The 56,966-nt window shown below is 64.8% G+C and carries 53 protein-coding genes and 3 pseudogenes (2 of these 56 cut by a window edge); 30 read left to right on the forward strand and 26 right to left on the reverse strand.

The genetic code is table 11. The features are described from left to right. The 6 genes from HDC95_RS14295 to HDC95_RS14320 form a co-directional block, all read left to right on the forward strand. A protein-coding gene (locus HDC95_RS14295) for an ABC transporter substrate-binding protein (protein WP_259064278.1) crosses the window boundary here: on the forward strand, window positions 1-1,199 show its 3' portion. The gene continues 43 nt to the left of window position 1, outside the view; 1,199 of the gene's 1,242 nt are visible here — the last part of the coding sequence; the start codon falls outside the window, past its left edge; it ends in the stop codon at window positions 1,197-1,199. Continuing rightward, window positions 1,196-2,119, forward strand: a complete 924-nt coding sequence (locus HDC95_RS14300) for a carbohydrate ABC transporter permease (protein ID WP_259064279.1) — start codon at window positions 1,196-1,198, stop codon at window positions 2,117-2,119. The genes HDC95_RS14295 and HDC95_RS14300 overlap by 4 nt, the downstream gene beginning before the upstream one ends. Beyond that, a complete protein-coding gene (locus HDC95_RS14305) occupies window positions 2,116-2,937 on the forward strand; it encodes a carbohydrate ABC transporter permease (RefSeq protein ID WP_259064280.1) in 822 nt (273 codons plus the stop codon). The genes HDC95_RS14300 and HDC95_RS14305 overlap by 4 nt, the downstream gene beginning before the upstream one ends. Window positions 2,938-2,981: 44 nt before the next feature. After that, on the forward strand, window positions 2,982-3,983 hold the full coding sequence (locus HDC95_RS14310) for an ROK family protein (protein WP_259064281.1): 1,002 nt from the start codon (window positions 2,982-2,984) through the stop codon (window positions 3,981-3,983). Further along, window positions 3,980-7,096: a glycoside hydrolase family 38 C-terminal domain-containing protein gene (locus tag HDC95_RS14315; RefSeq protein ID WP_259064282.1), complete on the forward strand. Its 3,117-nt coding sequence runs from the start codon at window positions 3,980-3,982 to the stop codon at window positions 7,094-7,096. The genes HDC95_RS14310 and HDC95_RS14315 overlap by 4 nt, the downstream gene beginning before the upstream one ends. A 134-nt stretch (window positions 7,097-7,230) precedes the next feature. Further along, on the forward strand, window positions 7,231-8,340 hold the full coding sequence (locus tag HDC95_RS14320) for a GntR family transcriptional regulator (protein WP_259064283.1): 1,110 nt from the start codon (window positions 7,231-7,233) through the stop codon (window positions 8,338-8,340). Between the two features lie 60 nt (window positions 8,341-8,400). Here HDC95_RS14320 and HDC95_RS14325 read toward each other — a convergent pair whose 3' ends face one another. The 10 genes from HDC95_RS14325 to HDC95_RS14370 form a co-directional block, all read right to left on the reverse strand. Next, window positions 8,401-9,498: a glycoside hydrolase family 76 protein gene (locus HDC95_RS14325; RefSeq protein WP_259064284.1), complete on the reverse strand. Its 1,098-nt coding sequence runs from the start codon at window positions 9,496-9,498 to the stop codon at window positions 8,401-8,403. A gap of 43 nt (window positions 9,499-9,541) precedes the next feature. After that, entirely contained in the window at window positions 9,542-10,795 is a 1,254-nt protein-coding gene (locus tag HDC95_RS14330; protein ID WP_259064286.1) for an ABC transporter substrate-binding protein, read from the reverse strand. 48 nt (window positions 10,796-10,843) lie between these two features. Further along, on the reverse strand, window positions 10,844-11,797 hold the full coding sequence (locus HDC95_RS14335) for a carbohydrate ABC transporter permease (RefSeq protein WP_259064287.1): 954 nt from the start codon (window positions 11,795-11,797) through the stop codon (window positions 10,844-10,846). Beyond that, window positions 11,797-12,747 (reverse strand): carbohydrate ABC transporter permease, encoded by a 951-nt coding sequence (locus HDC95_RS14340; protein WP_259064289.1) that lies wholly within the window; start codon window positions 12,745-12,747, stop codon window positions 11,797-11,799. Before HDC95_RS14340 ends, HDC95_RS14335 begins: the two co-directional genes overlap by 1 nt. Further along, window positions 12,744-14,069 carry a glycoside hydrolase family 125 protein gene (locus tag HDC95_RS14345; protein ID WP_259064290.1) on the reverse strand — a complete coding sequence of 442 codons (1,326 nt, stop codon included), beginning with the start codon at window positions 14,067-14,069 and terminating at the stop codon, window positions 12,744-12,746. The genes HDC95_RS14340 and HDC95_RS14345 overlap by 4 nt, the downstream gene beginning before the upstream one ends. A 234-nt stretch (window positions 14,070-14,303) precedes the next feature. Further along, window positions 14,304-15,518: a glycoside hydrolase family 76 protein gene (locus HDC95_RS14350; RefSeq protein ID WP_259064291.1), complete on the reverse strand. Its 1,215-nt coding sequence runs from the start codon at window positions 15,516-15,518 to the stop codon at window positions 14,304-14,306. A gap of 164 nt (window positions 15,519-15,682) precedes the next feature. Next, window positions 15,683-16,270, reverse strand: a complete 588-nt coding sequence (locus HDC95_RS14355; RefSeq protein ID WP_259064292.1) for a hypothetical protein — start codon at window positions 16,268-16,270, stop codon at window positions 15,683-15,685. A gap of 88 nt (window positions 16,271-16,358) precedes the next feature. Then, the gene (locus HDC95_RS14360) at window positions 16,359-16,529 is read right to left on the reverse strand and encodes a hypothetical protein (RefSeq protein ID WP_259064293.1); all 171 of its coding nucleotides are present in this window, start codon (window positions 16,527-16,529) and stop codon (window positions 16,359-16,361) included. A 48-nt stretch (window positions 16,530-16,577) separates the two neighbouring features. Next, complete coding sequence (locus HDC95_RS14365; protein ID WP_259064294.1) at window positions 16,578-17,063, reverse strand: pyridoxamine 5'-phosphate oxidase family protein; 486 nt, start codon at window positions 17,061-17,063, stop codon at window positions 16,578-16,580. Between the two features lie 159 nt (window positions 17,064-17,222). Further along, complete coding sequence (locus HDC95_RS14370; protein ID WP_259064295.1) at window positions 17,223-17,951, reverse strand: YafY family protein; 729 nt, start codon at window positions 17,949-17,951, stop codon at window positions 17,223-17,225. Between the two features lie 82 nt (window positions 17,952-18,033). On the opposite strand from HDC95_RS14370, the gene HDC95_RS14375 reads away from it, so the two are divergent. Together HDC95_RS14375 and HDC95_RS14380 are read left to right on the forward strand one after the other, a co-directional pair. Further along, a complete protein-coding gene (locus HDC95_RS14375) occupies window positions 18,034-18,897 on the forward strand; it encodes an NAD(P)H-binding protein (protein WP_259064296.1) in 864 nt (287 codons plus the stop codon). 145 nt (window positions 18,898-19,042) lie between these two features. After that, window positions 19,043-19,681 (forward strand): FadR/GntR family transcriptional regulator, encoded by a 639-nt coding sequence (locus HDC95_RS14380; protein ID WP_259064297.1) that lies wholly within the window; start codon window positions 19,043-19,045, stop codon window positions 19,679-19,681. Window positions 19,682-19,707: 26 nt separating this feature from the next. Here HDC95_RS14380 and HDC95_RS14385 read toward each other — a convergent pair whose 3' ends face one another. Beyond that, a complete protein-coding gene (locus HDC95_RS14385; RefSeq protein WP_259064298.1) occupies window positions 19,708-20,352 on the reverse strand; it encodes a DUF1524 domain-containing protein in 645 nt (214 codons plus the stop codon). 89 nt (window positions 20,353-20,441) lie between these two features. Between HDC95_RS14385 and HDC95_RS14390 the strand changes: the two genes are divergently transcribed. Then, window positions 20,442-21,383 carry a NaeI family type II restriction endonuclease gene (locus tag HDC95_RS14390; protein ID WP_259064299.1) on the forward strand — a complete coding sequence of 314 codons (942 nt, stop codon included), beginning with the start codon at window positions 20,442-20,444 and terminating at the stop codon, window positions 21,381-21,383. Here the strand turns inward: HDC95_RS14390 and HDC95_RS14395 are convergent, their stop codons facing one another. Then, complete coding sequence (locus HDC95_RS14395) at window positions 21,384-22,364, reverse strand: DNA cytosine methyltransferase (protein ID WP_259064300.1); 981 nt, start codon at window positions 22,362-22,364, stop codon at window positions 21,384-21,386. A gap of 673 nt (window positions 22,365-23,037) precedes the next feature. On the opposite strand from HDC95_RS14395, the gene HDC95_RS14400 reads away from it, so the two are divergent. Then, entirely contained in the window at window positions 23,038-24,138 is a 1,101-nt protein-coding gene (locus tag HDC95_RS14400) for a Fic family protein (RefSeq protein ID WP_259064302.1), read from the forward strand. Between the two features lie 21 nt (window positions 24,139-24,159). Here HDC95_RS14400 and HDC95_RS14405 read toward each other — a convergent pair whose 3' ends face one another. From HDC95_RS14405 to HDC95_RS14415, 3 genes are all read right to left on the reverse strand, one after another. Continuing rightward, window positions 24,160-24,324 (reverse strand): amidohydrolase family protein, encoded by a 165-nt coding sequence (locus HDC95_RS14405; protein ID WP_259064303.1) that lies wholly within the window; start codon window positions 24,322-24,324, stop codon window positions 24,160-24,162. 411 nt (window positions 24,325-24,735) lie between these two features. After that, window positions 24,736-25,881 (reverse strand): enolase C-terminal domain-like protein, encoded by a 1,146-nt coding sequence (locus HDC95_RS14410; protein WP_259064304.1) that lies wholly within the window; start codon window positions 25,879-25,881, stop codon window positions 24,736-24,738. Then, window positions 25,878-26,567, reverse strand: coding sequence for a GntR family transcriptional regulator (locus tag HDC95_RS14415; RefSeq protein ID WP_259064305.1), 690 nt, complete (start codon window positions 26,565-26,567; stop codon window positions 25,878-25,880). Before HDC95_RS14415 ends, HDC95_RS14410 begins: the two co-directional genes overlap by 4 nt. A gap of 221 nt (window positions 26,568-26,788) precedes the next feature. On the opposite strand from HDC95_RS14415, the gene HDC95_RS14420 reads away from it, so the two are divergent. From HDC95_RS14420 to HDC95_RS14450, 7 genes are read left to right on the forward strand one after another with little or no spacing between them, the layout of a single operon-like run. After that, entirely contained in the window at window positions 26,789-27,931 is a 1,143-nt protein-coding gene (locus tag HDC95_RS14420) for a mandelate racemase/muconate lactonizing enzyme family protein (RefSeq protein ID WP_259064306.1), read from the forward strand. After that, window positions 27,928-28,695, forward strand: a complete 768-nt coding sequence (locus tag HDC95_RS14425; protein ID WP_259064307.1) for an SDR family NAD(P)-dependent oxidoreductase — start codon at window positions 27,928-27,930, stop codon at window positions 28,693-28,695. Before HDC95_RS14420 ends, HDC95_RS14425 begins: the two co-directional genes overlap by 4 nt. Before the next feature lie 2 nt (window positions 28,696-28,697). Further along, the gene (locus HDC95_RS14430) at window positions 28,698-29,738 is read left to right on the forward strand and encodes a zinc-binding alcohol dehydrogenase family protein (RefSeq protein WP_259064308.1); all 1,041 of its coding nucleotides are present in this window, start codon (window positions 28,698-28,700) and stop codon (window positions 29,736-29,738) included. Window positions 29,739-29,786: 48 nt separating this feature from the next. Next, window positions 29,787-30,818 carry a C4-dicarboxylate TRAP transporter substrate-binding protein gene (locus HDC95_RS14435; protein WP_259064309.1) on the forward strand — a complete coding sequence of 344 codons (1,032 nt, stop codon included), beginning with the start codon at window positions 29,787-29,789 and terminating at the stop codon, window positions 30,816-30,818. A gap of 42 nt (window positions 30,819-30,860) precedes the next feature. Next, window positions 30,861-31,370 carry a TRAP transporter small permease gene (locus tag HDC95_RS14440; RefSeq protein WP_259064310.1) on the forward strand — a complete coding sequence of 170 codons (510 nt, stop codon included), beginning with the start codon at window positions 30,861-30,863 and terminating at the stop codon, window positions 31,368-31,370. Then, window positions 31,367-32,653 (forward strand): TRAP transporter large permease, encoded by a 1,287-nt coding sequence (locus tag HDC95_RS14445; protein WP_259064311.1) that lies wholly within the window; start codon window positions 31,367-31,369, stop codon window positions 32,651-32,653. Before HDC95_RS14440 ends, HDC95_RS14445 begins: the two co-directional genes overlap by 4 nt. A 23-nt stretch (window positions 32,654-32,676) precedes the next feature. Beyond that, window positions 32,677-33,342: an RraA family protein gene (locus HDC95_RS14450; protein WP_259064312.1), complete on the forward strand. Its 666-nt coding sequence runs from the start codon at window positions 32,677-32,679 to the stop codon at window positions 33,340-33,342. A gap of 5 nt (window positions 33,343-33,347) precedes the next feature. Here the strand turns inward: HDC95_RS14450 and HDC95_RS14455 are convergent, their stop codons facing one another. Then, a complete protein-coding gene (locus tag HDC95_RS14455) occupies window positions 33,348-34,985 on the reverse strand; it encodes an amidohydrolase (protein WP_259064313.1) in 1,638 nt (545 codons plus the stop codon). A 386-nt stretch (window positions 34,986-35,371) separates the two neighbouring features. Next, window positions 35,372-36,295: pseudogene (locus tag HDC95_RS14460) on the reverse strand (MFS transporter); the annotation flags it as partial. Window positions 36,296-36,363: 68 nt separating this feature from the next. On the opposite strand from HDC95_RS14460, the gene HDC95_RS14465 reads away from it, so the two are divergent. Next, window positions 36,364-36,624, forward strand: a complete 261-nt coding sequence (locus HDC95_RS14465; RefSeq protein ID WP_259064314.1) for a hypothetical protein — start codon at window positions 36,364-36,366, stop codon at window positions 36,622-36,624. A gap of 117 nt (window positions 36,625-36,741) precedes the next feature. Next, window positions 36,742-37,863: a Fic family protein gene (locus HDC95_RS14470; protein ID WP_259064315.1), complete on the forward strand. Its 1,122-nt coding sequence runs from the start codon at window positions 36,742-36,744 to the stop codon at window positions 37,861-37,863. Between the two features lie 23 nt (window positions 37,864-37,886). On the opposite strand, the gene HDC95_RS14475 is transcribed toward HDC95_RS14470, so the two are convergent. The 5 genes from HDC95_RS14475 to HDC95_RS14495 are packed head-to-tail and all read right to left on the reverse strand — an operon-like array spanning window position 37,887 to window position 43,954. After that, window positions 37,887-38,801, reverse strand: coding sequence for a metallophosphoesterase (locus tag HDC95_RS14475; RefSeq protein ID WP_259064316.1), 915 nt, complete (start codon window positions 38,799-38,801; stop codon window positions 37,887-37,889). A 33-nt stretch (window positions 38,802-38,834) separates the two neighbouring features. Continuing rightward, a complete protein-coding gene (locus tag HDC95_RS14480; protein ID WP_259064317.1) occupies window positions 38,835-39,884 on the reverse strand; it encodes a LacI family DNA-binding transcriptional regulator in 1,050 nt (349 codons plus the stop codon). Next, on the reverse strand, window positions 39,881-41,770 hold the full coding sequence (locus HDC95_RS14485) for an iron ABC transporter permease (RefSeq protein ID WP_310503264.1): 1,890 nt from the start codon (window positions 41,768-41,770) through the stop codon (window positions 39,881-39,883). The genes HDC95_RS14480 and HDC95_RS14485 overlap by 4 nt, the downstream gene beginning before the upstream one ends. A 1-nt stretch (window position 41,771) precedes the next feature. Continuing rightward, the gene (locus HDC95_RS14490; protein ID WP_259064318.1) at window positions 41,772-42,827 is read right to left on the reverse strand and encodes an ABC transporter ATP-binding protein; all 1,056 of its coding nucleotides are present in this window, start codon (window positions 42,825-42,827) and stop codon (window positions 41,772-41,774) included. A 47-nt stretch (window positions 42,828-42,874) separates the two neighbouring features. Continuing rightward, window positions 42,875-43,954, reverse strand: coding sequence for an extracellular solute-binding protein (locus HDC95_RS14495; protein WP_259064319.1), 1,080 nt, complete (start codon window positions 43,952-43,954; stop codon window positions 42,875-42,877). A 434-nt stretch (window positions 43,955-44,388) separates the two neighbouring features. On the opposite strand from HDC95_RS14495, the gene HDC95_RS16835 reads away from it, so the two are divergent. The 5 genes and pseudogenes from HDC95_RS16835 (at window position 44,389) to HDC95_RS14520 (ending at window position 50,654) form a co-directional block, all read left to right on the forward strand. After that, entirely contained in the window at window positions 44,389-47,877 is a 3,489-nt protein-coding gene (locus HDC95_RS16835; protein ID WP_310503265.1) for an SdrD B-like domain-containing protein, read from the forward strand. A gap of 110 nt (window positions 47,878-47,987) precedes the next feature. Beyond that, window positions 47,988-48,314 (forward strand): annotated as a pseudogene (panD, locus tag HDC95_RS14505) (aspartate 1-decarboxylase); the annotation flags it as partial. Further along, complete coding sequence (panB, locus tag HDC95_RS14510; RefSeq protein ID WP_259064320.1) at window positions 48,311-49,183, forward strand: 3-methyl-2-oxobutanoate hydroxymethyltransferase; 873 nt, start codon at window positions 48,311-48,313, stop codon at window positions 49,181-49,183. The pseudogene panD and the gene panB, both read left to right, overlap by 4 nt. 69 nt (window positions 49,184-49,252) lie before the next feature. Further along, window positions 49,253-50,248 carry a PfkB family carbohydrate kinase gene (locus HDC95_RS14515; protein WP_259064321.1) on the forward strand — a complete coding sequence of 332 codons (996 nt, stop codon included), beginning with the start codon at window positions 49,253-49,255 and terminating at the stop codon, window positions 50,246-50,248. A gap of 94 nt (window positions 50,249-50,342) precedes the next feature. Beyond that, the gene (locus HDC95_RS14520; RefSeq protein ID WP_259064322.1) at window positions 50,343-50,654 is read left to right on the forward strand and encodes a hypothetical protein; all 312 of its coding nucleotides are present in this window, start codon (window positions 50,343-50,345) and stop codon (window positions 50,652-50,654) included. 126 nt (window positions 50,655-50,780) lie between these two features. Here HDC95_RS14520 and HDC95_RS14525 read toward each other — a convergent pair whose 3' ends face one another. Continuing rightward, on the reverse strand, window positions 50,781-52,013 hold the full coding sequence (locus HDC95_RS14525; RefSeq protein WP_259064324.1) for an MFS transporter: 1,233 nt from the start codon (window positions 52,011-52,013) through the stop codon (window positions 50,781-50,783). 96 nt (window positions 52,014-52,109) lie between these two features. Between HDC95_RS14525 and HDC95_RS14530 the strand changes: the two genes are divergently transcribed. The 3 genes and pseudogenes from HDC95_RS14530 (at window position 52,110) to HDC95_RS14540 (ending at window position 54,450) form a co-directional block, all read left to right on the forward strand. Beyond that, complete coding sequence (locus HDC95_RS14530; protein ID WP_259064325.1) at window positions 52,110-52,415, forward strand: helix-turn-helix transcriptional regulator; 306 nt, start codon at window positions 52,110-52,112, stop codon at window positions 52,413-52,415. A gap of 358 nt (window positions 52,416-52,773) precedes the next feature. Then, window positions 52,774-52,947: pseudogene (locus HDC95_RS14535) on the forward strand (DapH/DapD/GlmU-related protein); the annotation flags it as partial. Between the two features lie 159 nt (window positions 52,948-53,106). Continuing rightward, window positions 53,107-54,450 carry an HNH endonuclease signature motif containing protein gene (locus tag HDC95_RS14540; RefSeq protein WP_259064326.1) on the forward strand — a complete coding sequence of 448 codons (1,344 nt, stop codon included), beginning with the start codon at window positions 53,107-53,109 and terminating at the stop codon, window positions 54,448-54,450. A 41-nt stretch (window positions 54,451-54,491) separates the two neighbouring features. On the opposite strand, the gene HDC95_RS14545 is transcribed toward HDC95_RS14540, so the two are convergent. Continuing rightward, a complete protein-coding gene (locus tag HDC95_RS14545; protein WP_259064431.1) occupies window positions 54,492-54,776 on the reverse strand; it encodes a helix-turn-helix domain-containing protein in 285 nt (94 codons plus the stop codon). 49 nt (window positions 54,777-54,825) lie between these two features. On the opposite strand from HDC95_RS14545, the gene map reads away from it, so the two are divergent. From map to HDC95_RS14560, 3 genes are all read left to right on the forward strand, one after another. Next, the gene (gene map, locus HDC95_RS14550) at window positions 54,826-55,602 is read left to right on the forward strand and encodes a type I methionyl aminopeptidase (RefSeq protein ID WP_259064328.1); all 777 of its coding nucleotides are present in this window, start codon (window positions 54,826-54,828) and stop codon (window positions 55,600-55,602) included. Window positions 55,603-55,693: 91 nt separating this feature from the next. Continuing rightward, window positions 55,694-56,197 carry an SRPBCC domain-containing protein gene (locus HDC95_RS14555; protein WP_259064329.1) on the forward strand — a complete coding sequence of 168 codons (504 nt, stop codon included), beginning with the start codon at window positions 55,694-55,696 and terminating at the stop codon, window positions 56,195-56,197. Then, window positions 56,194-56,511, forward strand: a complete 318-nt coding sequence (locus HDC95_RS14560) for a metalloregulator ArsR/SmtB family transcription factor (protein ID WP_259064330.1) — start codon at window positions 56,194-56,196, stop codon at window positions 56,509-56,511. Before HDC95_RS14555 ends, HDC95_RS14560 begins: the two co-directional genes overlap by 4 nt. Here HDC95_RS14560 and HDC95_RS14565 read toward each other — a convergent pair whose 3' ends face one another. Together HDC95_RS14565 and HDC95_RS14570 are read right to left on the reverse strand one after the other, a co-directional pair. Then, complete coding sequence (locus HDC95_RS14565) at window positions 56,512-56,808, reverse strand: DUF503 domain-containing protein (protein ID WP_259064331.1); 297 nt, start codon at window positions 56,806-56,808, stop codon at window positions 56,512-56,514. A gap of 41 nt (window positions 56,809-56,849) precedes the next feature. Then, on the reverse strand, window positions 56,850-56,966 hold the 3' end of the coding sequence (locus tag HDC95_RS14570; protein WP_259064332.1) for a single-stranded DNA-binding protein. It continues 369 nt past the right edge of the window; 117 of the gene's 486 nt are visible here — the last part of the coding sequence; its start codon lies beyond the right edge, outside the window; it ends in the stop codon at window positions 56,850-56,852.

Raw genomic sequence — 56,966 nt, forward strand, 5'->3', positions numbered from 1 at the left:
TCATCGTGGCATCTGTCGCCGGATGCTCCAGCACGGCCGCGTCCACGAACGAACTGAGTTTCGTCACCGATAAGAGCTGGGACTTCGAGAAGTTCTCCGCCGTGTCGGAAGACGACATGGACGTCGCGCTCGATCCCGCGTACTACGCCGATCAGAATGCCTTCCAGGCGTTCATCAAGCAGTCCTTCCGATCCAACAAGGCCCCCGGGCTGTTCACCTGGCACACGGGTTCCTCGCTCGAGGACCTGGTCGCGGAGGGACTCGTCGCCGAGACCACCGAGATCTGGGAGAAGGCAGTGGCTGACGGTAACGTCAGCGAGTCGGTCAAGGACCTCTACACGATCGACGGCGCCCAGTACTGCACGCCCATAAGCGTCGACGACTGGGTCATGTACTACGACAAGCGCACGTTCGCGGACCTCGGCCTCGAGGTGCCGACGACGTGGGACGAGATGATGACGACCGCCGACACCCTGGTCGATGCGGGCGTCGCTCCATTCTGGAACTCGGGCGGGAACCCGTGGGCGTTCGTGTGGTTCCAGATCCTGACAGCGGGGACCGACGTCGATCTCTACAACGACCTCGTCGCCGGCGACGCGAAGTTCACGGACCCGGAGGTCGTCGAGGTCATGAACGTGTGGCTCGACATGAAGGAGAAGGGGTACTTCACCGACCCCGGTTCCAAGACGCCGGCCGAGACGCAGATCAAAGACCAGGAGGTGGCGATGATCCCGTTCGGCACCTGGTACTCCAGCACTCTCGACACGGTCGGCCTGGAGAGCGGCAAGGACTGGGGCGTGTTCCCGATCCCCAACGTCAACCCGGATCAGGACGTCGTCCCGGTCGCGACGGAGACCGCGCCGGTGTGCGTGCCGGAGTCGTCTGCGCAGAAGGAGCTCGGCCTCGAGTACTCGGAATGGTGGATGGGCGCCACGGCGCAGACGGCATGGTCGGAGCAGCAGGGCAACCTCCCCTTCAACCCCAAGGCCACTGCCGGCACTGAGGAATTCCAGGCCATCGGCGATGAGTACACCGACCCGAAGTACGTCTTCTACCTGCGCTACTACGAGGCGGCCCCGGCTCCGATCCTCACGGCGTCGCTCGACGAGTTCACCGGATTCATGACCAACCCCGGCGATCCGATGCCCTACCTCGAAGGCATCCAGCGCGTCGCCGACGAGTACTGGAGTGAGCATTGAGCCGGACGCCGGCTAGCTCCGCGCGGCAGCGCGACGCCTGGGCCTTCATGGGCCCGGGCGTCGCGGTGGTCGTCCTCGCGCTGTACATCCCGGTGCTCTACACGGTCTATCTCAGCTTCACCGAATACGACGGGCTGGGCGACCCGGAGTGGATCGGAGCCGACAACTACGTCGAGATGTTCCAGGACCCCGCCATCCTGCTGTCCATCGTGAACACGCTGGCATGGGTGCTGGGAACGCTGATCGTGCCGGTCGGACTCGGCCTGCTCGTCGCCTACCTGGCTTACGGGCTACGGGGCGCCGCATGGCTCCGCGTGCCGTTCCTCATCCCCTACGCCCTCTCGGGCGTCGCGGTCGGCGTGATCTTCTCGTTCGTGCTGCAGAACGGCGGTGCGCTCTCGCAGGCGCTCGCCTTCCTCAATCTTCCCGGGTCTGAACTGCGATGGCTGCAGGATGCTCCGTTGAACACCATCGTCATGATCCTCGCGGCATCCTGGCAGGGAGTCGGCGTCAACGCCCTCCTCTTCACCGTGGGTCTCCAGTCGATCCCGAAGGAGCCGCTCGAGGCGGCGAAGGTGGACGGCGCGGGAGGCTTCCGGCTCTTCGCCTCGATGGTCTGGCCGCTGCTGCGCCCCACGACGACGATCGTGGTCGGGCTTTCGATCGTGAACAGCCTGAAGACCTTCGACATCGTGCAGTCGATGACCCAGGGCGGCCCGAACCGCGTCTCGGAGACCCTCGGCGTGACGATGTACCGCGAGACCTTCCTCAACAACGAGTACGGGATGGGGTCGGCTGTCGCGATCTTCCTGACCGTCATCACCGTCGCGGCATCCCTGATCTACCTCCGTCGTCAGCTGTCGCTCGGCGACGCTGCGCCGAAGATGGATGCTGCACCGAAGGGAGCGCGACGCTCATGACCTCCAAGATCGTCCGCTATGTCATCCTCATCGCGATGGGCATCCTCTGGCTGCTCCCCATCTATCTCCTTCTCGCGAATGCGGGCAAACTCACGTCCGAGTACTCGGGCAGCAACCTGTGGGCGCCAGGCAACTTCCCCGCGCTGGTCTCCAACATCGTCGACGTCTTCACGACCACAGACGTGCCCTCCGGCCTGTTCATCACCCTGATCTATGCCGTCGTCGCACCTTTCATCGCCGTGATCCTCGGTGCAGCGGTGGGCTACGCGGTGATCGCGCTGAAGCTGAAGCACGGGTTCTTCTGGTTCTTCGTCATATTCTGCGGCACGGTGTTCCCGCTGCAGCTCATGGTGATCCCGCTGTTCGCCGCGTACTCGGAGGTCGGGCTCTTCGACACCGCGGTCGGGATGATCCTCATCTACTCGGTCGTCTGTCTGCCGTTCTCGGCGTTCGTGATGCGCAACTTCTTCGCCGGCATCGCCGAGTCCGTCTTCGAGGCAGCCGTGGTCGACGGTGCGAAGCCGTGGCGCATCTTCACGCAGATCTATCTGCCGATGTCCCGCAGCGCCCTGGTCGTCGTGTTCATCCTGCAGGCCACCTGGGTCTGGAATGACTTCCTGCTCGCACTGATCCTCACGCAGAGCTCGGAGACGCGACCCGTGATGCCGCTTCTGCAGGCCCTGCAGTCTGTGCAGGGCGGTGGCTCGGCGTTCACCGTGCTGCTCACGGCGGCCCTGCTCGTGTCGATTCCGACAGCGCTCCTGTTCGGCCTGAGCCAGAAGTACTTCCAGCGCGGACTCGCGCTCGGACAGTACTGAGGCGGGTACGCTCACCGTGCCCGACATGCGAAGGTGCCTGATCCATGAATGAAGAGAAGCCAGAAGGTTCCATCCGCGCCGACGGGACCCCGACGAGCGATGTCTGGGTGCTGGATGTGGGCGGCAGTCATGCGACCGCGGCATCCGTCAGCCTCAGTGAGTCGTCCGGTTCGGTGACTGCGTCGGATACCGAAGCGCTCGACCCGTCGCTCTCGGCTGACGCGTTGCTGGACGCGTTCGCCGCACCCGCGCTCCGACTGCGATCGGCGAGCGAAGGGGATTCGGCGCGACCAGACCGCTGGGTCGTCGCGATGCCCGGTCCCTTCGACTACGAGTGCGGCATCGGCATCTTCGAAGCGGTCGGCAAGTTCGACTCCCTGCGGGGCGTCTCGATCAGATCCGGACTCGCGAGCAGGCTCGACGTCGATGCGAGCCGCATCCACTTCGTCAACGACGCGGTCGCGTACGCGCTCGGCGAGTGGGCGTTCGGATCTGCCACGCGGGCGGAACGCCATGTCTGCATCACCTTGGGCACCGGCATCGGGTCGGCCTTCCTCGATCGTGGCCTGGTAGTCGACGAGGGGAGTGAGGTTCCGCCCAACGGTTGGGCCTATCTACTCGAGTCCGACGGGCGACCTCTCGAAGACGTCGTCTCCACGCGGGCGATCGTGCGGCATTTCTCGCAACGCACCGGTCGGGTTCAGACCGTGAAGGAGATCGCCGAGACGGCGCGCATCGGAGACCCGGATGCGTCAGCCGTTCTCGATCAGGCGATGTTCGCGCTCGGGGTGACGCTCGCTCCCTGGCTCACGTCGTTCGCCGCCACCCGACTGACGGTGGGCGGATCGATGGTGCGCTCCTGGCCTGTGCTCGTCCGCGGGCTCACCGACGGCCTCGCTCACGGTGGCGTACCCACCGATCTCGAGGTGCTCCCTTCCGCCCTCCTCGACGCCGCGCCCGTACTCGGTGCCGCGTTCTGGCTCAACTCACACGAACAGTCCCCGAACTCACAGTCCCCGAATTCACTGAGGAGTGACAACCGATGAAACCTGCCCTCATCTCCGCCAGCCCTTGGACAGGCGAGGAAGCCCGCGCCGGGCTGATCGAGCGCGCGACCGCCGCGGTCGGCCGCATCGGAGCGCACACCGTGCGGATCATCCCCGAGCCGTTGCAGCGGAAGGTCGACGGTCAGAGCGCTCGCAGCGTGCGCGTGATCGTGGAAGGCGAACAGGCCGATGTCGAGGGACTTGAGGTCCTCATCGTCGACGGCCAAGGCGCGACCCTGAACCTCGAGCGAGCGGCATCCCCAGAGGGATCGGTGCGCGTGATGGTTCCGGCATCCGACTCTTCTACCGACGTCGAGGTGCGCATCCCGGCACTCGGCGCGGAGTCGGTCGCCGTGCGCCTGGACGGCGTCCGCCCGTGGAGCGTGCATGTCGTGCACCACTCGCATTTCGACTTCGGCTACACCGATCCCCAAGCCGCGGTGATCGCCAATCAGCGCTCCTACCTGGACTCCGCCGTCGAGCTCATCAACCAGACCGCTGAATGGCCGGAGGCATCGCGCTTCCGCTGGAACGCGGAGGCACTGTGGGCCTTCAGCGATTGGGAGAGCAACCGCACGCGCGCAGAGATCGACGAGCTGGTGCGATTGGTGCGCGAAGGCTCGATCGGGCTGAGTGCGATGCCGTACAACCTGCACACGGACACGTGCTCGACCGACGAACTGCACGAGCTGCTCGCCTCGGCGCGACGCATCCGTGACGAGTACGGCATCCCGTTCACGAGCGCGATGCAGACCGACGTCCCCGGGCAGGTCGCCGGCCTGCCGGATGCGCTGTCCGACCTGGGCGTGCGCTTCCTCGCGGTGGCGCACAACTGGGCCGGCCGCTCCGAGCCTCACAAGAACGGTGCTCTCGACATCCCTCGGTTGTTCCGGTGGCGCTCCGCCGCCGGCAACTCCGTGCTGGTCTGGATGACCGACAGCCCGCACGGGCTGGCGTACCTCGAGGGGCCGATGGTCGGCTTCACCGAGTCGTACGAGACGCTGGAGACGCTCTTCCCCGCGTACCTGACCGCTCTGTCCACGCGGGGATACCCGTTCCCTCCCGGCGTCTTCGGAGCGCACGGTGAAGAGGACGAAGGCCGCCAGCCGTATCCGTGGGATGTGCTGCACGTGCGCACGCAGGGCTTCAACGGCGACAACGGACCGGCCCGCCTGCACCTGTCCGAGCAGGTGCGGCAGTGGAACGAGACGTGGGAGTACCCGAAGCTCCGGGTGTCGCGCAACGAGGACTTCTTCGAGGAGGCCGAGGAGCGGTTCGGCGACGAGCTCGTCACGTTCGAGGGGGACTGGGGCGACTGGTGGGTGGAAGGTGTCGGCTCCGGCGCCGTGCCGCTGTCCCTGGCACGCGAGGCCCAGGTCTCGGCGCCGAACGCTCGGACGATCTCGCAGCTGTCGAAGTGGAGCGGCGGAGAAGCCGTCGCCGCGGAGGCCGCCGATGCCAGGGCCGCGTACGACTCGATCTCGATGTTCAACGAGCACACCTGGGGCGCGAGCAACTCGTGGACCCACGGCGATGAGGGATACGACTCCGGCGAGCGGCAGTGGCAGTGGAAGGTCGGCCATGCGATCGCCGCGCATCAGCGCACGTCGGATGCCACGGAGCACGCGCTCCACCATCTTGCGCAGGCCGTCGCTCCGGCGGATGCCGCGCTCGCCAGCTATGTCGTCGTCAACGCCGCAGGACATGCGCGCTCCTCGCAGGCACGCGTGCTGGTCAAGGAATCGCATGTGCCGCTGGACGCGGACTTCGCCGTGCTCGACTCGCGCACCGGTGCGGTCGTGCCGCACACGGTCGAAGCGCAGGGCAACTCACTGCATCGTGAGTCAGGCCGCTGGATCACGTTCCCGGTCGCAGATGCTCCTGGCGTCGGTTGGGTGCGATTCGATCTGGTCGCCGCCGACGAACCGGCGGCTGCGCCGGTCGTGCACCCGCTGCAGAGCGCGCCGCGCGAGCAGCTTCTCGTCCTCGAGAACGATCACCTCCGCGTCGAAGTCGATGACCGCCGATCCGTCATCCGCTCGATCATCGAGAAGGCCACCGGTCGTGACTGGGTGAACACCGAATCCGTCGCGGGGTTCAACGGGTACATCTACGACACGTACGGAAGCTCCGGCGCCGGCGTCAACCACCTCGCGAACAAGCTCTCCGTCTCGCCGCGGCTGGAACTGCTCGCGTCGCGCACGGTCGCCCGACCCTCGATCGTGATCGAGCGCGTCGACGATGCGGTCGAGCAGCGGCTCGTCTACGAGTTCGCCGCCGACGGCGTCGACAGCGTGCAGGTCACCCTTCGGCTGCGCCACGGTGACTCGACGCTCCTGATCGAGAATCGCGTGTCGAAGCCCGTCACCCGTGTGAAGGAGAGCGGCTACTTCGCGTTTCCGTTCGCGGCGGATGACCCGGTCGTGCGCTTCGAGGTCTCGGGCGGTGTGACGGGCGACGGCATCGCGCACATTCCCGGTGCGCCGCAGCACATGCGCGCGATCCGCAACTGGGTCAGCGTCGCCGACGGCGCGGATGCTGTCGCCTGGGCGACGAAGGACGCTCCGCTGGTGCAGACCGGATCGATCGCGCTGCCGTACTCGCCCTTCCCTGCCAGCACGTCTCCGCACGAGCCGGCGACCGTGTTCTCGTGGTTCCACAACAACGTCTGGGACACCAACTTCCCGATCGAACAGGGCTTCACGGCCACCTTCACGTATGCCGTCGGCGTGCGGGCTCGTGCTGGACAGAGCGTCCCGGCGCTCGCGATCGAGACGGCTTCGGCAGCAGCGCGTCCGCTGCTCTCGATTCCCGCAGCCGGCCGCGGCGCGACGTCGGCGGAGGAGTCGTTCGTGCGCGTGAACGATGATCGTGTCGCGCTGGTGGGCGTGGGCGCGGCCGACGAGGCGGGCTGGTCACGCGTGCGGCTGCAGTCGTTCTCCGACGAGCCGGTGCAGTTGTCGCTCGAGGTCACGGGAGCGGATGCTGCGCGTCGCACGACCCTGCTGGGAGATGTCCGCGGCGACATCGCCGTGGAGGGCGGGCGGATGACGCTGGAACTGGCGCCGTTCGAGACCACCGCGGTCGAGGTGCGCACCTCGGGCGACGACTGAGCGCTTCGGTAGGAGGTGAGCGGGGTGGCGATCACGACATCGCCACCCCGCTTCTTCGTCGGCGAGGTGCGTTGCCGCTGTGGTGCCGCCGCTGTAGATTAAATATATCTATTGGATACTGCGAATGGGTGGGCGTGCTCTACAAGCGAGTCTATGAATCGTTGCGCGAGTCGATCACGCAGGGGATGTACGCCGTCGGCGAGAAGCTGCCGTCTGAGGCAGAGCTTTCGAAGCAGTTCGAGGTGAGCCCGATCACCGTGAAGCGTGCACTGGAACTGCTGCGCTCCGACGGGATGATCATGCGCAGGCCCCGGATCGGCACCGTCGTCACGAGTGCGACACCGGCGGCGACGGCGACGCGGGCACCTGTCGAGTCGGACAGCAGATCGACGCTCATCGGATGCGTGCTCACGAGCTTCGACGACACGTTCGGCAACAAGATCATCGAGGGCGTCCTGGCTGCTGCCGGCGCCGACACGCATGTCCTCATCAAGCGATCCGGCGGCGACCTCGTAGAGGAGGATGCCTGCATCCGGGCACTGGTCGACGCAGGGGTGGATGGCCTCATCCTGCTGCCCAGCTCGTCGGAGTACATCCCACCCGCCGCGCTGGAGCTGGTCGCGAAGAAGTTCCCCGTCGTGATCCTCGACCGCCTCTTCGACGGCATCCCGGTCTCCGCCGTCTGCTCGGACAACCTGGCCGGTGGCCGCGCCGCCACCGAGCACCTCCTGGAGCTCGGGCATCAGACGATCGGCTTCGTGAGCTCGACGAGCCACGTCTCCTCGAGCGACGATCGGCGCAGCGGCTACATCCACGCGCACGCGATGAACCATCTGCCGCTGGAGAACCGCGCGGAGCTTCGCACCATCGGCTCGACCGTGCCCGGCAGCTCGGAGACCACGGAGCAGGACATCGCCCGTCTGGTCGAGTTCGTGGAGCAGCATCCCGACATCACCGGGTACGTCGCTGCCGAGTACAACATCGCGCTGATGCTGCGCGAGGCATGCGACCGACTCGGGCTGGAGGTGCCGACCGACATCTCGATCGTGTGCTTTGACCACCCGGACGCCTTCTTCGACACCCGGATGTTCCGCTACAGCCACATCCGTCAGGAGCAGCACGACCTCGGCGAGAAGGCGATCGAGTCAGTGCGGCGCCAGATCGATGCGCCGCACGCGATCGAGAAGGTCGTCCTGCCCGTGGAGCTCGTGGTGGGCTCCTCGTCGGCCGCACCGCGGTCGTAGCCAGGACGCAGTTCCGCCCGCAGGCCGAGGCCCACGGGCGGAACTGAACGCCGAGAGCGTCTAAGCGGCGTGCTCAGCCGACTCCACTGCGGCAGCCCGCGCCTCGAGCCGCGCGCGCTGCTCGACAGCGAAGATCGCGCTCACCATCGTCGAGTAGGGAATCCACTCGACGGGCAGCTTCGACCAGTCGTTCCCCGGGCGCAGTCGATCGCCGACGAGTCCGTTGGCCCAGAGCGCGTCCGTTCCCGCCCGCAGGAACTGCTCGAGCTCAGCTCGCTCCTCGGCGTGTGAGCCGTCGAGCGCGAGCGCCGCGAGCAGCTCTCCGAGATAGCGGTAGAAGACGCCCTTGAAGAGGCCTTCGTCTCCACCGTCGCCCTCATCGGGGAACACGGTCCCGTCGCTCAGCTCTCGCACGGCGGTGACTGCCGTCTGCACGGCGCGCTCGAGATACGCACGGTCCGCTGTCGCTCCGAACAGCTCGACCGCCGCACCGACGTACAGCCCCTGGTTGTAGGTGAAGCGCCACTGAGTGTCGACCCTGCCGTCGTCTTCCCGGTTGACGCCATCCTCGACGAAGCCGTCGTCGCCGACCAGGTTCGCGGTCAGCCAGTCGAAGGCACGCTGCGAGTAGCCGAGGTAGTCTCGCGAGTCATCGCGGCGGCTGAGGCGCACTCCGAGGATCGCGAGCGGACCGTTCGCCGGCGTGTTCTTGTACGCGAGCTGCTGCTTGCGCCAGGCGAGGCTCCAGCCGAGGGCCTCGTTCCAGCCCTCCGCGATGACGTGATCCCAGATCGCGATCGCCTCGTCGAGATACTGCTGCTCGCCGGTCGCCGCGTGCACGCGCTCGAGCGCCAGGGCGAACCACAGCATGTCGTCGAAGTAGTCGTTGAAGAGCTGACCGCCGTTGCGCTCCACGATGTTGTCGCGGGCGACGAGCGCGAGCGAGCGCCAGGCGGGGTCGCCGGTGCGCTCCCAGGCGTCGATGCGCGCATCGATCACGTGGGCGAGCCACCAGTAGTTGAACACCTCGGTGTTGCCGCGGTCGTGCGGGTGGCTGTTCGCGAGGTACTGGGGGCCCTCGACGAGGAAGAAGTGGTCGAGGCTCTGCTGCGCGATGTCGGCGTTGGCCGACCACGTCTGCGCGGTGCTGCTGGTCATGATTCCTTTTCTATGTATGAGGATCGGATGCTGCGGCTCAGCGTCAGCGGTTCTGTTCGAGGATCTGGTCGCCCTGCTCCTGCGCATCCTTCAGCGCCTGCTCCGCGGAGATCTCACCGGAGAGGAAGCGCTCGAGTGCGGGGACGAGTGCCTTGCCGTCGACATCGGAGTAGCCCTTCACGCTCGGCCGGGCCTGCGCGTAGTTCATCGTCTCGATGAAGGCGGCGTAGTGCTCGTTCTCGGTGAAGTAGGGGTCGTTCGCGGCCTCGATGTTCGCGGGGATCCATCCGGCGATCTCACCGAAGGCGACGCCGTTCTCGGCTTCGGTCGTCCACCACTTCATGAACTCCCACGCGCCCTCGGCGTTCTTCGCACCCTCGGGGATGACGAGCCCGAACCCGCCCATGTATGCACCGGTGTCACCGTTCGGACCGGCGGGCGGCTGCACGACGCCGTATTCGAGGCCGTCGACCTTGTTGAGCGTCGAGAGCGCCCACGGGCCGTCGAGCTTCATGGCCGTGCGGCTCTCGGCGAACGAGTCGCCGGTATCACCGAAGCCCTGCTCGTAGACTCCCGCATCGAGCAGGCTCTTCCAGAACTCAAGCACCTCGAGCCCCTCGGGGCTGTTGTACGCGGTCTTGGTCTGGTCGTCGTTGAGCAGCTGCCCTCCGGCCTGGGCGAGGTACATGTTGAAGAGTCCCGGGTCGCTGAGATCGAGGCCGGCCTGGGTGAGCTTGCCGCCCTCCGAGACGGCGAGTGCTTCGGCTGCGGTCTTCAGTTCGTCCCAGTTCGTCGGCGCTTCGACGCCGGCATCCGCGAGCAGAGTCTTGTTGTAGAGCAGGGAGCGGTTGTCGACGAGCAGCGGCAGGCCGTACAGCTTGTCGTCGACCTCCATCTCACCGAGCGCCGGCTCGTAGAAGATGCTGGTGTCGATGGCATCCTCTTCGACGAACTCGTCGATCGGAGCGAGCGCGCCCTTGGGTGCGTAGAGAGACGTCTGGTACCTGTCCCACAGCACGACGTCCGGTACCTGGCCGCCGGCGAGGGCGGTGAGCAGCTTCTCCTCGACGAGTTCTTGGGGCACGTATGAGACCTCGTAGTCGTCCTGCGACTCGTTGAAGCGCGCGGCCTGCTCTTCGAGCTGGTCGACCTGGTCGCCCGACCACGAGCCCCACATCACGACGGGTTCGGGTCCGCCGTCGCTCCCCGCGTCATCTCCGCCGGAAGCGCATCCGGCTGCCGTGAGAACAAGCGTTCCTGCGGCGAACAGGGTGAGGACCTTCAGGTGTTTCTTCATCGAACTCTCCTTGGTGTGATGGTGTGGTGGTGTGAGGGGTGAAAGGGTCTACTTCGAGCCGACGTGGGCGACGCCCTCGATGATGTAGCGCTGCGCGAAGAGGAACACGAGCAGCACGGGAAGGCTTGCGACGACGGTTCCGGCCATGAGCGGTCCGTACGCGGTCTCGTAGTTGTTCACGAACGAGGCGAGCCCGACTTGAACGGTCATCATGTCCTGACTGTTGAGTACGATCAGCGGCCACAGGAAGTTGTTCCAGCCCGCCTGGAAGCTGATGATGCCGAGCACGGCGAGTCCGGCCTTCGCGAGGGGGAAGTAGATGATCGCGAAGATGCGGAACTCGCTCGCGCCGTCGATGCGTGCGGCTTCGCCGAGTTCGTCGGGCAGAGTCTCGAAGAACTGCTTCATGAAGAACACCGCGAAGGCTCCGGCGGCACCGGGGATGATGACCGCCCAGTAGGTGTTGATCAGGCCGAGTCCGCCCTGGCCGAACACGTCGTTGCCGCCGGCGAAGGGGATCGACCGGAGGATCAGGAACGAGGGGATCATTGTGATGATGCCGGGGATCATGAGCGACGAGAGGAACACTGCGAACACTGCGGTGCGCCCTCGGAATCGCAGCTTCGCCAACGCGTACCCGCCGAGGGCGCCGAAGAAGATGTTCGTCGCCGCGCCGCCGATGCCGAGCACCAGAGAGTTGACGAAGTAGCGTCCGAACGGGACTTCCTCGAAGACCTGCAGGTAGTTCTCCAGCGTCGGGTTCGCGGGGATGAGGTTGAGGGCTCCGGAGAGGATCTCGCTCGCCGGCTTCAGTGAGGTGGAGATCGTCCACACCAGCGGGGCGATCGTGATGATGCTGATCAGCACCACGCCGATGTACCAGGCCACGGCGGCGGTGCGCTGACGCGTGGTCTTCTTGCGTGCGGTCGGGCGGAGATTGCGGGCGGCGCCGGCGGCCAGAACCGTCTCGATGGTGCGATTGCCGCTGAGCGTGTTCGTCATCAGGCGCCCTTCCTGTTCGTGAGCTTCGCGTTCAGGAGGGAGAACACCAGGATGATGAGGAACAGCACGAAGGACAGCGCCGAGGCGTAGCCCATTTCGAGCGCGCCGAAGCCCTTGTTGTAGATGTAATAGACCATCGTGACGGTCGAGTTGCCCGGCCCGCCCTTGGTGAGGACGTACGCCTGGTCGAACACCTGGAACGCGCCGATGATGAGCAGGGTGGAGACGAGGAATGTGGTGCGGGTGAGCGAGGGCAGGGTCACGTAGCGGAACTGCTGCCAGGCGTTCGCGCCGTCGAGGCGTGCTGCTTCGTACAGGTCGTTCGGAACACCCTGCAGTCCGCCGAGGAAGATGATCATGTTGGCGCCGAAACCGGCCCAGACGCTCATCATGACGATGGCGATCATCGCCCACTGCGACTCGTAGAGCCACGCGGGGCCGTTGATGCCGAACCAGCCGAGTACCACGTTGAGCAGTCCGCTCTGCGGGTTGAGCATCCAGAACCAGATGGTCGCGGTGGCGACGGTGGAGGCGACGACGGGGATGTAGAAGAAGGTGCGGAAGAGGCGCACCGCCCGGTAGCGGCGGTTCAGCAGCAGCGCCGTGGCAAGGGCGACGATGAGTCCGGCCGGCACGTAGAGGATCGTGTAGTACGCGGTGTTGCGCAGTGCGATCCAGAAGAACGGGTCGACGGCGATCTGGAAGTAGTTCTCCAGGCCCAGCCATTCGAAGTCTCCGACGATCGCGTAGTCGGTGAAGCTGATCACCAGAGCCATGACGATCGGCAGGGCCATGAAGATCACGAACAGCGCGACCGGCACGAGCAGGAACAGCCAGGCGTTCCACGTCATCTGCCTGGCGGAGGGGTTGCGCGGCTTGCGCGGCCGTCGGGGTGCCGGCTCCGTCTTGTCGACGGCGGGCGGGGGCTGGGTGATGGTCGGTGCGCTCATGCGCTGCGCGCTTCTGTCAGAGGCACGCGCCGCAGAGTACGCAGGCCTGTGATGTCGAGGACGAGTTCGCAGAACATCGCGTTCGCCCATGAGAACCACGGGCGCGTGTAGACCTCTGGGTTGGTCGCGAGGAACGATTCGTGCATGAGGCCGGTGCCGGCATCCGTCTCCAGCAGCAGGCGGCGGATGCGGTCCTTCTCGGCCGTGTCGTCGGTGGTGAGCCCTTCCACGCACAACGCGATGGGCCAGATGTGGCCGTCGGGCGTGTGGGGGCTGCCGATGCCGGCGGCTTCGGTGCCGGAGGAGAGGATGCCGGAGACGAAGGTCGGGTTCGCCGCGCTGAGAAGGAAGTCGCGGGTGGCGAGGTAGAGCGGGTCGTCTGGTCGGCACCAGCCGAGCAGGGGGAGCGACATGAGGCTGGGCACGTTCGCGTCGTCGGTGAGGAGGATGCCGCCGCGGCCATCGATCTCGTAGGCGTAGACGTCTCCGTGCTCCGGTGCCTCGACGACCGCGTGCTGCTCGATCGCGCGGGCGATATCGGTGCGGAGTTCGCGGGCGCTCGCCGCGAGGCCCGGGTCGCCGAGGACTTCAGTTGCGATGGTCTCGATGTGCTGCAGTTCGACGGCGGCGAAGATGTTGCCTGGCACGTTGTAGCCGTAGGCGCAGGCATCGTCACTGGGGCGGAAGGCCGACCACGTGAGTCCGGTCGGCACGGTCTCACTGCCGCGTCCGTCGCGGACGAGTGTGTCGGTGGGTGGGCAGTCGAAGCGCTCGAAGCGGTAGGTCGACTGCTGCTCGTGGTGCTGTTCTGTGCGCCAGAGATCGATGACTGCGCGCGCGGCGCGGGCGAAAGAGTCGCCGAGGTGATCGGTGCGGCCGGTGATCGTCCAGAGGTCATGGGCGAGCTGCACGGGGTAGCAGAGTGAGTCGACCTCGTACTTGCGCTCCCACACCCATGGCGACTGATCGGTGAGGTCGCTCTGATGCCCGTCGCCGTTCGCCTCTGCGTTGAACGCGTTGGCGTACGGGTCGAGGAGGATGTACTCGATCTGCCGACGTGACACGGCGGCGATCATGTCGGCGATGGTCTCGTCTTCGGCCGCGAAGTGCAGGTAGGGGGCGAGCTGCGCAGTGGAGTCGCGGAGCCACATCGCGGGGATGTCGCCCGTGAGCATGAAGAGCGTGCCGTCTGGCATCTCGCGGAGCGTGGTTCCGAGGGTGTTCTCGAAGCAGCGCGCGAACATGGCGGTGGTCGCCTCGTCGGTGCGCTCGCGTACGCGCTCGACGACGGAGTCGATGAATGCCGAATGGGTCTGAGCCACAGTGCTCCTCGGTCGGTTCGTGTCATCGCCCTGCGTCGGGCGACGAGACCGAGTGTAAAACGGAATCGGCAATAAGTCTATTTATATCTTTAAATATATTGAGGATGCTGTCAGGTGATGCCGGGGCGTCAGGCTCTGCCTGGTTCGGCAGATCAATAAGTATATCTAATGCGCTGACGCCCAGGATGTTGCCGTTTCGGGCAGCATCCTGGGCGTCAGAGTCGGTTGTCGACGTCAGCTGATGTCTGACAGATCCCGCCGATCCCACGCGAGCATCGCGAAGATCTGGATCATGCCCGCATTGTCGAGTGTCGCCGCGGGGCGCGTCGGGTTGTAGTCGCCGCCACCGGAGGGCTGGAAGTGGAACAGTCCGGTCTCCGGGTCGCGGTTGGAGTCCCACGTCGAATGGGCGTACTGCTCGATCGCGTCACGGTAGTCAGAGTTCTTGCGAACGGAGTCGAGCAGCAGAAGGTCTCTGAAGTAGAACGCGTTGAAGATCGCTGGCTGCTGTTGGAGGCGATTCTCGGCCGTCCAGTATGCGAGCGATCCCTCAGCGGCCGCTTCGGCTTCCTTCACCCATTTCACGTCGCCAGTCGCACGGTACAGGATCGTCGCGGTGGCGATCATGGAGCCGGAGTTGTAGGTCCACAGGGTGGGGTTGATCTCGCCGGCATCGTTGATGCTGTTGGAATAGAGTCCGGGCGATGTCCCGAGGCAGTTGGTGTTCCAGTCGTAGAGCTTCTTGCTCCACTCCAGATAGTCGGCTTCGCCTGTCTGCTCGTACAGGTGTGCCGCGAGCTGGGCGGTGAGCCCGGTGATGTTCGCACCGCGGTCGGCGTTGTCTGCCCGGTCGATCCAGTCCATACCTCCAGGGCAGGTCAAGCTCTCGTCCGTGTTCCAGCCGCGGATGACGATGTCGAACGCCCCTCGAGCCTTGTCGAGATAACTCGCATCGTCGGTCTTGCGGTACTCCCTGACGTTGGTGAGGCCGACGATGGCGTTGTCGTCGTAGTAGACGTCGCCGCCTGTTCCCAGCGGCGCGGGGACGTACGATTCGTATCCGGCTCGGTCGCCATCGCGAACGGCGTAGTAGAGGTCGAAGTTGGCGACTCGCTGCCGCGTGACGTTGTCGTAAGCGGTGCCGAACCCGCGTACGCCCTGCAGGTCGGCGGTGGCCTGAGCCGCCTCGCGGTACTCCCACAGGTACGAGTACGGGTTGCCTTCGCCGGAGGTGTTCAGCTTGTAGAGCTGGTGGCCGGCGGCGCCGAGGTAGAGGTGGTCCTGCATCGCGTCGTATGTCGTCACGGCGCGGTCGCCCCAGACAGGGTCTGGTGTCGGGGGTGCGGCGTGAGCTGAAAGCGGTGCGGTGGCTGCCAGCGCGGCGACGGTCGCCAACGCGAGCGCCGAAGCGCGCTGTCTCTTGGATCGAAGTGGAGAGTGCAACTTCATCGTCATTCCTGTCTCTTCGGTTGATATCGTTACCAACTTAACCAGGGTGGTGCATGAAGGTAGGGCGGGTCAACCCCGATATCGGTAGCTCAGGAGCTCGGGGAAGTTCGGCGGTCTGCTGCCCGGCACTGATGAGAGTCAGTTCCGGACGGGTTGGCTCTCGGTCAGAATGGGATGGTCAGGCCGCCGTCGGCCGCGACGGCGATGACCTTCTTGTCGATCAGTCGGTTGATGACCGCAGGTGCGTCGATCGGAGCCGAACCATCGGTCATCGCGCCGTCACGATCTGGGTCGTGACGGTACGCCGCTTCCAGCCGCTCGCGCGGCACCGGTCCGCCGAGCTCCTTCATAAGCCTTACGAGAGCTCCTGCAACATCTCCTTCATCGGGCTCCAGGCGGGTGATCTTCTCGACGATGCCGCGGATCTGCGCGATGCCCGCTCCGAGAGAGAGGAACGCCTGACCCGTCACCACTGACGCGAGTCCGATCAGCAACTGCCAGAGCGCGTCCTGGCGCAACTTGGTGATGTCGATGTGCCATCGTTCGTCTGCCGTGACCAGCTCCGAAACGATGGGGCCGCTGCGACGGCGATGCGTGCGCGGGATCTCTTGTGTAACCGTGATGCCATCGACGTGCAGTGCACGCGCATCGCGATAGAAAGCCCCGATCTCGTCGGACGTGAGTCGCCTCGCAAGATCTGGTTCGACGATCTCCAGTGCTGTGCGCAGGTCCCGTTTCGAGAAACTCTTCACGGGTCACAGCGTAGCGATGAGCAACACCCACAAAGAGACCAGTCGCGCCTGAATTGAACGTGATCACTCGGCTTGCTGCGGAGCCGGGTCACTCCGGATGCTGGCTGTGATCTTCGACGTCGGGTTCTGCCCGGAGCAGGTCAGCGACCTCTTCCTCCGGGCGGGGCGCGATGTTCTCGTCGAGCTCGATCTCCGGCACACTGGGCTCGCTCGGGCCGGGGATGTGCTCCCGGTGCGGCTGGTCGTCATGGGAATTCACGGCGTCTCCTTCGTTCTGTGGCCGCCTGCGGTCGCGAGCTCGTCAGGCTCAGAGATCGACCTTGCCGCTTTCGCCGCCGTCGTAGCGCTCACCCGTGATCTTCGACTTCACGAAGCTGAACGCTGTGGCGATTTTTCCGCCTGGGGTGTCCCAATACTCGGCCGAGTCCGCGCTGAACTTGAGCACGCCGACCGCGGGGTCGTCCGGTCCATCGGGGAACCAGGCTTCGACCACCGGGTTCCACAGCTCGTTGAGCTTCTCGCGGTCCTCGACGAGGCGTGCCGTGCCCGAAAGCGAGACCCAGGCGTCATTCGAACTGAGCGAGACGTTGGCGTGCGAGTCGGCGGCGAGATCTCTGATCGGCGACGAGTTCTTTGAGACGAGGAACCACAGGTCGCCGTCGAACTCCGCCTCCTGCACCGTGAGCGGGTGCGCGACGAGCGTGCCGTCGGTGTGGCGGGTGACGAACATCGCGAATCGGAACTTCTTGACAAGTTCTGCGACCTTCGTGCGATCGTCCGTGGAGTCAGTCATAGCGTTCACCCTTCTCTTGCGTTCCATCTGTCGCAGTCAACGATGCGCTCTCTGTGCATTCGTGGGAACGGGGTTGAAAGCGACGCGTGTCAGGGATATGGGTGGGGTGACTACTCCAGGTGCCGCGAAGCCGTATGCCTGTCCCAGCCTGGTAAGAGGTCAGCGATTCTTGGCTTCATCAGTTGGTGGGCCGATCCGGCCGAAGTCGCTGGCCAACCAGCTCTCGATCGATGCGAACGGGAACTCCCGAGACGAGTGCGCGCCCGACAGAATGCTGGTCGACTGCATCCGATCCAGTCGGAACAGGCGCCAATCTCCTCGGTCGATATCGAAGCCGACGACGTACCACTGCCGGTTCCGTAGGAAATGGCGGTGCGGCTCCACCACGCGCGCGGACTGCTGCTCGCGCTGATCGGTGTAGTCGAAGCCGACGCGTGCACCCTGGGCGACCGCATCGGACAGGATGCCGACGAGCGCCCAGTCCACGGGTGCGGGCGGCTCGTGCAGGATCTGGGTCGAGATCGCGGTGGCGGCCGCGCGTCGGCGCAGGGCGGGCGGCAGCGTCTGCTCGAGTTTCGAGCGGGCGACGGATGCCGACGGGTCATCGGGGGCCCACGTCTCGAGCACGAGCAGACTCGTGATGATCGTGGCGACCTCATCAGCGCCGAGGAGCAGCGGTGGGATCTTCGTCCCTGGGCGCAATTGATACTCGGCGCCTGGACCCGGTCGGGACTGCACGTCGTACCCGAGCTTCCGCAGTCGTTGCGTGTCTCGCCGCACGGTTCGCTGGCTCACGTCCAGTCGCTCAGCGAGCGCAGCCACGCTCCACTCGCCGCCTGTCTGAAGTAGTGACAGCAGACGCAGGGTGCGATTCGATGGCGAGTCCACGATTCCATGATCGCCGAAGATGCGGCCAAGAACAGGCCGCATCTGGTTCTAGCGTGGCCAGTCACAGACGAAAGGACACGTTATGCGAATCGCCGTCACCACTCCGAACGGCAATGTCGGTCACCACCTCACGCGGATGCTGGTGCGCGCCGGCATCCGACCGCTGCTGCTCACTCGGGATCCCGAGCAGATCTCCCCGGAGTTGATCCCCTACGTCGACGTGGCGCGCGCCGACTCGCAGAATGCCGACGAGGTAGCGGACGCGACTCGCGGTGTGAATGCCATCTACTGGGTTGATCCGTCTGTCATGTCGGAGGATTCGCTCGCGGATTACGCCCGCGCCACGGAGGCTCTCATGCGTGCGGTCGCCGAGAACGGGATCGGTCGCGTCGTGTTCCAGAGCAGCGTCGGCGCCGAGAAGCGTCACGGTGCCGGTGAGATCGACGGACTCGCGGCGACCGAGGTCGCGCTGGACGGACTCGACATCGACGTCACCCATCTGCGGTGCGGTTACTTCTTCACGAACCTGCTGCTCGACATCGAGTCCTTGAAGTCCGGCAGGCTGCAGACGGTATTGCCGATCGACGCCCCAATGGCCTGGGTAGCACCCCGCGACATCGCCGAGGTGGCGGCGCTGACGCTGCTCAATCGCGAATGGGCGGGACATCGCGTGCAGGCCGTGCACGGACCTGAAGACCTGAGCTGGTCGCAGGTCGCCGGGATCCTGACACAAGAGCTCGGGAGAGATGTGACCGTCGAGCGGATCGCGGATGAGGAGATGCTGCAGCAGTACGTCGACGCAGGGATGCCGGCGGCGATGGCGGATGCCGTGCTGGGGATGTCGACTGGACTGCGCGACGACTTCACGCCCGAGCAGGAGCGGTCGGTGGTGACGACCACTCCGACGACGTTGCGGGCGTGGGTGCGGGAGGAGCTGGCGGGGTGAAAATGCACTCACGGTGCAGCGTGCTGGACATGTCCGCGGGTGGCGTCGGTGCCGGCAGAGCAGCGGTCCTCGTCGACGGGGAGATGTCCTCTTCGCAGCGCGACGGGGCTGGGAGGTTCCGTTCTCCGACGATCTGCTGAGCCGCATGGTGCATCATCTTTCGTCGCTGGAGGTCGGGGAGCGGTTGCCGAGCGAACGTGTGCTCGCCAAGACGCTCAGAGTGAGCCGCACCGCACTTCGTGATCGCCTGATGCGGTTGGAGGCGATCGGCGTCGTCGAGCGCCGTTCGGGCTCGGGCACATACCTCCGCGGGCTTTCGTCGCCCATGACGGGCGACACGCTGGCGATGGCGATGATGGAGAACAACCTCGACCCCGGGTCGATGATGCCCGTCCGTGTTGGGCTCGAGCGCGAGGCCGGGCGGCAGGCAGCCAAGCGCGGTGACCACATCAATCTCGCGCGCATGGCGGTCGCTCTAGACATAATGCGCGAGAGTGCCGACGATCACGGGTTCCGTGAGGCCGACCGCGACTTTCACGATCCCCTCGTCGCGGCGTCTGGAGTGCCTGGTCTGCAGTTCTTCGGTAAGATTCTGCGGAACATCCTTACCGCGACGGTGCGTGAAGTTCCCCTGGACGAGCGCGACCATCTGCACGGACTGCACGTCGAGATCTACGAAGCAGTGCGGGATGGCGATCCGGCACGGGCGATGCAGGCCGTGGGTGGGCACTTCGATTGGCTGGATGCTGCGATCGAGCGGGGGACGTTCGATGAGGGGAGCTGAAGGGGAGGGCGGTAGTCCCGTCCCGATCACATTTGCTTCAGTAGCTGTTCGCGCAGGTCATTCAGCAACGGCCCACTTTCTACCCGCCAGAAATACCAGGCATTGCCGCTTTGGCCGCCGCGCACGACCCGCGCGGCGGCGGCAGGTGAGCTGTACGTCTTCCCGCCGTACGACATGCGGCCACCCGCGAGAAGCGTTCCGCGAGCATCGGACCACCGTCCGTCTGTGCAGACGAGGGCGGTACCGACATCGATCAAGCCTGAGTCGATCAGGTTGGCGTACGACGTCGTCGCCTTGCTGAATCGAACCACGCGGTCGACCGTCTTACCCTCATGGCCGTCTGGCACACGCCATGTGTCGAGCAACGCGTCGATCAACTCATCGGTTCGCTTCACGATCGCGACCTCATCCCATCCGTCCGCGGAGTCCTTTACGAGCTGCCGGTTCATAAGGAAGGCGTCGTGCCGTTCGAGCGCGGCGCGCTTTCCGCTCTCGCCAAGCCACGCGCCGTTCGAGACGGAGGCATTGAGTGAGCCGGTCAGGAGTGTGAGATTGCCAATGCGGTGGACGGAGTCATCGCGCTCGGCTTCTGCTGCAGCATCCGTCACGGGCCAGTGGGTACGCCAACTCCGCGGCAGAGCATGCTCGACCTGGTGCTTGTCTCGATGCACGCGGATGCCGGTCTTGGAGGGACTGCTCGACGTGTAGCCGCGGTACCAGTCGGTCGAGTCCCGTTGTGCTTAGTGAGTATGCTCAACGTGTGACGGACGCGATGCTTCAGCCATTCGAAACTCCGGCGGACCCTGCGCTCGACGAAGTCGTAGCAACACTTCTCGCGCTGGATCCGAGCGGATCCCGTTGGGCGGCGGTCGTTCGACACACCTACGACATGATTTACAACGGGCAGGAGACCGGAAGGTACCGCTGGGATCAACTCATGAAGACCGAGAAGACGCACTTCGGCACGTTGTTTGAGATTAACGCTCAACGTCAGTTCCTCTTCGAAGGTCGTGATGAAGACAAGACTGATTATCGGATCGCGGGGCATCTCGTCGACGCGAAGTGGAGTCAGTCGAATGGTGGATGGATGCTCCCGCCCGAAGTCTTCGGCGAGCTTGCGCTTGTTGCCACGGGGGACGACTCCAACTCGACATGGTCACTCGGACTAATTCGTGTACGCACGGAATTTCGACGCGAAGGCTCCAATAGGGACAAGAAGAGTTCGCTGAACGCTCTTGGAAAGCAGTCGGTGCGCTGGCTGTGGCTCAACGCTCCCCTTCGACCTAATGTCTTGTTGCAGCTATCGCGAGACACTGTGGATCATATATTCGACAATCGCTATGGGACTCAGCGCACGAACCGTTTGTTTCGTGAAGCGGAGGGGATGATTGTCCATAGGAACGCCGTCGCAACAGTTAGCCGACAGCTCGATGACCAGAGACGAGTTCGTTACAATGGCGGTGCCCGTTCAGCTCTGGCGCCCGAAGGCATCATCATCTTAAGCGGTGTGTATCACTCTCGTCTCGCCGAAGCTCTTGAAGTTCCAATCCCAAAATCCGATGAATACGTGTCGGTTCGCGTTGTTCCGACGCCTCACGGTGGAGCATTGATCGATGGCGGGCGCTGGAGGCGCGCACACTTCGATGAGCCTTCTACGGCTAGGGCTCCGAAGATTCCTGAGCCAGGTGCCCGCGAAGAATAGCTAGGCTACGACGCGGAGAGAGCGTTTGATTGTCGACTCTGCACCGATCGCTCGCTTGATTGCTCGGCCCACGCCTTCGGCCACCGGCGGTGGGAAGGCATTGCCGATCTGACGGTAAACGGAAGTCTTGCGACCAGAAAAATTCCACGAATCATCAAAACCCTGGACACGAGCGACCATCGGATTAGTCAAACGCGGTGTGTGATGGATCGGATGCTCTGCAGAGGGGGCATCATCGGCGATTCCCTTTCCGTCAACGCCAAGAGCCAGCCAGGCCGCCTTTGCACGCGTTGGACCGAGGTCTGCTCCCCCATGCTTTTTCGATCCTCCGACAATCGTTGGGGCGATCGAATTGGCACGCCGCGCCCAGGCGGACGCTCCAGCCCACCCATTCACACTCATCATAGGTAGCAGGGTCTCGCCAACCATCCGAGGTGTGCCGACAGCGCCTGGCCACTCGAATTTCTTGAAGCGCGCTCCCTTTACTGCTACCAGGATGAAACGTGGCCGCAGCTGAGGTACCCCGAATTCGGAGCTAAGCAACAGCTGCCAATCCGTGTGGTAGCCGAGCTTCTCTAGTTCGTCACGGATCGCGTCTCTATAGGTCTGGAATCGCGCCGACCCTAGGCCCTTCACGTTTTCCAGCATCACGGCGGCGGGTTTTGCCTCACGCACCAGCCGGATAGCCTCGGGAAACAGATCTCGCTCGTCTTCGGCGCCCAGCTGCTTCCCCGCCACACTGAACGGCGGGCAGGGCACACCGCCGGCCAGTAAATCGATCCCGCGGAAGTCGCGGCCATTCACCTCGCGAACATCACCTTCGCGAACATCCCACGAAGGCCGATTCAACCGAAGGGTCGCGGCGGCGTCGCGATCGATCTCAACGGCTAACTCGTGTTCGAAGCCCGCCTGCTCCAGGCCGTATGACTGGCCGCCCGCTCCTGCACAGATCTCGAGGACGCTGAGGTTGGAGGAAGTCATGTACCGATCCCTTCAAAATGCCTAATGGGTCGATCCTTCCAGGGACCTCTGACACTCTACCTTCCAACCTCCGGGAAGCACGGCTATGCCCGGTGAGGTGTCGTCAGCATCATCTGTTCGCGTCGATGCCCATGGCGACGTGTCGATCGGACCACCGCGCGCTACAATGTGTGACTCAACTGTGCTGAGCGTCGCGTGCGCGCCCATTACGGCGCCCACGCTCGGCGGGCCACTCACCTATCAGCACAAGCACCGAGGCACCCGCGCGGAGCGGATCGCCCGACGGCGTGGATCAACAAGGGCTACGTGTGGTTCCGCAATGACGACGGAACGCAGGACGGCATCGCGTTCCCCGAGAACAAGCTCCGCGACGGCGGCCGCAACTCACGTCAGCGGCGGCGCGAAGAAGCCGAGAAGCGCATCTGCCCCACGCCGGGATGCGGGATGGTGCTACCGGCGAACGGAGTCTGTGAGTACTGTTGAGGTGCTCCTTACAGCACCTTATGTCCATAAAGTGCCGTAAGATTCGACCATGTCTCACGTTTCCGACGCCGCGTTGCCTGCCTTCGCGGTGGGGTGGGAATCGCGCCCGTGGGATGTGTCGCCCGATCAAGGTGCGTCGCGGCGGCGCCAACTCGCCGCACGGGGGCCATATGACGCGGCTGTTCCGCAGTTGATCGCTGAGGCCTCAGTTCCCCTCAGCGCGTCGCTGCAGGGCGAAGCAGAAGACGCTATTCGGGAGATCACGAGGTTCGACGCCGAGGTCAGCGCGGTGTTGACGCATCGAGGAGACGGGGATGGCCTATCGGATATCGAGCTTGCTCCACTGGCGTCAGTGTTGTTGCGCACTGAATCTGCATCCTCCTCTGAGATCGAGGGGATCACCGCTGGAGCGAGGGCACTCGCGCTGGCCGCCATCGAAGAGAAGAGCGGCGTCAACGCTCAGCTTGTGACGGCAAACGTTGCGGCGATGCAGAAGGCGCTCGCGATGTCGGATGAAATCAGCATCCGCTCTGTCCTCGCCGCGCATGAGTCGCTCTTGACCGGGCATCCATATGCCGATCCCGGGCGCTTGCGAACCGAGGCCATATGGATAGGTGGCGCGGCGCTCAGCCCACACGCCGCGGAGTTCGTCCCACCGCACCACTCCCGACTGCCTGAACTGATGGATGATCTTGTCTTATTCGCGCAACGCGTCGATCTGCCCGTGCTGGTTCAGGTCGCGATCGCGCACGCTCAGTTCGAAACCATCCATCCCTTCAACGGCGGAAACGGACGCACCGGGCGTGCCCTGGTGCATGCGATGCTTCGGCGAGCAGAGGTGACACGGCGGCTGACGATTCCGGTGTCTGCCGGCCTGTTGACCGATACCCCCGCATACTTCGATGCGCTCAGCGAGTATCGTGCGGGGCGCATCGTTCCCATCATCGACCAGTTCGTCACCGCGTCGTTTCGTGCCGTCGCCAACGGACAGAAACTCGTGTCAGAGCTGGACGTTGTATGTCGATCGTGGAGCGCGCGGTTGGCGTCTCGCCAAGGTTCTGCCGCCAGGTTGCTCTTGCCGCATCTGCTGAACCAGCCGGCAGTGAACGTCAAGTTCATCGTCGCGGTGCTGGGAGTAACGGCGACGGCCGCGCAGCGCGCCGTCGCACAGCTTGAAGCCGCGGAAATTCTCAGCCCACTGAACGCGAATCGGCGCAATCGTGTCTGGTTGGCAGGTGAGGTTCTCGACGCGCTCGATGGCTTCGCTGAGAGAGTCCGGCGCCGCCGGTGAAGGTATCAGATCTGCAAAGACCTACCCGACGTCCCCGAACTCCACCACCCCACCGACGACGGTCGCCGTCACTTCCTGCTCCGCGATCCGCTCAGCCGGAATCGAATACAGGTCATCACTCAGCGCGATGAAGTCCGCCAGCATCCCGATCTTCAACGTTCCCTTCGAGAGCTCCTGCCGAGCCATAGGTATAGGCCCGCACGGCCTCGTCGATGGAGATCCGCTCGCGCTCGCCGAGCACGGCACCGGAACCCGTCCGCCGCAGCACCAAGTCGCGCAGTGAGACGAGCGGGTTCGCATCCGACACGGGGAGTCCGTCGAACCGTTCAGCACGATCCTGGCATCCGCCAGCGACTTCACCCGGTAGATGTCGTCACGACGATCTTCCGCCACAGCGGCGGCCATGCCGTCGCCGAAGTCCGACACGAACACGCCCTGCGGCACCGGGATCACCCCGAGACGAGCAGCGCGCGCGACGTCGGCATCGCTCGCCAGCGCGAAGTGCTCGATGCGGTGGCGAACATCGGGCCTCGGCGCGACGCGTGCATCGCACTGGATGAGGGCTCGGCATCGCCGAATAGCCGGCCAACTACCTGACTACTGGTGTCTCAGCACCACGCCGTCCGACCATACCTGCCGCGTGTATGAGCGGCATTGCGACTCGATGAGGGCCCAATCCAGCTCGGCTCCGATACCGGGGCCCTGCGGCACGTGGATGATGCCCTGATCATCGATCGGCAGGCTGCCCCGCATCGGAAGTTGGTAGTTCTCCTCTGGCACGAAGTACTCGAAGTACTCGCAGTTGCGGATTGCGCAACTGACGTGCAGGTTGACCACATCCATGTAGTTCATCGTCGTGGTGTGCAACTCGCAGTTGAGCCCGAACCCCTCCGCCATGTGCGCGATCTTCAACGTGCCCGTGATCCCTGCCTTCCAGCTCACGTCGGCGCGCACGATGTCGGCGGCGCGCTGCGCAATCGTCTGCGCGACCCCCCAGTGGGCTCCGCGCGTGGTCTCGGTCGCGGCGACGGGGATGTCGAGCACGCGACAGAGCTCCTGGTACTTGTACAGTTCGAAGTCGCGGAAAGGCTCTTCGAACCAGCGGTAGTCGAGCTGCTCGAGTTCGCGCCCCACCCGGATCGCCTGATCCAAGGTGTATTCGGCTACCGGATCGGTCATCAGCACCTGGTCGGCGCCGAGTTCCTCACGCAGGCGACGGTGCACCTCCCGGTCGACGTCGACGGGGCCAGGAGGGTGGGCCTTATAGGCATGGATGCCGCGATCGCGGTAGTGCTTCGCCTCATCGACGTAGTCCTGCACTGTGGCATGGAAATTGCCGCTCGCATAGACCGGCAGACTCTCGCGGTATGCCCCGATGAACTTGTAGAGCGGAAGGCCCGCTTCGCGTGATGCCATGTCCCAGAGCGCGACGTCGATCGGTCCGGGCAGATACACCGGGAAGAACGTGAGGTGTCGGTCAATCGTCCAGAACTCATGCCAGATGCTCTCCCGGTCGTGTGGGCTTCTACCGAGCACGACAGGGGCGATGTTGTCGAGCAGATAGCCTTCGGTGACCTGCCCGCTTCTTGCTGCCAGACATGTCGCAACACCCTGGATGCCGTTGTCCGCGGTGAGGCGCACAACGATGACATCCCAATCCATTTTCGATGATCCGGTGCGCTTCGCGTCGAACAGCTCTTGGCCGCGGGAGACCCACCAGGTCTCCATCTCGGTGATGATCATGCGCTGGTGTCCTCGTTGCGTTCACGCACGGCGTTGAGCGAGACGATCAGCGAGTGGTTGATGTGGAAGATCAGGGCGTCTTTCGCTTCCTGTTCGTTTTCTCGCAAGAGCGCCTCGACCACGGCGAGATGCTCGGGGTTGTTCTGCTCCGGGTGTGAGGCACCAGTGACGAGCGCATACATTGCCAGGCGGAACACATGCGACATGAGCTCAGCGTGGATACGGCTCATCGCCTCGTTCTCCGCGATCGAGACCAGGAACGTGTGAAAGGCGATGTCAAGCTCGTAGTGCTCGACGATGTCAGAGATACTCGTCTCGCGGAAACGCCGCGCGAAGTCGAGCAGATCACTCTTCGAGTACATCGAAACGTACGAGGACATGACAGCTGGTTCCAGCAGCTTGCGCAGCTGATAGACGTCGTTGATCGACTTCTCTGTGAAGGGTGTGATTCGCATGCCCTTGCGGGGGAAGATCTCGACGAGACCGTCGCGTTGGAGTGCGAGCAGAGCTTCACGCAATGGAGTGCGGCCATAGCCGTGTTCGTCCATCAGCTGCTTCTCGTTCAAGTCGGATCCGGGAAGCAGATCGCACGTCTGGATGCGATCTCGTAGAGCTTGATATATCTGACTGGACAAGCCTGCGGGTGTCGTCTCTCCCACCACGTGCCTCCCTGCGTCTGGCGTCATTGCTGACTGTTGATTGAATCTTAGTCGTGTCGACGCTGATCATGGCTGCTTCGATTATTCGTCGCTGCACCAGTTCTCTCGCAGTTCCAGTTGCGGTAACGCGATCGACGTTGTAGAAATATATCACTAGCCTCATATCGGCTCGCAAATATATCTAGCCGCCAGCATTCGACGAAGACGTTGCGCTTCGTAACAACGACGTTCACGACAGGAGAGTCCTCATGACGGGCACCCGCATTCGCGACATCCGATTCTTCCGAGCCACCTCAGCCACATCGCGGCCGGTCTCGGACGCTACGCACGACATCTCTGAGATCGCCTTCTACGTGATGGAACTCGAGACCGAGGCCGGCGTCATCGGCCAGGGCTATCTCCTCGCCTTCCATTACTCCCCGCAGGCGATCTGCGGCGCCTTGCACGACCTTCGCCGCTTCATCCTCGATCGCGAGTACGACGTGCATCAGACGCGCGACGTCCAGAACGACTATGAGCGGGAGTCAGAGTACTTCGGCATCAGTGGCTTGCAGCGATGGGCTCTGGCCATTGCCAACGTCACGATGTGGGACGCCTGGGCGCGACATCTTGGCCAGCCGATCTGGAAGGTGCTCGGCTCACACTCTCGCAAGGTGCCCGTCTATGGAAGCGGTGGATGGCTGTCCTACAGTGATGACGAATTGATCGATGAAGTCCTGGACTACAAGGGACGCGGATTCACCGCCGTCAAGATCAAGGTCGGCTCGCCCGAGATCGAGCGCGACGTGGAACGACTGCGCAGGGTGCGCGAAGCGGTCGGCAGTGGGCTCAAGATCATGATGGATGCCAACCAGGGGATGGACGTGCCGAGTGCTATCGCGCTGATCCACCGTGCCGCTGACCTCGACATCCATTGGTTCGAAGAGCCCATTCCAAGAGATGACTTCGACGGCTACGCCGCCATTCACTCGAAGACACGCATCTCCCTGGCGATGGGAGAGCGCGAGTATGACACCGTCGCCCTGCGCGAACTCCTGCGGCGGGGCGCCATCGACCTTTGGCAGCCCGACATCATCCGTCTCGGCGGTGTCGACGCATGGCGAGATTCAGCCGCGCTCGCCGCAGCGCACCGCATCCCGGTGTTGCCGCACTATTACAAGGACTACGACGTGCCTTTGCTGGCGACGGTCTCGAACGGATTCGGCGCAGAGTCATTCGACTGGATCGACGCGATCGTTGATGCGCCGATGCCGATCAAGGGTGGCTTTGCCACTCCGAGGACGGGCGACGGTTGGGGGTTCCGCTTCTTGCCTGAATTCCTGCATGAGGTCGCTGAGATCCCGGTTGTCAGCAAAAGTATCGGAGCCAGCGCGGTCGGAACGTCGGCATGAGCGCTGCGCACGCGGTCTCGACGCGTCTGTCCTCTCTCGAAGGACGTGTCGGCGTCGTCACCGGCCAGTCGAGTGGACTCGGAACGGCGATCGCCGGTGTGCTTGCCGACGCTGGGGCGAAGGTATATGCCTTCAATCGCACGGTTCGCGAAGAGGCGGATCACGCCGGCGTCACCCAGTGGTCTGTGGATGTGACGGACGAGCAGGCAGTGACAGAGGCCGTGCGTCGCCTGGGAGAGTCCGAGGGAATCGACTTTCTCGTGAACAACGCTGGCGCGACCGTTAAGCGACGTGCCGAGGGGCTGACGACGTCGCAGTGGCGCAACGTCCAGGACGTGAACATCGACGCGCTCTTCACACTCGCGCGTGAGACTTTTCCCTATCTCTCGAAGTCAGAACACGTGGGGCGCATCGTGAGCATCGCGTCGATGGCCGCGCACCTCGGGTTTCCCGAAGTAACCCCGTACTGCGCCTCCAAAGCCGCTGTGCTCGGACTCACACGTGGTCTCGCCATCGAATGGGCCCAGGACAATGTATTGGTCAACTCCATCTCTCCCGGATGGTTCCCCAGCGAGATGAACCGCAGTGTGCTCGAGGCTGACCCGGAACGGGAGCGCCGTGTTCTGGCGCGGATTCCGCTCGGTCGCTACGGCGATCCGCAGAACATCGCCGATATGGCCCTCTTCCTTCTGAGCGATGCGGGCCGTTACATCACCGCCCAGGATTTCGCGGTCGACGGCGGCGCACTCGGGAAGGGGTTCTGAGCATGGTGGAGAATGCGCACACCATCACAGGCATCGTGCTCACCGAGCCCGGAGTCGTACAGCTTGTCGATGCTGTCGCTCCTGTCCCGGCAGCGGGCGAGGCTCTACTGCGGATGCGCTTCGGTGGCGTCTGCGGGAGCGACCTTGCGTCGTACCGTGGAATCTCTGCGTACGTCAGCTATCCGCGCACGCTTGGTCACGAGTTCTCTGCCGAGGTGGTGGAGGTAGGGCCTAACGATCACGGCATCACGCCCGGAATGCTCGTCACGGCGCTTCCCTATTTCAACTGCGGCGTCTGCTATTCATGTCGGCGCGGACGCGTCAACGCCTGTACCGAGAACCAGACGATGGGTGTGCAGCGCGAAGGAGCATTCAGCGAGCTGTTCACCATGCCGATCGACCGGATCTACGACGGATCGGGCATCGATCCTCGGGCCCTCGCTCTCATCGAGCCCTTCAGTATCAGCTATCACGGTGTCGGACGCATCCCGCTGGGCGCAGAGGATCGAGTTCTCGTCTTCGGCGCGGGAGCGATCGGAATACTCGCCGCCGTGTCCGCGAAGAGCCGCGGCGCGCAGGTGTACGTGACTGATATCTCCGCGGTGAAGGTGGAAGCGGCGGTGCGAGACTTCGGGCTCGACGGCGGTTTCGTAAACGACTCTTCTGAGTCGCTGCGCGCGAACATCGAACGGATCACTTGCGGTGACGGGTTCGATGCGACTGTAGAGGCAGTTGGGCTGCCCGCAGCGTTCCTCGCCTGCGTCGAGGCCGCGGCCAGCGGCGGGCACGTCGTCGTTATCGGCGTTTCCAAGTCGTCTGCGGACTTCAATGCGACCGAGCTGCAGCGCAAGGAACTCACCGTCATGGGCTCTCGCGCCGCCACGCGCAGTGACTTCGAGGCCACGATGGCGCTCGTCCGAGACGGCCATGTAGATCTCGGCCCACTGATCACGCGCGAGTTCAGCGCGGAGGAAATGCCCCAGGCACTCGAAGATCTCGACCGCAATTCGGGCGAGATAACAAAGCTTCTCATCCGATTCTGACCACCGGGCCAGCTGGCCAACACACTGAGTAGAGAGACGGGGAAACCCATGAAGATGAACACCAGAGCGATGATGCTCACATCATCTGCAGCGATCGCGGCAGTGGCACTCACCGCATGTTCGGGCTCGTCCGCGCAGCCGACCGCCGAGGGACAGCCGGTGACGATCCAGGTCGGTTTCGAGAACACGGCCGACGAACCGATCGGCCAGGCGGTGCAGCACTGGGCAGAGCTGCTGGAGGAGCACAGCGACGGCGAGATAACGCTGGAGCTGTTCCCGAGCAGCGCGTTGGGTTCCAAGAGCGAACTGATCGATCAGATGGTGCTCGGTGAGAACATCATCACGATCGCCGATGGAGCGTTCTATGCCGATTACGGGGTTCCGGACATGGGCATCATGTATGGCCCGTTCTTCTTCGATACCTGGGAAGACGTCTGGGCTCTGCTTGACAGCGACTGGTACGCCGAGCAGTCGGGCTTGCTGGACGAGAAGGGCCTTACGCTCCTCACGTCGAACTGGGTCTATGGCGAGCGTCACCTCATGACGAATTCGTCCGTGCTCACCCCCGACGACCTCCGCGGACAGAAGATCCGTCTCGCCAACGCCAAGATCTACATCGAAGGCTTCGCGGCCCTGGGCGCGACGCCGGTCGGCATGGATCTGAGCGATGTGTACAGCTCGCTGCAGAGCGGTGTCATCGACGGCGTCGAAAATCCCCTGTCGACGCTGTACGGCGGGAGCTTCCAGGAGGTCTCCAAGAACGTTCTCCTCACCGGCCATATCAAGAACTTCACGACGTGGGTGGCGGGCTCGACCTTCATGGACACGTTGACCGATGAGCAACAGCAACTGCTCTACGACACTGCCGAAGAAGCGGGCCTCTACAACAACCAGCTTCAGGAGAAGGCGGACGTCGAGTATCGCCAGCTGCTGGAGGACGCGGGCGTCACCATCACCGAGCTCACCGACGAACAGCGCGCTGAGTGGGCCGATGCAGGCAAGTCGTTCTACGAGATGGGCGACACGTTTGGGTGGTCGGATGACCTCTACGAGGTGACTCGCGAGGCCATGGGCAAGTAGTTCCCCACCAGTCGAACCGCCTCCATCAGAAAGCAGGTGAGTATGCGAAGGGCTCTCAAGACACTCGACACAGTCGAAGTAGTCGTCCTTGTCGCTGTTCTCGTCTTCCTCGTCACGTGCACTTTCGCCGGAGTCGTGCTGCGATACGTCTTCAACAGCCCATTCACCTGGATGGAGGAGGTTCAGCTGGCCAGCATGGTGTGGCTGGCTTTCCTCGGCGGCTCGCTCGCGTTCCGCAGCCACGGGCACGTCGCCGTCGAGATCGTCATCGATTCGCTGCCGACTGCAGCGCAGAGGACTGCCCGGATAGCGATCGGTGTCATCGTCTACGCGATCCTCCTTTATCTGTTCTTACGGTGCATGGACTTTCTGCAGCTCTTCGCGATGACCGGCAGAGGAACTCCAGTGCTCGACATGCCGTACACGATCGTCTACGGCATTGCGCCGGTCGCCGTCGTGCTCATGATCATCAGCTACACGGCGACCGAGTTCTGGCCCGCTCTCAGCGAAGTCTTCGGCCGTCGGAACGAAAAGAAGGAGGCAGGCGCATGACCATGGCAGTCATTGCGATGCTGTGCGTGCTCTTCGTCCTGCTTTTCGCCAAAGTGCCAGTCTTCCTCGCAGTGTTCGGTGCGTCTGCTGTGTACTTCCTTCTGACGCCGGGGCTCAACGCGGCGATCTTCGCGCAGCAGGCGATTACCGGCACCGAGAGCATTACGCTACTCGCGATTCCGTTCTTCGTCGCCGCGGGCGTGCTGATGAACAACGCCGGCGTCACTCAACGGATCATGAACCTCGCCATCGTGCTGACTGGACGGCTGCGGGGTGGGCTCGCACAGGTGAACATCGTCCTTTCGCTCATGATGGGCGGTCTCTCGGGATCAGCGCTCGCAGATGCTGCGATGCAGTCGAAAATTCTCGTTCCGGCAATGGTGAAGCAGGGGATCTCTCGAACGTTCTCGTCGGTGCTCACTGCGGCATCCAGCATCATCACGCCGCTCATCCCGCCCGGGATCGGTCTCATCATCTACGGCAGCATCGCGCATGTCTCGATCGGCAAGCTGTTCGTCGCCGGTATCGTGCCTGGTGCACTCCTCGCCGTCATCATGATGTTCTTGGTTAGTCGGATCTCCAAACGGCGGGGGTACGAGCCGCTGCGCACGACCCGGCCAAAGACCAGGGAGATCGCCGGCCCGTTTCGTCACGCGGTGTTGCCCCTGTGCCTGCCCGTGATAATTATCGGTGGCATCCGATTTGGGATCTTCACGACCACGGAGGCTGGAGCCGTCGCAGTCGTCTATGTGGTGCTGCTCGGGCTCTTCTATCGGAAGTTGAAGGCGCGCGATCTTCTCGGAGGCCTCAAAGAGACGATCGTCACCACGGCATCCATCCTGTTGATCATCGCCGCGGCTGCTACCTTCTCCTGGATCTTGACCCGTGAGATGATCCCGCAACAATTCAGCCAACTCATCGTCGGGTCGATTCACAACGAGTGGTTGTTCCTTCTCGCTGTCGGCGCATTCCTTCTGATTGTGGGGATGTTCATCGAGGGTAACGCGACGATGATCGTGCTAGTGCCGTTGTTTGCCCCCATCGCGGCCACATTCGGGCTCGACCCTGTTCACTTCGCGATGGTCTTCATCTTCGCCAACACCGTCGGCGCATTCACGCCGCCCGTGGGAACGCTGATGTTTGTCGTGAACAGCATCACGAAAACCAAGACGGCGGACTTCATTCGTGAGGCCGTACCGTTCTACGCACTGTTCGGTGGATTCCTGCTGCTGCTGATGTTCGTGCCGTTGCTGTCGACCGGCCTGGTAAACCTCCTCTACTGATCCCGCTATGAAAGGTGTGCTCGATGGCTGAATGGTCCTCCGATGCGGAGATGTTCGCGCTCATGCGCGAACGGCTGTATACGCCGGTTGTCGGGGACATTCTCGACGAACTGGGTTTCACGCATCAGTTCCTCCCCCCGGAGATCCGGGCAATGACTTCGGACATGAAGCTTGCGGGCCGTGCAATGACGGTCCTGATGATCGACGTGTTCGGCCCGCAGCGCACGCCGTTCGGCAGGCTCACTGAGGCGTTGGACCAGCTCGAAACTGATGAGATTTACATCGCAGTGGGAGGCACCGGGCGCTGCGCGTACTGGGGTGAGTTGCTCACTGCGACCGCACGAGCCCGCGGAGCGACCGGTGCCGTAGTCAGTGGGTGGCATCGCGACACACCGCAGGTGCTCGAGCAGGGCTTCCCGGTGTTCAGCCGGGGGGCTTGGGCGCAGGACTCATCCGTGCGGACCCAGGTCGTGGACTTCCGCTGCCCGATTGAGATCGGGCAGGCGGTCGTTCACTCGGGCGACATCGTCTTCGGCGATGTCGATGGGGTGGTGATCATCCCCCAGGCCGTGCACGTCGACGTCATCGCTCGGGCGATGGAGAAGGCGCGTACCGAGAAGGTGGTCCGTTCGGCGGTCGAGTCGGGGATGAGTGCGACGGAGGCCTTCGCGACCTACGGTGTGTTGTAGTTCCCCTACCCCACGTTCCCGAACTCCACGACCCCACCCACAACGGTCGCCGTAACCTCCTGCTCCGCGATCCGCTCCGCCGGAATCTCATACAGATCATCACTGAGCGCGATGAAGTCCGCCAGCATCCCGACCTTCAGCATCCCCTTCGAACGTTCTTGACCGACCGCGTACGCCGAACCATACGTATAGGCCCGCACGGCCTCGTCGATCGAGATCCGCTCGCGCTCGCCGAGCACGGCACCAGAACCGGTCCTCCGCAGCACCATGTCTCGCAGCGAGACGAGCGGGTTCGCATCCGAGATGGGGGAGTCAGTCGATCCGTTGAGGACGATCCCGGCATCCGCCAGCGACTTCACGCGGTAGATGTCGTCGTGACGATCCTCAGCCACGGCGGCGGCCATGCCATCGCAGAAGTCCGACAGGAAGACGCCCTGCGGCACCGGAATCACCCCGAGACGAGCAGCGCGCGCGACGTCGGCGTCGCTCGCCAACGCGAAGTGCTCGATGCAGTGGCGCACGTTGGGCCGCGGCGCGATCCGCTGCGCCTCCTCGATGGCATCCAGCACATGCGTGATCGCCCGGTCGCCGATCGCGTGCGTGGCGACCGTCCAGCCGGCGCGGTGCGCGCCGACGATGTAATCGCGCAGCTGCTCCGGCTCGTGCAGCAGCACGCCGAAGTTGTCGGCCTCGCCGTGGAAGCACGCGTGCATGGCGGCCGATCGCCCGATGAACGAACCGTCAGCGACGATCTTCACCGGCCCGACGCGCAGCATGTCGTCGCCGAGACCGGTGCGGATGCCGAGGTCCAGCCCCAGCACGTCTTTATCGGGCAGATCCTTGAAGGGATGCAGCACGGTGATGTACGGCATCAGGGTCGTCCGCACCCGTAGCGTCCGCTGCTCGACTGCCGTCTGATACGCGTGGTAATCGAGCGGGCTGTTGCCGACCACCCGGATCTCGCCGATGCCGGGCTCGGTGACCGAGGTGAGCCCGTAGCTCAGCGCCTGATCGCCGGCGAGACCGAGATTGCGCTGCACCTCGTCAAGCCCGACGGGGCGCACCAAGGCGTTGATCGGACCCATCGCCGACTCCTGCAGCAGACCCTGCGGCCGTCCGTCGGCATCGCGCGGGATGCTGCCACCCGCGATGTCCGGATAGCCCTCCCTCCGCGGATAACCGACGAGCTCGAACGCACGAGTGTTGGCCACGAGCATGTGACCGGAGACGTGCTCCAGAAGGACAGGCCGGCCGCCGGCCACACGATCCAGCGCCTCTGCCGTCGGATGATCCTCGAGGAAGTTCTGGTCGTATCCGGCGCCTCGTACCCAGGCATCCGGTGCCAGGCCGTCCGCATACTCACGGACCGCGGCATACAGCTCGGCCAGCGAGTTCACCGCGCCAGGACGCAGATTCAACGACGCCAGGCGGAACCCCGTCAGCGAGAGGTGATGGTGCGCGTCGTGGAATCCGGGGAGCACCGGCTGCCCGCCGAGATCGACGATGCGGTCGGCATCCAGGCCATGCAGGTCGTCGTCGAAACCGACGATGCGGCCGCCCAGCGTGCCGATGCTGTGCGCGAACGGCCGCTCGGGGTCGAGGGTGCGGATGCGGGCGTTGGTGAAGATCGCGTCGATATGCATGTCAGGCCGCGCTCTCCCGCGCCACCTGCCGCACGATCTGACGCTGCAGACCCCACACGCCGGCGATCGTGACGAGGATCATCACGGCGTAGAACACCGCGACCGCCCAGACGCTGCCGCCGCTGGAGTTCAGGATCCACTGCGCGACCAGCGGGGTCGAACCGCCGAACACCGTGGCGCACAACTGGTAGGCGAGTGAGACACCCGAGTACCGAATGCGGGCGGGGAAGGCCGACGCCAGGAATGTGGCCAGCAGCGCGTAATAGGCCGTGCTGCCGAGGATCGTGGCGTAGAGCGTGACGGCTATCCACAGAGGGGATGCCCGCCTGGATGGCCAGGAAGTACGGAACGGTCAGCAGCACGCTGAACACGAGGCCCGTGAGCATGACCCTGGCGATGCCGAAGCGCTCGGCGATCTTCGCGGCGATCGGCTGCCAGATGAACTGAAGCACGGCCATGCCCAGCAGGATGTTGAGCATCAGCTGACGGTCGAGGCCCAGCGATCCGGTGGTCCACGACAGCAGGAACGTGTTCGAGAAGTAGGCGTTCGAGATGCCCATGACGGATGCCAGGACGCCGAGTCCGATGAAGATCGGAGCCGTGCGGAGTGCGACGAGCACCGGCGCGCTCACGACCTCCTGCTTCTGCTTCGCCGCGACGAAGTCAGGTGACTCCTCCACCTTCAGACGGATGACGAGACCGACGGCCACGAGGATCGCGGAGACCAGGAACGGGATGCGCCACCCCCACGAGATGAACTGCTCATCGGGCAGCAGGCCCACGAGGAGGAACATCAGTGTGGCGAGGATGGATCCGGCAGGCGACCCCTGCTGCACCCATGCGCCGGCGAGACCCTTCTTCTCTGGCCGGGCGTTCTCGGTGGAGAGCAGCACGGCCCCACCCCACTCGCCGCCGACGGCGAAGCCCTGCAGGCCACGGAGCACGACGAGCAGGATCGGCGCCAGCATCCCGATCTGCGCGAACGTCGGCAGCAGGCCGATCAGGGTCGTCGCCACTCCCATCAAGACCAGGGTGATGACGAGAACGTTCTTGCGCCCGAGCTTGTCGCCGAAGTGCCCGAAGACGAGGCCTCCGACGGGACGCATGAGGAAGCCGACCCAGAAGGTCGTGAAAGACGCCAGCAGCGCGGCGCCCGGAGCGACGTCCGGGTAGAAGACGCGGCCGAACACGAGCGCGGCGGCGGTGCCGAAGATGTAGAAGTCGTACCACTCGATCGCAGTGCCGACGAAGGCGCCGACCATCGACCGTCGCTGGCGGGCCGGGGAGATCTCAGTGTGCGAAGTGGCCATAAGTGGCCCTCTCTGTCGGGGGAGAACTTTCCGCCGGATGCCGAACGGGATGATGACGACCTACGCCGGTGAGCGCCTTGAACCCATGGCCCGCGACCTCGTGCGCCGAGGGCGACCCGATTTCCGACGTGATGATCGCGACACCCGTCGAGACCTACGACCGCCTGCGCACCGGAGCCGACCTCGCGGTGACGACCAGCCCGCCGGCCTCGAGGCTGCGCGGCACCCGGGTGATGACGCTGCCGCTGTTCTGCCAGTTGCCGGCCACCCACCCACTCGTTGCAACGCATGTCCCCGATCTGTGTCCGGAAGGGACGTATCCCGCGTAGGCCTGACGGCCCGGCGTCAGGTGAGTTCCATGCAAGGCATTTGACACGTCGTGAAAACGTGTAAAAAAAACGGCCGAATTTTTACACGTTGGGTGAATGTGTGCGTATTCTTTACAGATGACCTGGTCCCCAGAGGTGCCGTACAACGATCTCCCGCTCTTACCCCCACATGCGGACTACGAGACGAAGTCCGTGCTGCGGTCGGCGATCCGCGCCCGGGCGGCGATCGCAGCGCTTGACCAGGCTGCCAAGCGGATGCAGAACCCAATGGTCCTCGTCAACTCGATCTCGCTTCTCGAAGCGCAGGCGAGCTCGGAGATAGAGAACATAGTCACGACCACAGATGAACTTTTCCGGTTCGTCCATGAGCCGTCCGATGCCGCAAGCCCGGACACGAAGGAGACGTTGCGATACCGGGCGGCGCTCTTCGCCGGTATGGATGCGATTCGTGCTCGACCGCTCTCGGTCACCACGGCAATCGAAGTGTGCACGAACATCCATCGCCGAGAGATGGGCGTCCGCCGCCTTCCCGGAACATACATCGGCAACCCCCGAACGCAACAGGCGATCTACACTCCGCCAATCGGCGAGCGGGTCATCCTCGACAAACTCTCCAACTGGGCGGAATTCCTTCACGCGGACTCTGAAACAGACCCGCTCATCACGATGGCCATCTCCCACTACCAGTTCGAGGCAATTCACCCGTTCGAAGACGGCAACGGAAGGACGGGCAGGATCCTCAATGTCCTTCAACTCGTCGAAGCGGGGCTCTTGAACGCGCCGATCCTTTACCTCTCTCGATTCATCATCCGGAACAAGGACGAGTACTACCGTCTCTTGCTAGCGGTTACGAGAGACATCGCCTGGGAAGAGTGGATCGAGTTCATACTGAGCGGACTCGAGGAGACCGCTCAACAGACATTGCGGAAGATCGATCGGATACAGGAGCTGCAGGAAACGGTACGACAGGATATCCGAGACGCCACGAAAGCCGGCAGCAACGCCGACTTGCTCGATGTCCTGTTCGAGAACCCCTACGCTCGCATCTCGAACGTCATTGAGAGATGCAACGTGTCGCGCCCGACCGCCACCGCGTGGTTGAACGGCCTCGTGGCGAGTGGCGCGCTCACAGATCTCAAAATCGGACGGGATCGTCTGTTCATCAATACCCGATTCCTGAACATCCTCGCTGCGGATGAAACGATTGGCGGAGAATCAAATCCGCCGACTCTGTTCTAACCAGGGACGGACGCGCAACGAGTTCAGATGTCGTCGCCGGCGAGTGATGCGTCGGACCGAGCCCCGTCGCGCCACCCGATCCCGCGCCCGGCGATCCGCCGCCCGGCCTCGTCCGCTGCGACCGGTTCGCCGACATCGGTCCCGCGCTGCAGCGACACCGCCGAGTGCACGATCGTGTCGGCGTAGACGTGCACGAGGTTGTATCCCTGCGCAGCATCCTGTCCCCGCGTCGCACCGATCGGCTGCGCCAGATCCTGCCCGTAGGCGCTCGACGATGCCACCGCCACCGGGATGCCCGCGAACGTGCCGAACGACGGATGATGCACGTGCCCCGAAAGAATGCCCCCCACGTCCGACCCTGCCAGCACCGCAGCGAGCCGCGGCTGATCGCGCAGCTCCACCGTCACGGCCAAATCGAGAACCGTGGGCAGCGGCGGATGGTGGATGAGCAGCAGCGTCCCAGCCGGCGCAGCCACCGACAACTCCGAGGCAAGCCATGAGAGCTGCGCCTCATCCAGCTCGCCCCAGTGCGCACCCGGCACGGTCGAGTCCAGCACGATCACGCGCATGTCGCCGAACCACCGCACCGACGTGATCGGGTCGTCCCCCGACCCATCCAGCAGCTCCGCCCGCATCGCCGCACGGTCGTCGTGGTTCCCCGCCGCCCACACGATCTCGCACTCGAGCGCCACGGCCGCCGGCTCCACAAGTGCCCTCAAGCGTCGGTACGCCGACACATCCCCCCGGTCGGTCAGGTCCCCGGTCATCAGCAGTGCGTCCGGCTTCAACCCCGAAGCCACCAGCCGGTCCAGCATGAGCGACAGGTTCGAATCGGCATCCGTCCCGCTGCCGTACAGGGGCGAACGCTCGCCGGGCAGATGCGTGTCGGAGATGTGCACGAAGGTGTGCGACGGACGGGGGTGTTCGGTGAGGATCATGTCTCTTCCGGGTCGACGAACAAGGTCAAGAAGTCAGCGGACGGCCGCGGCCGTGGTCCCGGGAACGAGCTCCCCGGCGAAGGCCTGCCGGATCGTGTCGGGCCTCAGCTCAGGCCCCGTCTCCGACGCCGGCGCCGAGGTCAGCAGCGTCTGCATGGTCTCCACGGCAGCCGCGGCGACCTGCGCCACAGGAATGCGGACGGTCGTCAGCCCCAGCAGGTCGGCCCCAGGCAGGATGCCGTCGCAGCCGGTGATGCTCACATCCCCCGGCACATCCAGACCTGCATCGCGCGCGGCCCGCATCACTGCGAGCTGACGGTAGTCCGAAGCGCACATCACCGCTGTCGCGCCGTCGCGCACAGTGCCCAGCGCCTCGGCGACGCCGTCATCCGGGCGGGGGCCATCAGCGATCATCGTCACCGACGCCCCCTCCGCGATGAGGGTCTCGCGCATCGCCATCGCGCGCAGATGCTCGGGATACGACACCTCCGGCGCGGCCGTCAACACCACGACGTTGCGGTGGCCGAGGGCCAGCACATGCTCCGCCAGCATCCGCCCATGGGTCGGGTCGTCGTAGTGCGCGGAGTGGATCCGGCCGGCCTCCTCGACGCGTCCGGCACGAACGATCGGCACCTGATCGGCGAACGGCTCGAGCTGCGCCGCGGTGATGCCACCCGTCGCCACGATGAGCCCGGCCACCCGCATCCCGAGAAGGCGATGCAGCGCGTTCACCTGCTTGGCGCCCTGCTCGTCCGCGCCGATCGTCACGGTCACGAGGTCGAGTCCTCGCCGATGCGCCTCATCCTGCAGACGCGAGAACAGCAGACCGTAGGCCGGGTTGCTCGCATCGCGCAGCATCAAGCCCACTGTGCCGGTGCGCCCGGCGGCGAGTTCAGCGGCCATCGTGTTGCGCACGTATCCGAGCCGTTCGGCGGCCTCGAGGATGCGGTCACGGGTCTCCGAAGCGAACCGTCCCTCGCCCTTCAGCGCGCGCGTCGCGGTCGCCCGCGACACTCCCGCCGCCGATGCGACATCGCTGATCGTCACGCGCAGGGCCGGAGTACCGGCATCCTCAGCAGTCATGCGGCCCGCCCTCGACGTCTCCGCGGCGACGTCGCCTTCGAAGAGCCTGCGCGCGATCCTCGTCCATACACGAGGTACATCGTGGCACCCATGATGATCATCAGCAGCACCGTGTACACGAATGTGATCGGCATCGCGTCGAGATTGTTCTCGCCACGCGTGCTCTCCTGGATCGCCACACCCAGCGGCTGATACAGCGGGTGGTAGAGGAAGATCGCTGCGTCGTAGTCGTCGAGCAGGCTGTTGAAATTCAGCGCCGTGATCGCCGCAGCGGTGGGCAGCACGAGCGGGAGCAGCACTCGACGGAACGCGGTCAGCGACCCGGCACCGAGGATGCGGGAGGCGTCTTCCAGCGAATCCGGAACCGACGCGAACGCCGCCTTCAGCAGCCGCAGCGTGAACGGGATCTTCACGCAGATGTATGCGATCAGCAGCAGGATCGGAGTGCCGGTCAGCACGATGTTGCCGACGATCGCCTGCGGCTTGTCGAACGTCATCACCAGGGCGAGCGCGATGAGTACGATCGGCAGGATCCACGGAATGTGCAGCACGTACTCGATCGCCGTCGTGAGCACGTTCCGATGCTTCTGCAGCACCCGCGCGACGAACAGCAGCCCGACGACGACGATCACCGAGGCGAGCGCGCTGTACACGACGCTGACGATGAAGGGCCGAAGCGCCTGCGCACTGCTGAACACGGTGATGTAGTTGTCGAGCGTGAAACTGTCGAGCGTGATGGCGCCGGCGAGGATGCTGCGCGCATCGACGAACGAGAAGATCGCGATCAGCACCACCGGTATCAGGTAGATCACCCACAGCACGTACGCGATGACGTGCACGACGACGTTCGCGAACGGATTGCGGATCTGCTGCTTCTGGATCGGCGTCGCCACCTTCGCGACCGAGAAGTACACACCCGACTTCTCGGCGCGGTTCATGATCGCCAGCAGGATGACGGTCGCGAGTCCCAGCACGATGGCGAGGAGTGCGGCGATGTCGCGCGTCACGGGGCTGCGTGAGAGGTCGATGATGAGCGGAGCGACGGTCTGGAAGTCCGGGCCGCCGAGCACGAGCGGTGCGGTCAGCGCACCGAGGCCGATGAGGAACGTCAGCACCGTGACGGCGAACAGCATGGGCTTCATCACCGGCAGCACGATGCGGCGGAGGATGGTCCACGACGAGGCGCCCATGAGCTTGGCGGCCTCGATCGAGGCGTAGTCGACCTTGCCGAGCGATGACGACAGGAACAGCATGTGGTTGGTCGTCGTCGCGAAGGTCATCACGAACGCGACCGCGAAGAAGCCGGAGAACCAGTCGCGGTTCATCTCCGGCCACCAGTTGACCATCAGGTTCGTGACGAACCCGAACCGCCCGTAGATGAAGTTGTAGCCGGCGGCGAGCACGATGCCGCCGTAGATGAGCGTCGTCGCGTACCCCAGCCACAGCAGCTTCGCCCCGCGGATCTTGAAGTATTGCGTGACGAGCACGATGAACACACCGACGACGTTGACGGTGACGGACAGCGTGATCGCGAGGAGGAAGCTGTTGCCGAGCGTCTTCAGCGCGCGCTCGCTGCCGAGCAGCTTCTCGACGGCCCGGATGCTGAACTGTCCATCCGGGAAGAACGTCGTCCCCAGCAGAGCAGCGTTCGGCAGCACGAGGAACGCGGCGGCGAACCAGATGACGGCGATGACGGTCACCCAGGCGAGCGGCGAGCGGAGCATCGCACGGATGCTGCCGGGTTTGTCGTTGCCGCCCCTCCCGCCGCTCTTCCCGTTCTTGCCCGTCTTGCCGCCGCGGAGAGCGGATGCTACGCCCGTCAGGGCCCCGGCCTCACCGGGAAGCCCCGCCGATGGCGGAGGGACGGGACTCTTCGGATCTGTCACGTCACACCGCCGGGTACTGCAGGATCCAGCGGGGGTCGACGTCGACGCGAACGGCATCCCCGGCATCCCACTGGTGCGCGCTCGCGCCGGCAGGAACGCTCACCCGGAGCGTGGTGTCTTCGACGGCCACCGTGTAGACGCTGTGGCTGCCGTGATAGGTGCGGCCGACGACGGATCCGTCGAGGGATGCCGGCGAGTTCGCCGCCGCATCCGGCGCGGCCAGGTGCAGCTTCTCTGGGCGGACGTAGCTCTCTGCCGTGGCATCCAGAGCGGGGGCACCGGGCCCACTGCCCAGGCTGATGAGCACGGCGGGGGTGAGGCGGTTGTTCTCGCCGATGAAGCGGCAGACGAACGGCGTACCGCTGCGGTCGTAGATCTCCTCTGGGGTGCCGACCTGCTGGAGGTGTCCGGCATCCAGCACCGCGATCCGGTCGCTGAGCGTCAGCGCCTCTTCCTGATCGTGCGTGACGTAGACCGTCGTCACGCCGACCTCGTGCTGCAGTTCTTTCAGCTGCTCGCGCAGCTGCACGCGGAGTTTCGCGTCGAGGTTCGACAGCGGCTCGTCGAGCAGCAGGATGCGCGGGGTGAGCACGAGCGCGCGGGCGATGGCCACGCGCTGCTGCTGCCCGCCCGAGAGCTCCGACACGTTCTTGTCGAGCTGGCTCAGCGCCAGTCCGGTGCGATCGGCGATCTCGTTGACGCGGCGGGTCTGCTCGGCCTTCGACACCTTCTTCGCATCCGTCTGCCCGCGTTTGTTCACCGTGAGCCCGAACGCGATGTTCTCGCGCACATTCATGCTCGGGAAGAGGGCGTAGTTCTGGAACACCATGCCCACCTCGCGCTTCTCGCTGGGCACCCGCGTGACGTCGCGGCCGGCGATGAGTATGCGCCCGCCGGTCGGCTGGACGAATCCGGCGAGGGAGCGCAGGGCGGTGGTCTTCCCGCATCCGGACGGACCCAGGAGGGTGAAGAACTCACCCTCCTGGATCTCCAGATCGAGGTGCGAGACCGCGCGGTGTTCGCCGAACGCGACATCGACATCTTCGAATCGGATCATGGTGTCTTTCCGAGTGCCTTCCGGGTGCTTCCGAGTGTCCTTCTGGATCAGCCGATGTACTCGAGCGTGACCTTCTCGACCCACGGGCCGAGGTTCTCGCTCAGGAAGCCGAAGTCGATCTCCTGGCGGGGCAGCGACTCCATCAGCTCGATGACCTCGGGGTTGGCGTCGGCGACGGCACCCTCGTTCACGGGCATGGAGTTGAACTCCGCCGCGAACGCGCCCTGCACCTCGGCGCTGCCGAACCAGTCGATGAACTCCTGCGCCACCTCTTCGTTGCCGGAGCCGTTGATCGGTGCGATCTGCTCGGTCACGTAGGGAACGCCCTCTTCCGGGACGATGATGCCCGTCGAGGTGCCGTACTCGGCGTCGCGGGCGGCGATGCCGCTCGAGGGCAGGACGGCGTAGTCGATCTCGTCGCGAGTGATACGCGCGTAGGGATCGGTGCCCTCCACGGCCGGTGAGCCGTTCGCGTAGTAGGACTCCACGAGGCTCCAGCCGTCTTCGCTGACGCCCAGGTCACCGGACTCGTCGAGGTTCTCGGTCAAGATGCCGGCGAGCACGAGCTGAGGAGTGGCCTGGCCGAGCGCGGGGTTGACCTCGTAGCGGCCCGCGTAGGCCGCGTCCGTGTAGAGGTCTTCGAGGGTCTCGGGCGCGTTGTCGGTGGTGTTCTCGTCGTAGACCGTGACGATCGCCTGCTCGACCAGTGGCCAGTAGACGCCGTCGGCCGGGTCTCCTGCTTCCTCCGGAACCTCGCCGCTCCAGCTGGGCTCGTAGGCGGTGATCGCCTCTTCGGCCTTGAGCTGTTCGAAGAACATGTTGTTGAGGCCGAAGACGACATCGCCGACCGGGTTGTTCTTCTCCGCGATGATGCGGTTGGTGAGGTCGGCGCCGCCGAGGCCGACGATCTCGATCTCGATGCCCGCTTCCGCAGCCTGCTCGGTGATCCACTCGCCGCGGCCGTCGCTGTTGGAGTTCGTGTAGACGATGAGCGTCTCGGCTGAACCCTCGGCAGTGTCAGTGCCGGCATCGGGCGCCTCGGCGCCAGCGGCGCATCCGGTGAGTGCGATTGCCGTAGCCGCCGTGATCCCGATGAGGGACAAGCGCTTCCTCCGCGTGTCGACCATGTTCTTCCTTTCTCGTCCTTGAGGTGGTGTCGCGTCTGACACTACCTCTGAATTGTATTGAATGTACAAAGATTTGTTCGCTTCTTAGCCGCGGTCGCGCGGCCGCACTCAATCTAGGGCGGGCAGATGAACCGTCGACCACGCCGGTGTGAACTTTGGGAGTTGGTGGGAACGGCTGAGGCGTGCCACCTTGCCTGGAGGCGCTCGGCTCGTTTGGGGGTGACGGACGTCCGGCCCCGAAACTCATTTCCCCGAACCGCGTAATGAACTTGACCTTTCACCATCTCATCAAGTGCAGAGGGTTTCCCTCCGCCTGATCGTCCCCGGGGCCCGAACCCCGGGTTGACGGATGGGCGCCGTGACTGCGGTGCGGACGCAGGGACGCGTGTGTGGATGCGCGTCCCTTTTTGCAAGCCCCTGGGGAGAAATAGTCGATGTCACAGTACGTCGCGCCGCGTTCACGCGCGCGCTTTTTCACGCACTGGCTGGCCGGAATACTGGTCGCCCTGCTCGCCGTCGGAGGTCTCAGCACTCCCGCGTTCGCCGCGGGAGGCCAGGTCACGGTGTTTCCGGTCGAGTCGGGTAGCAGCCATAACGGCACGCCCGTGCTGACCGAGGGAGGAACCTACAAGTTCCAGCTCGGCTACGGCAGCATGGACGACGGCGCCGCCGTCGCCATCACGCTGCCGGAGGGGATCACCATCCCCGACGCGGCGCTCGTCGTCTCGGCCGGTAACACCGCCGTCGATTCGCTCGCGGTCAACGAGGCCGGTCAGCTCATCGTCACCTTCAAGGATCCGTTCCCCACCGATGTGAACCAGGGCGTTCTCGACCTGAGCTTCACCGTCGACAAGGTCGAGAACTCCGAAGTGCGCGACCTGGTCTGGAACGTCGACGGCGAAGCCACAACTCAGCGCGTCATCGTGACCGAACCGGGTAGCACCCCGCAGACGACCAGCACCTGGTCGAACAAGACGGTCGGCTGGGTCACCATCCCCCATGAGGTCGTCGACGGCAAGGTCGTCATCGACCCCAGCGTTCTCGACATCGAACTCGACTACACCGTCACCGTGTCGAGCAAGGACGCCCGCGACGTCACCCTCACCGACACTCTCGGCGCGAACCTCGCCTTCGTCGACGGGTCGTTCGCCGGCGTGAAGACGGTGCGGGATGCCGACGATCTCAACCCCGTACGCACCACCCTCGACAGTCTCCCGTCGATCTCGGGCACGAGCTTCACCCACACCTTCGCCGCCGAGGCGAACTCTGTCTACGCCTTCACGTACAAGGCCACCATCGCGGATGCCGCAGCCCTCGACGCCGTACGCGTCCAGCTGCAGAAGTCCTACGACGACGTCGACAAGATCAATGGTGGCGGATACTCCGCTTCTCTGACAAACGAGATCGACATCAGCGGTCGGAAGCACTCCACCACCACCGAGATCCGCGGAAACGTCCAGGGTCAGGAGCGCCCAGGCACCGGCACCGCATTCGGCAAGAGCGTCGACCCGTCCGCCATCGCGCTCGACGAGCAGCTCGCCGCAGGCAGCACGCTAGCTGAGGGCATCGACGTGACCTACACGCTCTCCGCTGACCTGACCGTCTTCGCCGACTTCTCGGATGGCCCGTTCGCCCTGTCGCGCAACGTCGTCGTCCGCGACGCGCTCCCGGTCGAAGCATCCTGGAACACCGACGCCGGCTTCCTCGTCGTCACCGACCAGAACGGCGACGAGGTCATCCTCACTGCCGCCGAAGGCATCACCGGTGACATCGAAACCGCGATCGCAGCGGACGAGTTCGTGCACACGTACGTCGTCGACGGGCAGAACCTGTACGTCAACCTCGGCCGCGACCTCACCGAGAACTACACGCTGACGGCCAAGGCGACCATCGATTCGCTGCCGGAGTGGGCGAGCGGTGACTCGCAGTACGAGACGCAGTACCGCGTCACCAACAACGCCTACTTCGTCTATGCCGACGGTCGCTACGAGTCCAAGGGCGCGGCCACGACGATCACCGTCCCCAAGGACACCACCGGCGGCGTCGATGACCCCCAGCGATTCGACAAGTCCACCGCCGGCGGCACGATCACAGTGACAGCCGGTACGTCCACGACCATCCCGTACACGTTCACGATCGGCTGGGATGTGGGAGACGCCGCATCCTCACGCATCATCGATGTCGTCGACCACGCCGTATTCGACGTGACCGAGCAGACGCTGCCGGAGATCCAAGCATCCATCACCGGGATGTACGAATGGAACCACCCGCTCGACGGCGACACCTTCGACGTGTCGCTCGACGACGACGGCAACCTGGTGATCGCGCCCAACGGTGCTTTCCCGAAGGATGCCGCATGGGGCGCCGCGGCGGCAGAACCGCTCACCGGCACCTGGACGATCACGCTCGAGCTGCCGACGCACGTACTGCAGGGCAAGCAGACGCTCGAGATCACAAACAACGCACGATACGAAGGCGAGGGTCAGGAAGTCGTCTACACCTCGGTTTCCAGCACGAAGGCCACCAGCTTCGGCAACGAGATGGAGGTGCGCAAGCGCGTCTACGACGCCGCGAACGACGCCTTCACCGGCAACCTTCGGGTCGAGACGGATGCAGAGGGCAATCTCGCTCAGAGCGAGTTCGTCTACCGCGTCGAGCTGATGCCGCACGGCACGTTCACCAACATGGTCGAGGACGTCGTCGACTTCCTGCCAGAGGGCGTGGAGTTCGTCGGATTCGTCGCACCGGGTGACATCGCGTCGGGGCAGACCACGGGCGGCACCAGCTACACCGTGCCTGGTTCGGCCATCACGGCCGTCTACGACGCGGATGCTGAGACGGTCACCGTCGAGAAGGGGCGACTGACCAGTGGCGAGACGCTCGCGGTGTACTTCAAGGTGCGCCTCGTCGATTTCGAGGCGAACGTCGGCGTGACCAACATCATCGGCGCCGTCGGGGCCACGATCACCCCGACGAACGACTATCCGCTGAATCTGCTCAAGCGCGACAGCACCGATGCGGCGAAGCTGATCACCGACTCCGACGCACGGTTCTCCGTGCTCGCGGACGACGAGCAGACCGTCGTGCTGAGTGATCTCCGTGTCGTCGACGGCAAGATCGTCACGGCCGAGGGGACGACCCCGGTGGTCGCCGAGACGGGCGACTACTGGCTTCGCGAAGACGTCGCACCCGCCGGCTACGAGAAGACCGACGAGCTGACCCGCATCACGGTCGCGGCGAGCGGAACGTCCGACGATGTCGTGCTCTTCAACACCCCGGGTGAGACCGTCGAGCCTGACAGGACATACGCCATCGGCGACGTCGTCTGGATCGACGCGAACAAGGACGGCCGACAGGACGACGCCGAGCAGGTGCTGCCCGGCGTCACCGTCGAGCTGATCAAGGGCGGCGAGGTCATCGCGACCACGACGACCGACGACCGCGGCCGCTACATGTTCGACGAGCTGCCAGCGGGTGAGTATGAGGTGAAGTTCACGCTGACGGAAGAGCAGCAGAAGATCTACACCTTCACGCAGCAGGATGCCGGAGCCGACGACGCGGTGGATTCCGACGCCGACCCGTCGACGGGAATCACCCAGACGATCGTGCTGGGCGAGGACAACATCCACCTCACGCACGACTACGAGTGGTTCGACGTGCGCGCGAGCGAGGGCATCGACCCGACCTGGGATGCCGGTGTGATCGTGCGGGAGCCGGTCGATCCGGTGGATCCGGTGGATCCGGTTGAGCCAGTGGAGCCCGTGGATCCGGTTGACCCGGTGGACGCGACTCACCCGGGCACCCCCGGCGTGAATGAGCTGCCGCAGACCGGTGGCGCACTTCCGTTCGGCATCGCTGGTATTGCTCTCCTGCTGATGCTGTCCGGCACCGCGATGTTCGCCTGGCGGCGCCGCGCCGTCTAACGCAACAAGGGGCGCGGATCGGATGCTGTCCGGTCCGCGCCCCTTCGCGCAATCCGCTCGGAAATGCAGAGTGCATTCATTCAACGCAGTGAACTGAGCAAAACAGCAAAGTCGGCTCGATCACCATCGACCCCGACCTGCTCGAGGCCGCCGACATCCTCGCGCACGAGCAGGTGCACGTGGTCGACGTCGACAACGGCGCCCGCTTCGAGACCTACACGATCGCGGGAGAGCGCGGATCCGGCGTCATCCAGGTCAACGGTGCCGCCGCCCGCCTCGTGCACTCCGGCGACACGATCATCGTCATCTCGTACGCCGATTACTCACGCGAAGACCTCGAGACGTACGAACCCGTCGTCGTGCACGTCGACCGCGCGAACCGGATCATCCAGGTCGATGACGTCGTGGATCGCCTTCTCGCCGGAGTCGATGCATGAGCGCACACGCGACAGTGCGCAAGCGGGTCACCTTGGCGAGTCTCGCCGAGAAGAAGGATGCCGCAGATCCCATCGTCATGGTCACCGCCTACGACCATCCCGGCGCGCAGATCGTTGAGGCCGCCGGCGTCGACATCGTGCTCGTCGGCGACTCGGCCGCGATGACGGTGCTCGGCTACGCCAGCACTGTGCCGGTCACTGTCGACGAGATGCTCATGCTCACTCGCGCGGTACGGCGGGGTCTGACGGTTCCGCTGCTCGTCGGCGATCTGCCGTTCGGATCCTACGAAGCATCGGATGCGCTGGCGATCGCCACGGCGCAGCGCTTCATCAAGGAGGCCGGCTGCGACCTCGTGAAGATCGAGCGCGGCGGCACCTCGGTCGACCGTGCGCGCGCTCTCGTCGCGGCGGGCATCCCGGTCGTCGGCCACGTCGGCCTCACCCCGCAGACCGCCGCCGCCCTCGGCGGCTATCGAGCCCAGGGCCGCACTGCCGACGTCGCGGGAGCGGTGATCGATGACGCGCTGGCCCTGCAGGATGCCGGATGCTCGCTGCTCGTCATCGAAGCCGTGCCGTCGGAGGTGACTGCCGCACTCAAGCCGCTCATGCGGGTTCCCGTGATCGGGATCGGCGCCGGAGCGGATGCCGACGGCCAGGTGCTCGTCTTCCACGACCTGCTCGGGCTCTACGACGGCGGTGCTGCGAAGTTCGTGAAGCGCTACGCGGATCTGCGGACGGATGCCGTCGCCGGGGTCGCGGCGTACGCGGAAGAGGTGCGGTCGGGGGTATATCCGGCGGCCGAGCACGGGTATTCGATGGCGGCGTCAGAGGCGGCGGAGTTGCGGGAGATGCTCGCCGTTCGGGTGTGAACGCGGTTCTCCTGTTCGCAGCGACCGCTGAGCCGGTCGTGCGCACAGCCCGATCGATAGGCTGTCCGCATGCGCAGCCGTGCCGAGACCGATGACCGACTCGCGCGGGATGCGCACCGACCACGGGTGATCCACACCGGACAGGCGCTCGTCGACCTGGTCATCGAAGTGGCAGACCTTCCCGCACGCGGGCAGAACCTCATGGCTGATTCGGTCGCGGAGTACGCCGGTGGCTCCGTCACCGTGCTGCTCGCGGCAGCTCGCCTGGGCGCCGAGTGCCTGCACGCCGGAGCAATCGGCACTGGTCCGTACGGTGATCTGATCCGTGAAGCGCTGGATGCCGACGGCATCGCAGCATCCGCTCCCCCGCTGACCACTCAGGACACCGGCGTGTGCGTCGTGCTGATCGAACCCTCCGCGGAGCGCACCTTCGTCACGACGCTGGGGGCGGAGCGCGAGATCACAGTCGAGTCGCTCGCGACCGCCGACGTGCAACCTGGCGACCTCGTCTGCGTCACTGGATACTCGCTCGCCGTCGCGCAGACCCGCGATCCGATGCTGGCCTGGTTGAAGACGCTTCCTGAGGATGCTGTCGTCGTACTCGACCCCGGCGCGGCTTTCGCCGCGCTGCCCGCTGAGGTGCGCGACACCATGCTCGCCCGCACCGACGTGTGGACCGGCAATGCAGAGGAGGCGACCGATCTGTTGGCCGTGCGATCTGTCGCGGTGTCGGCATCCGAACGCGAGATCGTGGCTCAAGCCCGGGAGTTGACGCCGCTGATGCGAGTAGGGGCGGTCACCGTCGTTCGCGACGGCGCCGAAGGCTGCGCGGTGCATGCGCACGGGGAGAACACCTACGTGCCGGGCTTTCCGCAGACTCCCGTCGACACGAACGGTGCAGGGGACACGCACACCGGCGCGCTGCTGGCAGGCATCGCCGACGGCTCGACGTGGGTCGATGCCTGCCGTCGCGCCAACGCCGCCGCCGCGATCAAAGTCACCCGTCGCGGGCCGACGACGGCCCCGACTGCGGTCGAGGTCGAGGAGTTCCTCCGCGGAACTTGAGACCTCGTGCGGTGGCCCGCCCGAAGCGGCGGACTTGTCCACAGATCCCGATCCCGCCCTATTGCGGTGTCATCATGGGTTCCTGACCATTTCGATGCTCGATCGAGCGCTCTACTCCTATGCGGATGTGGACCGTCTGGTAGGGCTGCACGCGGGGACTTCTCGGCGTTGGCTCGAAGGGTACTCGCGCGCCGGCAAGTTCTACGATCCTGTTCTCCGGGAACAGCCAATCGGCGACGACGTCGTGACCTGGGGAGAGATGGTCGAGGCGCGGCCGTTGGCGGAATTCCGCAAGCAGGACGTCTCCGTTCAGAGACTGCGACCGGCAGTCGAACAGCTTCGGGGTGAGTTCGGGCGCTATCCGCTGGCGCTCGCGCGGCCGAGGCTCAGGCAGAGTTGTTCTTGAAGCACGAAGCGCGGCTGAGTCGAGAGATCATCAAGCGCGGTGCTGAACCGTGGGCTCTTGCAATGAACATGCACGGCTTCAGGCCGTTGCATCTTCCCTCAAGATGAACCAACCCCGCGAGCATCCTCACTCCGCCCGGCGCACCCGAAACACCAACGCGAGCACCGAGAGCGCGATGACCACGACGCCGTAGCCGACGCACACCGCGCCGAGCCCGACGACGCCGACGAGCATGCCGGCGACGACGGCGGGCACGCCGAACGCGAGATACGCGAGCACGTAGATCACGGCGAACGTGTCGGCGCGGTCAGTCGAGGGAATGCGCGGCGCAAGCGATGCGATCACACCGGAGAATGCGGTGCCGAAGCCCATTCCGGTGACCCCGGCGGCGACGAGATACGCGGGGAGTGACTCCAGCGCGAGCACTCCGAGCGAGAGGGCCGTGCCGACGGCCAGTGCCGCGGTGCCGAAGATCGTGATCGTCCGGGGTGAGCGCCGCCGGAGCACGAACGCCGTGAGCGCCCCGACGCCCGCAAGGAGAGCCACCCCGAGCCCCTGCCAGATGTGGGCGATGCCGCCGAGCTCGCCCCGGACGATGTTCGCCCCCAGGGAGAGGAACAGGCCACCGGTCGCCCAGCCCGCGATGACGGCGGGCGCTGCGCGCCAGAAGTCCGCGCGGATGCTCGTCGGAACCGATAGGCGGAACTGCAGCGACGCCCACACGCCCGGCTTCTTCGGGGCCGTCTCGGGTGCGAAGAAAAAGAGCACCGCGAGGATGACGTACGTCGCGGTGAGAGGCGCGAACACGTCGAGCAGCGGTTCGCCCATGATGTCGAGCGCGACTCCGGACAGGACGGCGCCTGTCGCCAGGCCGATGCCTGGAGACAGGGCATTCCACAACGCCGCCGTCCCCGAACGGGCAGGGGGCGCGAGATCGAGCACTGCGGCCGAGAGCGCCGAAAGCAGCAGACCGCTCGCTATGCCCTGGATGATCCGTGCGGTGACCAGCAGCGCCACGGAATCCGCGTGCGAGAAGAGCAGCATGCTGCCGGCCAGCAGAACGAACCCGACGATCACTACCGGTCGACGGCCGACATGGTCCGACAGTGATCCGGCCGTGAGCAGCGTGAGCAGCAACGCGACGGCGTAGACCGCGAACACTGCGGTGATCACGATCGGGGCGAAGCCGACCTGCTCGGCAAGAACCGGATAGAACGGCGACGGAGCGCTCGCGCCGGTCATCATCAGGATCTGCGCCACGACCGCCAACGCGAACCCGAAACGTGCGCGGGTCGTGCGTGTGTTCGGCGCGGCGGTAGAGCCGACCTGCCTGATGGTGATCGGTTCGGTCATCGTCATGCGTGCTCCCCGGGGTTCGAGAATCTATCGGTTCGAGAATCATCGAACTATCGGAGCGTACTCGCCATTCTTCAATTGTTCAACTATTCTCGAACCATGCCCGGTGATCTCCAGCATCCGGAGCGCTCCGACATCCAATTGACGGACGTGCTCTTCGCGCTCAGCGACCCTGAGCGCCTCGCGATCGCGCGCCAGCTCGCCGACGGCCCGCTCGACATGGCTGCCTGCCATGCCACCGACCCGAACCTGCCGAAGTCGACCAAGTCGCACTTCATGAAGGTGCTGCGCGAGGCCGGCATCATCCGCAACGAGCCGAACGGGCGCCGACGGATGCTGACGCTACGGCGCGACGACCTCGATGCGCTGTTCCCTGGGCTGCTGGATTCGGTTCTGCGGGGCTAGATGCACTGCAGCTAGAGCAGTGGCCAGTTCAGGGTGACCGAGGCCTTGGCTGCGAGTGCTCGTGCGTTGCGATGGGTGAGCAGTTGGGCGAATGTCGGATCCGGTGGGAAGGCATCCGTGAACAGACAGGGATACTGATCCGTGCGCCGAGCTCAACCGATCGAGTACGCGATGCCGAACCCCGCGTCAGCCACTCGACGCGCGAAGTCACGTGCCTTGATGAGGTTCTCGATAGCGTGTGGCTCGCGAGCGCCGAATCGGCATCCCACGTCGGTCAGGTCAGCACTGCAGACGACGACGTCGAGATCATCGGGAAGCGATGCGCATTACCGGAGAACTCAACGGCGGCTACCACGATCCGGCCGAGGTGCGCCGCAACGTCTGGATCGGCGCCAATGCCACGATCCTCGCGGGCGTGACGATCGGTGACGACGCCGTCGTCGCGGCCGCCTCGGTCGTCACCAAGAACGTTCCGGCGCGGTCTATCGTGGTGGGCTCACCTGCGCGTGTGGTGCGCTCCGTTCCGGAGTGAGCTCAGTGCCATCGCCAGAAGTTCGTCGGCTTTGCTCGTATGCATGTTCCAATGTGTGGCGAGCTTGTCCGACTGCTATCTCCACCTGCGATGGCGTAGTTCACAAGAGATATCGAATAAATGTTCGACAAACGGGCGACATTGCGGTACTGTTGAGGTATGTCAAAGCTGACGGGCCTGCACGAGGCGATCTCTCACCTCGATGAGGTGTGGGCGGATGCTGGTGACTCGAACGATCTTTCGAGAGATCAGCTGATCGCGGTCACGAATGCGATCGGCGTGCTGCAGCGTCGGCTGGATGCTGTGCATGTGGGTGTCGCGGCAGGGATCGCGAGCGAGTCGCGTACGGAATTGGGTGCGGACTCTTTGGCGAAGCAACAGGGATTCCGCACGCCGGCGAAATTGATCGCAGCCGCCACGGGCGTCTCGACGGGTGATGCCATCCGTCTGATCAAGGTGGGCGAGGCGACAGCCGAACGTACCGATCTGCTCGGTACTCGGTTGCCGGCGAAGTACCCGCTGGTGAGCGAGGCGCTGGCGTCAGGAGACCTCAGTGCGCAGGCAGCCGCATTGATCATCGCAGTGCTGGAGCGGTGCCGCATCGCGGCAGGGCCTGGGCGCACGGCAGAAGGCGAGCGGCTGTTGGTCGACGCCGCTCCGGGGCTCGCGCTCGATGAGATCCGTCGGCTCGTGGTGCGTGTGGAGGCATGGCTCGACCCTGACGGGGTCGAGCCGCGAGAGGAAGAGCAGCGGGGCAAGCGGTCGCTGACGTTCTTCGAGCGCGACGGGCGATTGCACCTCAACGGTAACTTCGACGTCGAGACCGGTGCCCCGATCGTCGCCGCGCTTCGCGGATACGTGACCGCGGCATTCGCCGCCCGCAAGGCCAGCCCCGATCCGGACGCTCCGGATGCCGACCACCGCACCGTCCCGATGCTGCAGGCCGACGCGCTCGCCGTGTTCTGTGCACACGTGCTCGGGTGCAAGGGTGAGAAGCTTCCCCTCGCAGGGGCGACAGTCATTGTTCGGATGAACATCGATGATCTGGAATCCGAAACGGCGGCAGCCACGATCGACGGGATCGACCAGCCGATCAGCGCGGCAGCCGCCCGCCGAATGGCCGCCGATGGTGGGGTGATCCCCTGTGTCCTCGGAGGAGACAGCGAGATCCTCGATTGGGGTCGCAAGAAGCGCTTCTTCACCAAGGCGCAACGCCTCGCCCTCGTCGAACGCGATGCCGGGTGCGCCATGTGCCACCTCCCTCCCGAAATGGTCAAAGCGCACCACATGCGATGGTGGAAACGACATCGCGGACCCACTGACCTCTCGAACGGGATCCTTCTGTGCGAGAGCTGTCACCATCGCATCCACGACAACGGATGGGAGATCTTCATCGACGGCACCGGAGTGAACGCTCGCGTCTGGTTCATCCCGCCCACCCATGTCGATCCCGCCCGAACCCCCAGACTCGGCGGACGCGCACGCTTCGACATCGCGGCCTGAACCGTGGGGTGCGCCGATCGCTCAGCCCTGCGAACTGCGCGTCAAGATGCCAACGGCTCCTGAGCCGTGCGGCGGCTTGGTTCTCGCCGACGGACCTCACCCCAGACCGCGTCGAGGGACAGGCCGAGCACGTCGGCGATCGCTGCGATCGTCGGGAAAGCCGGCGTCGCGACGCGACCGGACTCGATCTTGCGCAGCGTTTCGGGTGACACGCCTGCGTCGAGCGCGACATCGAGCATCGTGCGCGCGCCCCTCGCCTGTCGCAGCACGGCACCGAGGCGTTCCCCACGCTCGACCTCCGCAGCCGTGTGCGGCATCCTGACCATCATGACCCCCATTCTAATACCGGTATAACAAGACCGGTATAGTTATTGGATGATCGAGATTCTGAACCCCGCCGAACTCGTGCGCGCACGAGACACCGGCGCGCTTGTCGCCGACATCCTGCAGGAGATGAAACGCCGCAGCGCGGTCGGCGTGAACCTTCTGGACATCGATCGATGGACCAAGAAGATGATCGAGGATGCCGGCGCGCAGTCCTGCTACGTGGACTATGCGCCGTCGTTCGGGCGCGGTCCGTTCGGCCACTACATCTGCACGGCAGTCAATGACGCGGTGCTGCACGGCATGCCGCACGACTACCGGCTGGCCGACGGCGACCTGTTGACGCTCGATCTCGCCGTCATCCTCCATGGGGTCGCCGCGGACAGCGCCATCAGCTTCATCGTCGGCGAATCGCAGCCGCCGGAGAGCCTGGCCATGATCACCACGACCGAGCGCGCGCTGGCCGCGGGCATCGGTGCGGCCCGCCCGGGTGCTCGCATCGGCGACCTCTCCCATGCCATCGGATCCGTGCTCAGCGAAGCGGGCTATCCGATCAACATGGAGTTCGGCGGCCACGGCATCGGCTCGACCATGCACCAGGATCCGCATATCGCGAACGACGGGCGACCCGGACGTGGGTACAAGCTGCGCCCTGGGCTGCTGCTCGCCCTCGAGCCGTGGGTGATGGCCGACACCGACGAGCTCGTCACGGACGCCGACGGATGGACCCTCCGGAGCGCCACCGGGTGTCGCACTGCGCACAGCGAGCACACCATCGCCATCACCGACGACGGTGCGGAGATACTCACACTGCCTACTGCAACTTAAGGGTTGCAGTAGGCAGAAACTGGTGCAACCATGGGATTGCAGTTGGCCGACCGGCCAGCGAAAGTTCTCGAAAGGAACCATCATGGTGAGCATGACTGAAAACCCGGCATCCGTCGTCGACGAAGCCTCGTTCATGGTGCGCCGCAGCATCCGCATCAACGCACCCGTCGAGAAGGTGTGGCAGGCCGTCACGCAGCCTGAGCACATCTCCCGCTGGTTCGGCCGAACAGTGCTCGACGGTGTGGGCGTCGGTGCCGCAGGAACGATGACATTCCCGGACTACGGATCCATCCCGCTGCGGGTGGAGGAGTGGGACGAGCAGCGCCGCGTCGCGTATCGCTGGAACAACGACGATGCGCTCGGCGAGCTCCCGGACGGCATGCAGGAGAAGGGCTCGACGGTCTTCACCTTCACGCTCGACGAAGTCGGTGGCGCAACGCAACTCACCGTCGTCGAGGTGGGATTCGAGAACACCTCCGCGCCGCTCGCGAACCTCGAGAGCCACCGCACCGGGTGGGACGAGGAGCTCGACAAGCTCGTCCGCCTGGTTGAGAAGGACGCGGTAGGCGAAGACGCGGCCGGGGGCGGCGCGTGAGCGCAGACACCCTGGCTCCCATGTTCGCGGCGCTCGCGGACGAGACGCGGTGGAGCATCCTGCAGGCACTCGGCGAGGGGGATGCTTCGGCATCCGCCCTCGCCGGGCGCCTCCCGGTCAGTCGCCAGGCGATCGCGAAACACCTCGCGGTGCTGCAGGAGGTCGGTCTCGTCGAGCCGGTGCGGGCCGGCCGTGAACTGCGATTCCGTGTGATCGGCGCCGAACTCAGCGCCACCGCTCAGCGACTTGACGCGATCGGGCGTGACTGGGACCGCCGCCTCGCCGCGATCAAGGAGATCGCCGAAGGTCTGTGATCAGTCCTCACTGGAATGCAGGCCTCTTCGGGTCGACAGCAGGGTGACCTCCGGATGCTCGTCCGCCAGCATCCGCTCCGCACGATCCAGGACGTCGCGTACGTGCGCGACGTCGGCGCCAACCACTGACAGTCCGATCGCCGTGCGACGATGCAGGTCGTGGACTCCGACCTCCGCGACAGCCGACTCGGTGCGGCGCGACAGATCGGCGATCAGAGGCCGGATCACGCTGCGCTTCTCCTTCAGCGAGTGCACGTCTCCCAGCAGCACGTCGAACTCGATCCAGCCGATCCACATGACGAGAGTCTGCCATGGACTGGTCACCGTTCCCTGCGGCGTCAGAACGGTGTCTCGTCCGCTGCGGACCACTCCGCGTTCGGAGTCGACCACGAGTCGGCTGTCGCCGCCGGCGCTCCCGCCGCGCCGGCTGCTGCCGCGACCGGCGTGCCACCGCC

The sequence above is a fragment of the Microbacterium sp. AK031 genome, assembly GCF_024807145.1.
Lineage (GTDB): Bacteria > Actinomycetota > Actinomycetes > Actinomycetales > Microbacteriaceae > Microbacterium.

Excerpts from the sequence above, each read along its gene's own strand:
- HDC95_RS14305 (WP_259064280.1), top strand. The coding sequence starts at position 2,116 with ATGACCTCCAAGATCGTCCGCTATGTCATCCTCATCGCGATGGGCATC.
- HDC95_RS14310 (WP_259064281.1), top strand. The coding sequence starts at position 2,982 with ATGAATGAAGAGAAGCCAGAAGGTTCCATCCGCGCCGACGGGACCCCG.
- HDC95_RS14315 (WP_259064282.1), top strand. The coding sequence starts at position 3,980 with ATGAAACCTGCCCTCATCTCCGCCAGCCCTTGGACAGGCGAGGAAGCC.
- HDC95_RS14325 (WP_259064284.1), bottom strand. The coding sequence starts at position 9,498 with ATGACCAGCAGCACCGCGCAGACGTGGTCGGCCAACGCCGACATCGCG.
- HDC95_RS14330 (WP_259064286.1), bottom strand. The coding sequence starts at position 10,795 with ATGAAGAAACACCTGAAGGTCCTCACCCTGTTCGCCGCAGGAACGCTT.
- HDC95_RS14335 (WP_259064287.1), bottom strand. The coding sequence starts at position 11,797 with ATGACGAACACGCTCAGCGGCAATCGCACCATCGAGACGGTTCTGGCC.
- HDC95_RS14340 (WP_259064289.1), bottom strand. The coding sequence starts at position 12,747 with ATGAGCGCACCGACCATCACCCAGCCCCCGCCCGCCGTCGACAAGACG.
- HDC95_RS14350 (WP_259064291.1), bottom strand. The coding sequence starts at position 15,518 with ATGAAGTTGCACTCTCCACTTCGATCCAAGAGACAGCGCGCTTCGGCG.
- HDC95_RS14365 (WP_259064294.1), bottom strand. The coding sequence starts at position 17,063 with ATGACTGACTCCACGGACGATCGCACGAAGGTCGCAGAACTTGTCAAG.
- HDC95_RS14375 (WP_259064296.1), top strand. The coding sequence starts at position 18,034 with ATGCGAATCGCCGTCACCACTCCGAACGGCAATGTCGGTCACCACCTC.
- HDC95_RS14380 (WP_259064297.1), top strand. The coding sequence starts at position 19,043 with ATGGTGCATCATCTTTCGTCGCTGGAGGTCGGGGAGCGGTTGCCGAGC.
- HDC95_RS14395 (WP_259064300.1), bottom strand. The coding sequence starts at position 22,364 with ATGACTTCCTCCAACCTCAGCGTCCTCGAGATCTGTGCAGGAGCGGGC.
- HDC95_RS14405 (WP_259064303.1), bottom strand. The coding sequence starts at position 24,324 with ATGGCTCGGCAGGAGCTCTCGAAGGGAACGTTGAAGATCGGGATGCTG.
- HDC95_RS14410 (WP_259064304.1), bottom strand. The coding sequence starts at position 25,881 with ATGATCATCACCGAGATGGAGACCTGGTGGGTCTCCCGCGGCCAAGAG.
- HDC95_RS14415 (WP_259064305.1), bottom strand. The coding sequence starts at position 26,567 with ATGACGCCAGACGCAGGGAGGCACGTGGTGGGAGAGACGACACCCGCA.
- HDC95_RS14420 (WP_259064306.1), top strand. The coding sequence starts at position 26,789 with ATGACGGGCACCCGCATTCGCGACATCCGATTCTTCCGAGCCACCTCA.
- HDC95_RS14425 (WP_259064307.1), top strand. The coding sequence starts at position 27,928 with ATGAGCGCTGCGCACGCGGTCTCGACGCGTCTGTCCTCTCTCGAAGGA.
- HDC95_RS14430 (WP_259064308.1), top strand. The coding sequence starts at position 28,698 with ATGGTGGAGAATGCGCACACCATCACAGGCATCGTGCTCACCGAGCCC.
- HDC95_RS14435 (WP_259064309.1), top strand. The coding sequence starts at position 29,787 with ATGAAGATGAACACCAGAGCGATGATGCTCACATCATCTGCAGCGATC.
- HDC95_RS14440 (WP_259064310.1), top strand. The coding sequence starts at position 30,861 with ATGCGAAGGGCTCTCAAGACACTCGACACAGTCGAAGTAGTCGTCCTT.
- HDC95_RS14445 (WP_259064311.1), top strand. The coding sequence starts at position 31,367 with ATGACCATGGCAGTCATTGCGATGCTGTGCGTGCTCTTCGTCCTGCTT.
- HDC95_RS14450 (WP_259064312.1), top strand. The coding sequence starts at position 32,677 with ATGGCTGAATGGTCCTCCGATGCGGAGATGTTCGCGCTCATGCGCGAA.
- HDC95_RS14455 (WP_259064313.1), bottom strand. The coding sequence starts at position 34,985 with ATGCATATCGACGCGATCTTCACCAACGCCCGCATCCGCACCCTCGAC.
- HDC95_RS14470 (WP_259064315.1), top strand. The coding sequence starts at position 36,742 with ATGACCTGGTCCCCAGAGGTGCCGTACAACGATCTCCCGCTCTTACCC.
- HDC95_RS14475 (WP_259064316.1), bottom strand. The coding sequence starts at position 38,801 with ATGATCCTCACCGAACACCCCCGTCCGTCGCACACCTTCGTGCACATC.
- HDC95_RS14480 (WP_259064317.1), bottom strand. The coding sequence starts at position 39,884 with ATGACTGCTGAGGATGCCGGTACTCCGGCCCTGCGCGTGACGATCAGC.
- HDC95_RS14490 (WP_259064318.1), bottom strand. The coding sequence starts at position 42,827 with ATGATCCGATTCGAAGATGTCGATGTCGCGTTCGGCGAACACCGCGCG.
- HDC95_RS14495 (WP_259064319.1), bottom strand. The coding sequence starts at position 43,954 with ATGGTCGACACGCGGAGGAAGCGCTTGTCCCTCATCGGGATCACGGCG.
- HDC95_RS16835 (WP_310503265.1), top strand. The coding sequence starts at position 44,389 with ATGTCACAGTACGTCGCGCCGCGTTCACGCGCGCGCTTTTTCACGCAC.
- panB (WP_259064320.1), top strand. The coding sequence starts at position 48,311 with ATGAGCGCACACGCGACAGTGCGCAAGCGGGTCACCTTGGCGAGTCTC.
- HDC95_RS14515 (WP_259064321.1), top strand. The coding sequence starts at position 49,253 with ATGCGCAGCCGTGCCGAGACCGATGACCGACTCGCGCGGGATGCGCAC.
- HDC95_RS14520 (WP_259064322.1), top strand. The coding sequence starts at position 50,343 with ATGCTCGATCGAGCGCTCTACTCCTATGCGGATGTGGACCGTCTGGTA.
- HDC95_RS14525 (WP_259064324.1), bottom strand. The coding sequence starts at position 52,013 with ATGACGATGACCGAACCGATCACCATCAGGCAGGTCGGCTCTACCGCC.
- HDC95_RS14530 (WP_259064325.1), top strand. The coding sequence starts at position 52,110 with ATGCCCGGTGATCTCCAGCATCCGGAGCGCTCCGACATCCAATTGACG.
- HDC95_RS14540 (WP_259064326.1), top strand. The coding sequence starts at position 53,107 with ATGTCAAAGCTGACGGGCCTGCACGAGGCGATCTCTCACCTCGATGAG.
- HDC95_RS14545 (WP_259064431.1), bottom strand. The coding sequence starts at position 54,776 with ATGGTCAGGATGCCGCACACGGCTGCGGAGGTCGAGCGTGGGGAACGC.
- map (WP_259064328.1), top strand. The coding sequence starts at position 54,826 with ATGATCGAGATTCTGAACCCCGCCGAACTCGTGCGCGCACGAGACACC.
- HDC95_RS14555 (WP_259064329.1), top strand. The coding sequence starts at position 55,694 with ATGACTGAAAACCCGGCATCCGTCGTCGACGAAGCCTCGTTCATGGTG.
- HDC95_RS14565 (WP_259064331.1), bottom strand. The coding sequence starts at position 56,808 with ATGTGGATCGGCTGGATCGAGTTCGACGTGCTGCTGGGAGACGTGCAC.